General features: G+C 34.3%; 44 protein-coding genes (2 of these 44 cut by a window edge). 28 read left to right on the plus strand and 16 right to left on the minus strand.

From position 1 onward, the window contains the following. A protein-coding gene (gene rimK, locus ABS764_RS02200; protein ID WP_408079755.1) for a 30S ribosomal protein S6--L-glutamate ligase crosses the window boundary here: on the plus strand, positions 1–966 show its 3' portion. The gene continues 417 nt to the left of window position 1, outside the view; the window shows 966 of its 1,383 coding nt (coding positions 418–1,383); its start codon lies beyond the left edge, outside the window; it ends in the stop codon at positions 964–966. Here the strand turns inward: rimK and ABS764_RS02205 are convergent. From ABS764_RS02205 to ABS764_RS02215, 3 genes are all read right to left on the minus strand, one after another. Further along, the gene (locus ABS764_RS02205; RefSeq protein WP_408079506.1) at positions 963–1,811 is read right to left on the minus strand and encodes an EamA family transporter; all 849 of its coding nucleotides are present in this window, start codon (positions 1,809–1,811) and stop codon (positions 963–965) included. The genes rimK and ABS764_RS02205 overlap by 4 nt on opposite strands. A gap of 68 nt (positions 1,812–1,879) precedes the next feature. Further along, positions 1,880–3,214 carry an inorganic phosphate transporter gene (locus ABS764_RS02210; protein WP_408079508.1) on the minus strand — a complete coding sequence of 445 codons (1,335 nt, stop codon included), beginning with the start codon at positions 3,212–3,214 and terminating at the stop codon, positions 1,880–1,882. 29 nt (positions 3,215–3,243) lie between these two features. Continuing rightward, positions 3,244–3,888 carry a DUF47 domain-containing protein gene (locus ABS764_RS02215; RefSeq protein WP_408079510.1) on the minus strand — a complete coding sequence of 215 codons (645 nt, stop codon included), beginning with the start codon at positions 3,886–3,888 and terminating at the stop codon, positions 3,244–3,246. Between the two features lie 664 nt (positions 3,889–4,552). On the opposite strand from ABS764_RS02215, the gene thrA reads away from it, so the two are divergent. The 7 genes from thrA (at position 4,553) to ABS764_RS02250 (ending at position 13,335) form a co-directional block, all read left to right on the plus strand. Then, positions 4,553–7,000 carry a bifunctional aspartate kinase/homoserine dehydrogenase I gene (gene thrA, locus ABS764_RS02220; RefSeq protein ID WP_408079512.1) on the plus strand — a complete coding sequence of 816 codons (2,448 nt, stop codon included), beginning with the start codon at positions 4,553–4,555 and terminating at the stop codon, positions 6,998–7,000. Between the two features lie 99 nt (positions 7,001–7,099). Beyond that, positions 7,100–8,020 carry a homoserine kinase gene (locus ABS764_RS02225; protein WP_408079514.1) on the plus strand — a complete coding sequence of 307 codons (921 nt, stop codon included), beginning with the start codon at positions 7,100–7,102 and terminating at the stop codon, positions 8,018–8,020. A 132-nt stretch (positions 8,021–8,152) separates the two neighbouring features. Next, positions 8,153–9,442, plus strand: coding sequence for a threonine synthase (gene thrC / locus ABS764_RS02230; protein WP_408079516.1), 1,290 nt, complete (start codon positions 8,153–8,155; stop codon positions 9,440–9,442). 324 nt (positions 9,443–9,766) lie between these two features. Further along, positions 9,767–10,597, plus strand: coding sequence for a tyrosine-type recombinase/integrase (locus ABS764_RS02235; protein WP_408079518.1), 831 nt, complete (start codon positions 9,767–9,769; stop codon positions 10,595–10,597). 135 nt (positions 10,598–10,732) lie between these two features. Next, entirely contained in the window at positions 10,733–11,950 is a 1,218-nt protein-coding gene (locus ABS764_RS02240; RefSeq protein WP_408079520.1) for an AAA family ATPase, read from the plus strand. Next, the gene (locus ABS764_RS02245) at positions 11,947–12,591 is read left to right on the plus strand and encodes an HNH endonuclease (RefSeq protein WP_408079522.1); all 645 of its coding nucleotides are present in this window, start codon (positions 11,947–11,949) and stop codon (positions 12,589–12,591) included. Before ABS764_RS02240 ends, ABS764_RS02245 begins: the two co-directional genes overlap by 4 nt. Positions 12,592–12,753: 162 nt before the next feature. Next, entirely contained in the window at positions 12,754–13,335 is a 582-nt protein-coding gene (locus ABS764_RS02250; RefSeq protein WP_408079524.1) for a hypothetical protein, read from the plus strand. Positions 13,336–13,548: 213 nt separating this feature from the next. Here the strand turns inward: ABS764_RS02250 and ABS764_RS02255 are convergent, their stop codons facing one another. Further along, entirely contained in the window at positions 13,549–15,093 is a 1,545-nt protein-coding gene (locus tag ABS764_RS02255) for an IS1182 family transposase (protein WP_408079526.1), read from the minus strand. Positions 15,094–15,340: 247 nt separating this feature from the next. Here ABS764_RS02255 and ABS764_RS02260 point away from each other — a divergent pair, with 247 nt between their 5' ends. From ABS764_RS02260 to ypfJ, 13 genes are all read left to right on the plus strand, one after another. Further along, a complete protein-coding gene (locus ABS764_RS02260; RefSeq protein WP_408079528.1) occupies positions 15,341–16,252 on the plus strand; it encodes an Abi family protein in 912 nt (303 codons plus the stop codon). Between the two features lie 257 nt (positions 16,253–16,509). After that, positions 16,510–17,430 (plus strand): hypothetical protein, encoded by a 921-nt coding sequence (locus ABS764_RS02265; RefSeq protein WP_408079530.1) that lies wholly within the window; start codon positions 16,510–16,512, stop codon positions 17,428–17,430. 104 nt (positions 17,431–17,534) lie between these two features. Then, positions 17,535–17,957 (plus strand): VOC family protein, encoded by a 423-nt coding sequence (locus ABS764_RS02270; protein WP_408079532.1) that lies wholly within the window; start codon positions 17,535–17,537, stop codon positions 17,955–17,957. Positions 17,958–17,975: 18 nt separating this feature from the next. Continuing rightward, positions 17,976–18,266 (plus strand): RNA polymerase alpha subunit C-terminal domain-containing protein, encoded by a 291-nt coding sequence (locus ABS764_RS02275; protein WP_408079534.1) that lies wholly within the window; start codon positions 17,976–17,978, stop codon positions 18,264–18,266. 95 nt (positions 18,267–18,361) lie between these two features. Next, positions 18,362–18,769 carry a VOC family protein gene (locus ABS764_RS02280; RefSeq protein WP_408079536.1) on the plus strand — a complete coding sequence of 136 codons (408 nt, stop codon included), beginning with the start codon at positions 18,362–18,364 and terminating at the stop codon, positions 18,767–18,769. A gap of 231 nt (positions 18,770–19,000) precedes the next feature. After that, complete coding sequence (locus tag ABS764_RS02285; protein ID WP_408079538.1) at positions 19,001–20,299, plus strand: APC family permease; 1,299 nt, start codon at positions 19,001–19,003, stop codon at positions 20,297–20,299. Between the two features lie 171 nt (positions 20,300–20,470). Continuing rightward, positions 20,471–21,799, plus strand: coding sequence for a rhamnogalacturonidase (locus ABS764_RS02290; RefSeq protein WP_408079540.1), 1,329 nt, complete (start codon positions 20,471–20,473; stop codon positions 21,797–21,799). 82 nt (positions 21,800–21,881) lie between these two features. After that, entirely contained in the window at positions 21,882–23,177 is a 1,296-nt protein-coding gene (locus ABS764_RS02295; protein ID WP_408079542.1) for an acetylxylan esterase, read from the plus strand. A 67-nt stretch (positions 23,178–23,244) separates the two neighbouring features. Beyond that, positions 23,245–24,063 carry a 3-methyl-2-oxobutanoate hydroxymethyltransferase gene (panB, locus tag ABS764_RS02300; protein WP_408079544.1) on the plus strand — a complete coding sequence of 273 codons (819 nt, stop codon included), beginning with the start codon at positions 23,245–23,247 and terminating at the stop codon, positions 24,061–24,063. A gap of 132 nt (positions 24,064–24,195) precedes the next feature. Next, the gene (locus ABS764_RS02305) at positions 24,196–24,885 is read left to right on the plus strand and encodes an RluA family pseudouridine synthase (protein WP_408079546.1); all 690 of its coding nucleotides are present in this window, start codon (positions 24,196–24,198) and stop codon (positions 24,883–24,885) included. Between the two features lie 58 nt (positions 24,886–24,943). Beyond that, positions 24,944–25,702: a hypothetical protein gene (locus ABS764_RS02310; RefSeq protein ID WP_408079548.1), complete on the plus strand. Its 759-nt coding sequence runs from the start codon at positions 24,944–24,946 to the stop codon at positions 25,700–25,702. A gap of 114 nt (positions 25,703–25,816) precedes the next feature. Next, positions 25,817–29,881 carry a PAS domain S-box protein gene (locus ABS764_RS02315; RefSeq protein ID WP_408079550.1) on the plus strand — a complete coding sequence of 1,355 codons (4,065 nt, stop codon included), beginning with the start codon at positions 25,817–25,819 and terminating at the stop codon, positions 29,879–29,881. 10 nt (positions 29,882–29,891) lie between these two features. Further along, complete coding sequence (gene ypfJ / locus ABS764_RS02320) at positions 29,892–30,761, plus strand: KPN_02809 family neutral zinc metallopeptidase (RefSeq protein WP_408079552.1); 870 nt, start codon at positions 29,892–29,894, stop codon at positions 30,759–30,761. A 92-nt stretch (positions 30,762–30,853) separates the two neighbouring features. Here ypfJ and ABS764_RS02325 read toward each other — a convergent pair whose 3' ends face one another. The 6 genes from ABS764_RS02325 to ABS764_RS02350 form a co-directional block, all read right to left on the minus strand. Continuing rightward, the gene (locus ABS764_RS02325) at positions 30,854–32,158 is read right to left on the minus strand and encodes an ammonium transporter (protein ID WP_408079554.1); all 1,305 of its coding nucleotides are present in this window, start codon (positions 32,156–32,158) and stop codon (positions 30,854–30,856) included. A gap of 245 nt (positions 32,159–32,403) precedes the next feature. Beyond that, on the minus strand, positions 32,404–33,477 hold the full coding sequence (locus ABS764_RS02330) for an alanine/ornithine racemase family PLP-dependent enzyme (RefSeq protein ID WP_408079556.1): 1,074 nt from the start codon (positions 33,475–33,477) through the stop codon (positions 32,404–32,406). Next, positions 33,477–34,628 carry an alanine racemase gene (gene alr / locus ABS764_RS02335; protein WP_408079558.1) on the minus strand — a complete coding sequence of 384 codons (1,152 nt, stop codon included), beginning with the start codon at positions 34,626–34,628 and terminating at the stop codon, positions 33,477–33,479. Before alr ends, ABS764_RS02330 begins: the two co-directional genes overlap by 1 nt. Further along, entirely contained in the window at positions 34,600–35,772 is a 1,173-nt protein-coding gene (locus tag ABS764_RS02340; protein WP_408079560.1) for an amidohydrolase, read from the minus strand. The genes alr and ABS764_RS02340 overlap by 29 nt, the downstream gene beginning before the upstream one ends. Positions 35,773–35,779: 7 nt before the next feature. Beyond that, positions 35,780–36,214 (minus strand): GNAT family N-acetyltransferase, encoded by a 435-nt coding sequence (locus ABS764_RS02345; RefSeq protein WP_408079562.1) that lies wholly within the window; start codon positions 36,212–36,214, stop codon positions 35,780–35,782. Next, the gene (locus ABS764_RS02350; RefSeq protein ID WP_408079564.1) at positions 36,195–37,664 is read right to left on the minus strand and encodes a sodium:solute symporter family protein; all 1,470 of its coding nucleotides are present in this window, start codon (positions 37,662–37,664) and stop codon (positions 36,195–36,197) included. Before ABS764_RS02350 ends, ABS764_RS02345 begins: the two co-directional genes overlap by 20 nt. A gap of 415 nt (positions 37,665–38,079) precedes the next feature. Here ABS764_RS02350 and ABS764_RS02355 point away from each other — a divergent pair, with 415 nt between their 5' ends. Both ABS764_RS02355 and ABS764_RS02360 read left to right on the plus strand, forming a co-directional pair. Next, a complete protein-coding gene (locus ABS764_RS02355) occupies positions 38,080–39,054 on the plus strand; it encodes a Gfo/Idh/MocA family protein (RefSeq protein WP_408079566.1) in 975 nt (324 codons plus the stop codon). 35 nt (positions 39,055–39,089) lie between these two features. Next, positions 39,090–40,625 carry a YifB family Mg chelatase-like AAA ATPase gene (locus ABS764_RS02360; RefSeq protein ID WP_408079568.1) on the plus strand — a complete coding sequence of 512 codons (1,536 nt, stop codon included), beginning with the start codon at positions 39,090–39,092 and terminating at the stop codon, positions 40,623–40,625. 142 nt (positions 40,626–40,767) lie between these two features. Here ABS764_RS02360 and ABS764_RS02365 read toward each other — a convergent pair whose 3' ends face one another. The 3 genes from ABS764_RS02365 to ABS764_RS02375 are packed head-to-tail and all read right to left on the minus strand — an operon-like array spanning position 40,768 to position 45,422. Next, entirely contained in the window at positions 40,768–42,807 is a 2,040-nt protein-coding gene (locus ABS764_RS02365; protein WP_408079570.1) for a protein-disulfide reductase DsbD family protein, read from the minus strand. Beyond that, positions 42,807–44,117, minus strand: a complete 1,311-nt coding sequence (tilS, locus tag ABS764_RS02370; protein ID WP_408079572.1) for a tRNA lysidine(34) synthetase TilS — start codon at positions 44,115–44,117, stop codon at positions 42,807–42,809. The genes ABS764_RS02365 and tilS overlap by 1 nt, the downstream gene beginning before the upstream one ends. Positions 44,118–44,135: 18 nt before the next feature. Further along, a complete protein-coding gene (locus ABS764_RS02375) occupies positions 44,136–45,422 on the minus strand; it encodes an anthranilate synthase component I family protein (protein WP_408079574.1) in 1,287 nt (428 codons plus the stop codon). 358 nt (positions 45,423–45,780) lie between these two features. On the opposite strand from ABS764_RS02375, the gene ABS764_RS02380 reads away from it, so the two are divergent. Continuing rightward, the gene (locus tag ABS764_RS02380) at positions 45,781–46,161 is read left to right on the plus strand and encodes a DoxX family membrane protein (protein ID WP_408079576.1); all 381 of its coding nucleotides are present in this window, start codon (positions 45,781–45,783) and stop codon (positions 46,159–46,161) included. A gap of 66 nt (positions 46,162–46,227) precedes the next feature. Here the strand turns inward: ABS764_RS02380 and lpdA are convergent, their stop codons facing one another. The 3 genes from lpdA to ABS764_RS02395 all read right to left on the minus strand — a co-directional run bounded on the left by lpdA (position 46,228) and on the right by ABS764_RS02395 (position 52,231). Further along, positions 46,228–47,631 (minus strand): dihydrolipoyl dehydrogenase, encoded by a 1,404-nt coding sequence (gene lpdA / locus ABS764_RS02385; RefSeq protein ID WP_408079578.1) that lies wholly within the window; start codon positions 47,629–47,631, stop codon positions 46,228–46,230. A 202-nt stretch (positions 47,632–47,833) separates the two neighbouring features. Then, positions 47,834–49,291 carry an FAD-dependent monooxygenase gene (locus tag ABS764_RS02390; RefSeq protein WP_408079756.1) on the minus strand — a complete coding sequence of 486 codons (1,458 nt, stop codon included), beginning with the start codon at positions 49,289–49,291 and terminating at the stop codon, positions 47,834–47,836. A gap of 15 nt (positions 49,292–49,306) precedes the next feature. Continuing rightward, positions 49,307–52,231: an FAD-binding and (Fe-S)-binding domain-containing protein gene (locus ABS764_RS02395; protein ID WP_408079580.1), complete on the minus strand. Its 2,925-nt coding sequence runs from the start codon at positions 52,229–52,231 to the stop codon at positions 49,307–49,309. Positions 52,232–52,478: 247 nt separating this feature from the next. On the opposite strand from ABS764_RS02395, the gene ABS764_RS02400 reads away from it, so the two are divergent. The 4 genes from ABS764_RS02400 to ABS764_RS02415 form a co-directional block, all read left to right on the plus strand. Then, a complete protein-coding gene (locus ABS764_RS02400) occupies positions 52,479–54,014 on the plus strand; it encodes a glycoside hydrolase family 10 protein (RefSeq protein WP_408079582.1) in 1,536 nt (511 codons plus the stop codon). A gap of 12 nt (positions 54,015–54,026) precedes the next feature. Continuing rightward, on the plus strand, positions 54,027–55,298 hold the full coding sequence (locus tag ABS764_RS02405; protein ID WP_408079584.1) for an MFS transporter: 1,272 nt from the start codon (positions 54,027–54,029) through the stop codon (positions 55,296–55,298). A gap of 33 nt (positions 55,299–55,331) precedes the next feature. Beyond that, positions 55,332–56,930 (plus strand): glycoside hydrolase family 3 protein, encoded by a 1,599-nt coding sequence (locus tag ABS764_RS02410; RefSeq protein ID WP_408079586.1) that lies wholly within the window; start codon positions 55,332–55,334, stop codon positions 56,928–56,930. A gap of 135 nt (positions 56,931–57,065) precedes the next feature. Beyond that, positions 57,066–57,671, plus strand: partial view of a peroxiredoxin gene (locus ABS764_RS02415; RefSeq protein ID WP_408079588.1) — the 5' portion only. It continues 33 nt past the right edge of the window; only the first 606 of its 639 coding nucleotides appear in the window; the start codon lies at positions 57,066–57,068; its stop codon lies off the right edge, out of view.

Here is a 57,671-nt window from a genome sequence, read left to right on the forward strand (position 1 = left end):
TTATTAGGACAACCCACAAGTGATACTTTAAAAGAAATTTATAAAAACTCTGAGAAAGCTCCAAGCGGATTACGCATTGGCTTACTAGCAAGCAATCCTGAATTATACAGCAATAAAAGAATCATGGAAGCCGGAGAAATGCGTGGTCACGAGATGCATTTCCTGAACATCAAAGAATGCTATATCAAACTGGATGCTAAAAAACCTGAAATTCATTATCGTGGGGGGAAAATTTTAAATGAATTTGACGCCATTATTCCCCGAATCCGACCAAGTATAACTTTCTATGGCTGTGCTTTAACACGCCAGTTTGAAGCCTTAAATGTTTTTTGCTTAAATTCATCAACAGCCATTACCCAATCCAGGGATAAACTTTTCTCTTTACAACTGTTATTGCACAGCGGAATAGGTATTCCCACTACAGGATTTGCCAATTCTCCATTAGATACGGATGATTTAATAAAAATGGTTGGCGGTACACCGTTAATTGTAAAACTTCTTGAAGGCACTCAGGGAAAAGGTGTGGTTCTTGCCGAAACAAAAAAAGCTGCCGAAAGTGTTATCAATGCTTTTAAAAGTTTAAATGCGAATATTTTAGTTCAGGAATTCATTAAAGAAGCAAATGGTAAAGACATTCGTTGTTTTGTAATTGATGGAAAAGTAGTCGCCTCGATTCAAAGAGAAGCTATGCCCGGAGAATTCAGAGCTAACATCCATCTTGGAGGAACAGCTTCTATTATCAAAGCGACCTCTGAAGAGAAAAAAATAGCAGTAAAAGCTGCAAAAGCAATGGATTTAAAAGTAGCCGGTGTTGATATTATCAGATCTTCAAAAGGACCTTTATTGCTCGAAGTAAATTCTTCTCCAGGTTTAGAAGGTATTGAAACAGCAACCAATAAAGACATCGCAGGGGAAATGATTAAGGCTATTGAAAAAAATTTCAAATTAGACCCTAACAAATCTTAAGCTGAAATAACAATAAAAAGTATAGAAAATAACGCCAGCAACAGTCCTGCATAATTAAGTTTTGATAATTTCTCCTTAAAAGCAAGCACCCCAATTATACTTCCTAACAGAATAACTCCCATGTTCATTCCTGCAAAAACAGTCGAAGGATTTGTGGAGAATACCTGATGTGCTTTTAAATAGAATAATATATTTCCAAAATTAAAACATCCAACTAAAAACCCAAAAAACAGGTTACTGACACTAAAAAGTTTCTTTATAAAAAATCTTTCATAAAGCACTACAACCAGCATGCAAAGCAAAGCGATTCCGAAAATCACAAACAAAGACGTTGTGTAGGGAACAGTGGTAAAAGCCGCTATTTTTTTAAACAAAATATCAATAATACCAAAACCTAAAAAGACTAAAACAGGATATTTAAAATCCGCTTTTTCCGAATTATCAGTCTTGTACAACACACAAAACAAAGCTCCAAATCCTATTATGATTCCAATTAGCTTTGTGATCGAAAATACTTCTTTAAAAAGCAGCCAGGCCGCCAGAATTGAAACGAACAATGACAATCTTTGTGCAGCATCTGTTTTTACAATTCCAATATTTTTGATGGAAGCAATCAAAAACAAAAATACAAGCGGCAGTAAAATTCCCAGGCTTCCATAGAGTACAAATGGAGTTTCTGTAGTTATTATTATCATGTCCGGAGAAAAGACCACATAACAAAGTAAAAACGCAAAAAGATAATTAAACAGCACAATTTGTTTTGGATTCACTGATGATTGACGGGCAATTTTAAAAATCACACCTACAGAAACACTACAAATAACACTTAATAATAAATACAACATAATTTAAAGCTAAAAAACACAAAAGCCATCCGAAGTATCGGATGGCTTTATAAATTTATGATTTTGTTTTACAGAAAAAGATTCAAAACATAGTAACAAATAGCTGCTAAAAGAGCAGAAATAGGAATAGTTAAAATCCATGCCCAAATTAAACTAACGGTCACTCCCCATCGTACTGCAGACACACGTTTAGTCAAACCAACACCGATGATAGAACCTGTTATAGTATGAGTGGTACTAACCGGAATTTTTAAATGTTCTGTAAAATACAAAGTCAAAGCTCCGGCTGTTTCAGCAGCAACCCCCTCAAAAGAAGTTACTTTTGTGATTTTAGAACCCATTGTTTTTACAATTTTCCATCCTCCACTCAATGTTCCGGCCGCAATAGCTGAATAACAGGCAAGTGGAATCCATTCCGGCATTATTCCCGGTGTTTCTCCGTCAGGAAGTGCTACTTGTAACCAGGCAGGCATTTCTTCCAAAGCTACTCCTTCTTTATTTACATACACAATTACTGCTGCTGCAATGATACCCATTACTTTTTGAGAATCATTTCCACCATGACCCAAACTAAAAGCCGCTGATGATAACAACTGCATTTTTTTCAGCATTTTTTCTGACTGATGATGGCTCAAACTGCTAAACACTAAACAAAAAGCACTTATTGACAAAACAATAAAACCAACCAAAAGCCACTTTATATTATGAGGCTCAAAAGCTACACTCCAAAAATGAGATTCAAACCTGGGTTTCCCTATATCATTAATCATCATGTGACTAACAAACCAAACCGTAACAATCATTAATGCTACTGTAAAAATCTTTGGGTAAATACTTTTTCTTGCTGCATTTAATAACCATATCGAAATAGAGTAAGAAGCAATTGCTCCTACTAATGGTGCCAAAAATATAAAAGCGATAATGATAATAACTCCTGTCGGCAATCCGCCTGGTTTTCCCGGATCATACCAGTTTACAATATTGTACCAGTGTCTAGTAATAGTTACTCCGTCTTCTACAACAGTGTAATCAGAGAAACCATGCATATAAATAGCGTGAGCAACAGCGGCTCCGGCAAATCCGCCAATTAAAGTATGAGAAGAACTTGAAGGAATTCCCAACCACCAGGTTAATAAATTCCAGCAAATGGCCGCAATGACTCCCGCCAGAATTACAATTAAATTAATATCAATAGTGTGTGCTGTTTTTGCTACAGTATCTGCAACTCCAAAACCAAAAACCCAATAGGCTAAAAAATTAAAAAAAGCAGCCCAAACAACTGCCTGAAAAGGTGTCAGTACTTTAGTAGCAACTACTGTTGCAATAGCATTAGCAGCATCATGAAAACCATTTATGTAATCAAAAATAAGAGCTAAAACTATAATTGTTATAAGTAAAGTCATGTGTTATTTCTTCAGAAGAATAATTAAATTTAAGAATGTTTAACCGAAATAGATTCCAGAACGCTGGCTACACTCTTACATTTATCAGTAGCAGATTCCAGAATTGATAATACTTCTTTATATTTAATGATGTTCTTAGCATCTGTTTCGTTTTCAAAAATTTCAAAAACGGCTTTATTATAAACATTATCAGACTTATTTTCTAACTTAGAAATTTTAGCACAAGCCGCTTTAATTTTGTGTGCATTTTTAAAATCTCTTAATTCTTTTACAGCAATTTCAATATTTTGACAAGCTTCAAGATTAATCTCGGTCAATTTTCTGATAGACTTTGTAATCTTGTCTACCTGATACAATCTCATAATACTGGATGCACCGTGCAAACGGTCAGCGACATTGTCAATAGAAGTTACCAAAGAGTGAATATCTTCTCTGTCAAAGGGAGTAATAAAGTTTCTGCTCAATTCTAAATTTGTCTGACGGGTAATATCTTCTCCTCTTTGTTCTAATTCGTCTATTTTTTGAAAAAGAACTTCTCTTTCTTTCAGAGGAAGATTTACTGCTTCGTGTAAATTAGAAGCTAATTCAATCAAATTACTGGAAGCTTCTTCAAAAAGTGGAAAGAATTTTTTATCCTTCGGTACTAAAAATTGGAAAATACTGTTTATTGACATTTTTTACTTTATTTTTTAGATAGCAAAAATACTTTTTTTTATTTGATGTTAAAGTTATTTCAAAAATTAATCCTGCATTACAACAGTTTTTTTCAACTATTTGTACTCTTTTAAATAAAAAATTAACCAAATCAGAAAACACTTCATCATACAATGTGCGTAAAAACTGCTTTATCTCAAAATTAAAACCGGATGAGTTAGCAAATTCCTAAAAACAAAAATAAGTGCATTAAATCGAAAACATATTCGGTCTAAATCTTTTTTAGTTAAATAAGTATTTCAATATTTTTATTTTTGAATGAATCCGACCAAGTTATTTTCACAAAAAACAGCTTATTTATAAAAATTTCAACAGAAATCTCTATAATTAAAAGCAGTAAAAACATATATTTGCTCTTTTTTAATTTTTTTTCACAAAAACCGGAGAAAGGTTTTTGATTTTTATAAAAAACTGTATTTTTGGGAACTCTTATGAAAGACAACAGAATCATATATCACTCTCCGATAGCAACTCAAATTTGGGTTACAATTTCTGTTACAACTACTACTACCCCTTAGGGGTATTTATCATTACATATAATCCTGAATTTATACATGCTTTTTTATTAGAAGAAAGTAACTGGGTGTATATAAAGTATTGCATTTTTAAAATAAAACAAACAAAATGAAAGTATTAAAATTTGGCGGAACTTCGGTTGCCAATGCAAAAAATATAAAATTAGTTCTAGATATTGTTCTCAGTAAAGCTAAAAATGACAAACTGATTGTAGTAGTTTCTGCTCTTAGTAAAGTAACCGATTTGTTGCAATTAGCAGCTTCAAAAGCAGCTTCTAATGATGAGACTTACAAAGACATTGTTGCCGAAATCGAAAAGAAACACTTAGATGCTTTAAAAGAATTAATTCCTGTAAGCGAACAAAGCGGTTTATTAAGTCACATCAAAAGAATCATTAACCACTTAGAAACTATCTTAGACGGTTGTTTTCTTCTTGGCGAATTATCAGCTAGAACATCAGATACTATTTTAAGTTTTGGCGAATTACTTTCATCTTATATTATTGCCGAATCATTAAAACAAAACCTAAAAAACAGTAGTTACAAAGACAGCCGGGAGTTGATTAAAACCAACAATAATTACGGAAAAGCAGCGGTAAGTTTTGAAGCAACAAACTTATTAACTACTGCATTTTTTAGTGCCAATGAGTCTCAGGTTGTAGTAATGCCTGGTTTTATTGCTTCTTCTTTAGATGATATCAATACTACTTTAGGTCGTGGTGGATCCGATTATACTGCAGCTATTATGGCCGGAGCATTAAACGCCAGCGAACTGGAAATCTGGACTGACGTAAACGGAATGTTTACTGCGAATCCAAAAATTGTAAAACAAGCTCAGCCTATTGCTACTATTTCGTACCAAGAGGCAATGGAATTGTCGCATTTTGGTGCCAAAGTTTTATACCCGCCAACTATTCAGCCGGTTTTAACAAAAAACATTCCAATTCATATCAAAAATACTTTTGAACCAGAAGCCGAAGGAACTTTTATTTCTAATGTTTCTGTATCAAATGGAAATCCGGTGAGAGGAATCAGCCATATTGAAAATATTACTCTGATTACACTGGAAGGTCCGGGAATGATTGGAGTTTCAGGTTCATCTAAAAGACTTTTCGAAGTATTGTCGAATGAAAGTATCAATGTTATTTTCATTACTCAGGCTTCTTCGGAGCATTCAATCTGTATCGGAATTTTAAATTCTGATGCCGAAGTTGCCGAAAATGCCATCAACAAAGCATTTGAAATCGAAATTGCCCAAAACAAAATAGATCCTTGCATTGTAGAGAAAAACTTGTGCATTATTGCATTAGTGGGCGAAAACATGAAAAACCACCAAGGTCTAAGCGGAAGAATGTTTAGTACTCTGGGAAAAAATAACGTAAACATCAGAGCAATTGCTCAAGGTGCTTCGGAGCGAAACATCTCAGCCGTAATTAACGAAAGAGACGTTAAGAAAGCATTGAACACTTTGCACGAAAATTTCTTTGAGGAAAACACCAAACAATTGAACTTGTTTGTAATGGGTGTGGGTAATGTAGGTGAAAAATTCATCGAGCAAATCCACCAGCAAAAGAAATTCTTAAAAGAAAATCTAAAAATCAACGTTCGCGTCATTGCTATGTCTAATTCTAGAAAAATGCATTTTGATGAAGATGCAATTGATTTAGATAATTGGCAGAAAACTTTAGAAAATGGAGAAACAGCAAACAAAGAATTGTTTATCGAAAAAGTAGCGGCCTTAAATTTACGCAACTCTATTTTTGTTGATATTACTGCGAATGCTGATGTAGCGGCAACTTACGAACATTTCTTAAAACAAAGTGTGGGTGTGGTTACCTGTAACAAAATTGCCTGTGCTTCTGCTTATGACAATTACAAAAACCTGAAAAAATTATCTCGTCAATACAATGCCCCATTCTTGTTTGAAACCAATGTGGGAGCTGGATTACCAATTATCGATACCGTAAAAAACTTAATCGCTTCTGGAGACAAAGTACATAAGATTCAGGCAGTTTTATCCGGAAGTTTAAACTTTATCTTTAACAATTTCGACAAAGACAATTCGTTCCATGATGTGGTTAAAGAAGCAGGAGTTCAAGGATTTACAGAACCAGATCCAAAAATTGATTTAAGCGGAATTGACGTAGCCAGAAAAATCCTGATTTTAATTCGCGAAAGCGGTTACAAAATGGAAATTGAAGATATTGAAAACCAGGCTTTCTTACCAAAGGAATGTATGGATACTGCTAATAACGAAGAATTTTTCAAATCGTTAATTGAATATAACAGTCATTTTGAAGGTATTTTGGCGGAAGCCATTGCAAAAGAAAGCAGATTGAAATTTGTGGCTCAATTTGAAAATGGAAAAGCTAGTGTAGGTTTGCAATTCATCCCAAAAGACCATCCATTCTACAACTTAGAAGGAAAAGATAATATTGTTCTATTCTATACTGACCGTTATGTAGACCAACCTTTATTGATAAAAGGTGCCGGTGCCGGAGCTGCGGTTACTGCTTCGGGAATTTTTGCCGATGTAATTAGAATTGGAAATGTTTAAAAGGAGTTGCTAAGTAACTGAGTTACTAAGTTGCTAAGATTAAAAAAAGCTTAGAAACTTAGTAACTTAGAATCTTAGAAACTTAGAAACTATAAAAAAATGAATGAAGTAAAAGTATTTTGCCCTGCAACTATTGCGAACCTTTCCTGCGGATTTGACGTTCTGGGATTGTGTCTGGACAATGTAGGTGACGAAATGATTGTTCGAAAAACGACTGAAAAAGGCGTTCGCATCACTAAAATCGAGGGGGCTAATTTACCTTTGGAAGCCGAGAAAAACGTTGCCGGAGTCGCTTTATTAGCCATGCTGGAAGAAGTTGATTCCGATTTTGGTTTCGAAATTGAAATATACAAATACATCAAAGCAGGAAGCGGAATTGGAAGTTCGGCTGCGAGTTCGGCAGGAGCCGTTTTTGCTGCCAATGAATTATTAGGCAATCCGTTTACGCGAAAAGAATTGGTGAAATTTGCGATGCAAGGTGAAAAACTAGCTTCGGGAAATGCCCATGCTGACAACGTTGCTCCTGCCCTTTTGGGAGGTTTTACCTTGGTAAGAAGCTCCAATCCTTTGGATATTATCAAAATTGACAGTCCGGACGAATTGTATGCAACCGTAATTCATCCACAAATTGAATTAAAAACATCTGATGCCCGTTCGGTATTAAAACAAACCGTTTCTCTTAAAAGCGCCATTACGCAATGGGGAAATGTGGGCGGATTAGTAGCAGGATTGTACACGCAGGATTACGAATTAATCGGTCGGTCATTACATGACGAAATAGTTGAACCGTTACGAAGCGTATTGATTCCGGGATTTGATTTAATCAAACAATCAGCCTACGAAAACGGTGCTTTAGGTTCAGGAATATCCGGTTCCGGTCCTTCTATTTTTGCTTTAAGCAGAGGGGCAGCCACCGCCGAAAAAATCGCCAAAGGAATGAGCGAAGTCTACGACACCATGAATTTACCTTATGAAATCCATGTGTGCAAGGTGAACGATACAGGAATGAAAGTTATCTAGTTACTAGTGAACAGTAATTAGTGAATAGTCTAAACTAATTACTTACTACCTAAAACTAAAACAGAATAATTAAATAATTAATGATGTGTATTTGTACTAATTACCAGTTACTAATCACTAATCACTATAAAAATGAAATACTACAGTTTAAACCATAACGCACCTAAAGTTTCTTTTCAGGAAGCCGTAATACAAGGATTAGCAGCCGATAAAGGATTGTATTTTCCGGAAAGCATCACGCCGCTTCCGCAATCTTTTTTTGATAACATTGAAAATTTAAGCCACGAAGAAATTGCTTTTGAAGCGATTCAGCAATTTGTAGGTGACGAAATTCCAACAGAAACATTAAAACAAATCATTGCCGAAACTCTATGCTTTGATTTCCCGGTTGTTCCGGTTGAAAACGGAATCTATTCTTTGGAATTATTCCACGGACCTACGATGGCGTTCAAGGACGTTGGAGCGCGTTTTATGTCCCGTTGTCTGGGTTATTTCAACAAAGATAAAAAAGACAATACCAATACCGTTTTAGTAGCGACTTCCGGAGATACCGGAGGAGCGGTTGCCAGCGGATTCTTAGGAGTTCAGGGAGTTGAAGTGGTAATTTTATACCCTTCCGGAAAAGTGAGCGACATTCAGGAAAGACAATTAACTACGCTGGGACAAAACATCAAAGCGCTTGAAGTTGATGGTGTTTTTGATGATTGTCAGGACATGGTGAAGAAAGCCTTTTTGGATGAAAGTTTGAAACATAAAAACCTGACTTCGGCTAACTCGATTAATATTGCACGTTGGTTACCACAGATGTTTTATTTCCTGTTTGCTTACAAAGCGCTGAAATCTCAAAACAAAGAATTGGTATTCTCCTGCCCTAGCGGAAATTTTGGAAACATCTGTGCCGGAATTATTGCTAAGAAAATGGGATTACCCGTAAAACATTTTGTGGCATCTACGAACGTAAATGATACCGTACCTCGATTTTTAGTCGATGGGATTTATGATCCAAAAGCTTCTATTGCAACGATTTCTAATGCAATGGACGTAGGAAACCCAAGTAACTTTATCCGTATTCAGGAAATGTACGGCAACGATTTAGCACAGTTCAAAAAAGACTTTTCTTCGTATACGTATACTGACGCAGAAACGCTGGAAGCTATGAAAACCATTTACAACACCGATGGTTACATTGCCGAACCACACGGAGCAGTTGGTTATTTAGGATTGAAAAAAGAATTGCGAAATTATCCAAATGCTATTGGAGTTTTCTTAGAAACGGCTCATCCTATCAAGTTTTTAGATGTGGTAGAACCAGCTTTAGGAGTAACTTTACCAATTCCTGTGCAAATAGAAAGCGTACTGAACAAGGAAAAAGTAAGCATTAAAATCAAAACCTATGACGAATTGAAAGCGTTTTTAGGATAGACTTTCAAACATAATATACAAACGGCTATGGAGTAATCTTTAGCCGTTTTTTTATGGGCGTGCCCTCGTTGCACAACGTTTATAAGTATTGGAAATTTAGTTTGGCAACGAGGTCGGGCTGTACGTTCCCGCTTCCCGATAAAAAATCGGGAGAGCTCCACTTCCATCCCTCACGCAAACGCACAAAATCATCAAGTCCTTCTTTTCAAATTTTAAATTAAGTATTGATATTAACTTTTAGCTTGGCATCTTCCGGATACGGAAGAAAACCGAGAAAGATTCAAAATTGCTCCACTCGCCCATTCCTTTCCATCAATAGAAGGAATGGCACAAATAGAAAAATTTAAGCACTTTTTGCGTTCCAAACGCTATAGTGAAAGCACAGTAACAACCTATAGCGAAGCTTTGAAATCCTTCTTGGTTTTTTATAGAGAAAAACCAATTGCCGAAATTGATAATGAAGATGTAATTATTTACAACAATGAGTATGTCCTGAAGAATAATCTTTCGGCTTCGTATCAAAACCAGATTGTGAATGCTATAAAACTGTTTTTTCAGACTATTCGAGAAACCAAGATACTCGTAGATAAAATTCATCGTCCAAAACGAGCTAAAGTTTTACCAAATGTATTGAGTAAGGAAGAAATTAAATCTATTCTGGAAGCTCATACTAACCTCAAGCACAAAACCATGTTAAGTTTAATCTATAGCTGTGGCTTAAGAAGAAGTGAATTACTAAATCTTAAACCTGTAGATATAGATTCTAAAAGAGGAATTGTGATTATTCGTCAAAGTAAAGGCAAAAAAGACCGCATCGCACCTTTATCGCTAAAAATATTAAAAATGTTACGAGAATATTATATTAGCTACAAACCAAAAATTTGGTTGTTTGAAGGTCTAATTGCAGGTATAAAATACGATAAACGCAGTTTATCTAATGTACTTAAACAGGCCTTGACAAAATCACGTATAAATAAGCCTGTTAGCTTGCACTGGTTACGCCATAGTTTTGCCACTCATTTATTAGAAAGCGGCACTGATTTACGATACATACGAGAATTATTAGGTCACTCTAGTAGTAAGACCACAGAAATTTATACCCATGTAAGCACAAAAAACATTCAACAAATAAAAAGTCCATTTGATAATTTATGAGAATTTTTCCTATATTAGCCTAAATAAATATCAGCTTACTTATGGCACAAAGCCAGCCAAAATTAGGTAGATTGGAGCCATTTTATGGCTGGTATAAACAAGTTGGTGGCAATTATAATCAAACCCTGATAAATTATGGACATTAAAAATTTACATTTAGAAAACATTGGGCCATTCAAAATAGCAGATCTTGAATTTACACCTATTACTGAAGGTGAAGATAAACCTATAATTATCATAACAGGAGAAAATGGTACAGGGAAATCAATAATTATTGATGCTATAAGATCTTTATTTCTAGGTATAACGGATGATATTGAAAGAGATATTACCGCAGAAAATAACTTCAAAATTATTGCCGATCTAGAAATTGATCATTCAACAAGTATAAATTTAATGAGTAATGGGAAAAATACTAATGGAAAAATTGATACCAATAATTATGAATTCAATAAACTATTCTCTTCACATTCGCAATCGAAATACGAGGGACAATTTGTAATAAATTATTGGAGTTCAAAACTTTCACATGATAAATTTAATATATCCCATATAGAAACACCTGTAACAAAAAATTTCCTTCACCACTCACTTTCTGGAATTCACACGAATGTTGAGGTTACAAAACTTATTACTTTCTTCGATTACTTGAGCGACAGTAAGGATAAAAGTGAAAAGCTAATCGGAGTTAAAATGTATGATTTGATTAAAAAAATAATTGAATCATCTATTCACGAAGGCCATTTAAGTCACATTTCCAGGACTAAACTCCAACCAATAATATCAATAAATAATCGTGAAATCTCATTAGACAAGTTAAGTAGTGGTAATTTATATTTAATACAACGACTAATTCATTTATTAAAGCAAATGTATGCTTGTTCCATTATTAATAATATACCGATTAACGATATTCAATTAATAAGCGGTTTACTGTTAATTGATGAAGCAGAAAACCATCTTCATCCTAAATGGCAAAAAACTTTTTTAAAAAGTTTAAATTCATTATTTCCTAATCTTCAAATAATAGTTACAACACATTCTCCTTTTATAGTTTCCTCTGTCGAAAATGCTAGAATTTATGTTTGTAAAAGCGAGACAGATTTTTCTATAGTAGTTGAAGAAACTGATTTTTACTCTAATAAGCCAGTGGAAGAAATACTTTTGAGCCCTTTATTCAACACCAGTAATTTTAATGTTGAAATTTCAGAGTTGTTGTCAAAAAGAAAGGACGCGATTCAAGAAAAAAATGCTGAAGAAATTAAAAGAATTGAGAGCCTACTATTAAATAAAAACCCAGAGTATTTTAATTATTTAAATATAGAGGAAATTCTAAAAACAATTAAAAAATGAGAGGAATACAAAGGCTTCCTGAACCTCAAATTTTAATTGATAGAAAGGCTGTTTGGCTTGCTAATTTTTTAGCTTCGGGAAATAAAAGACCAGATTCAAGTAAATATGCACATACATCTGTAAAGTTGCAGTTGAATTCTATGAGTCATCATAAGTGTTTTTACTGTGAAACAAAACTAAAAGGTAATCCAAAAGAGGTTGATCATCACATTGAGGTAAGTGTAGATAAAAATTTAAGTTTTGAATGGACTAATTTATATTTGTCTTGTGATAACTGTAATAACAAAATTCCACATAATTCTATACCAATAACAGACGCATTAGACCCTTGCATTGACGATGACCATACTATAGGTGAGCATCTAAGTTTTAACAAAGAACTTATCGAGCCATTAAATAATTCACCATTAGGCTTAAGAACAATCCAGAAATATAGATTAGATAATGAACTTTTAGATATGCGACGATTAAAACAAGTAAGCTTATTTCAAGATGTATTATTAGAAATACGAAAAAATCAAATACAAGAAGTGAGACAACATTTAACAGCGGATGAGTTAATAATTATTAATCGTTTTCAAGGAAACGACAGTCCGTATTCTTTGATGTTTAAAGTGTTGATAAATAAAATTGGTCTATAATAACTGCCACCAACAGCGGTTTGAAGCAATAGTTGGATTGCTTTGTTACCTTGACGTTTTTTCTTCACGAAAAAATTCTATCTTTAACAGAAAATAATCAGTTCGCTGGCTTCACAACTGCGTCAAGCCGCGGCACGTTACTTGCTATATCACATAAACAAAATGAGAAAAACACTTCTAAAATTCCATATAATCTCAGTTTCGTTCTTACTTGTAAATTTTTTATGTGGAATTACTTTTGACATAAGCTTAAATTATAGAATAGCATTACTTGTCAAAATATTATTTTATTTATCTGGAATAGTTTTGTTTTTCCTTAATCTTAAACCATTTAAGAAGATTGCGCTTTATTTTTTATTTTATCTAATTTCTCCCATTTTACTTTTCCTTTCAATACTAATTGACGGAATTTTTGGCGGAATTTTGATTTCATTTTTTGTGTTTTTCATCTCCCCGCCTGACGTTAGGTTTCAAGATGAAAATATCAAAATTTATAAAGTCCATAATGGATTTCTGGCAGGTTGCTGTCAATATGAAATTACTCAAAATGAATTCTTGCTTTTTGAGAAAAAAATTGGAGAATTTAAATTTGAGGAAAACCTACAATTTGAAAAGAGCAAAATAAGCTATAACGACAAAAAACTAACTATAAAAATGTTATTGAAAGAATATAACTCAGAAACTGAAAATTACTATGGTAAAGATTCTGTAATTACCATTCCTTTGAAAAGATACAGCAGGTAACACACGCAACAAGCAATTTGGGCAATTGGCTTAATGGGAAGTTGGTTTTGTATTTGAGATGATTTGGCAAATCCGAATAATGGGCTTAATTTAGTCCCAAACTGCGTGTAGCGCGGGAACGTCAGGCTGTGAAAAAACCTCATTTTTCGATTAAAACCTTCAAATTTTACTTCGCTATAATTCCAATAAAGCCTTTTTAAGAAGGTTTCTTTTTTAGGCTGCTAATTTAGTTTGATAAAAAAAGTATGCTAATTTCAGCTTTAAACAAGTCGTTTTTAGTAAAAACAAATCTTTTCTCTTGTAAGATGAGTTCCATGCTTTGAGTTTAGCAATCAGCTCGGGAACGCCAAGGATATTGATACTGCGTTTAATGTTGTACACCAGCATGATTAAACTGTGTTCACCATTTACTTTCTCGAGTCCTATTAAATCCGTGTAATTGTAGCCCCATTTTCGCTTGATAGTGCCAAAGATATGTTCGTTGATCTCTTGGCGTTTGCGGTATAATTGCGCGTTTTCTTTGTAACGTTGGTGGTTTTCTTCTACGGCATCGGCATACTGGCTTCGGTCTATTTCCCTACCGCCTTTTCTACTGGTGCAAAGGTCTTTTACTGGGCAAGTTTTACAAGCTGGTGTGCGGTATTTTTGGAAACTATAACCACTTTCTGCTGTTCTTCCCGTTTTCTTATGCCAGCTTCCGGTAGTGCTAAGGATTTGTCCTTGCGGACAAGTGTAGGTATTGATTGCTTTGTCGTAGCTAAACTTGGATACTAAATATTCGGGTTGGGTGCCGTTTTCATTGCTCTTGCCTTGCTCTGGAACAGCAACTATGGTAATGATATTATTTTGTTTACAAGCGTCTAATTCGCGTCCGTTATGATAGCCTTTGTCCACTAAGGCAGTGTAGGTTTCTAGGTTCAGATTTTCTTTGGCTTCAATAGCAATAGCCGCTAATGCATTTTTATCGTTCCGATTGATGGTGTGTGTGGCTACTACAAAATTGTGCTTACTATCTACAGCAGCTTGAATATTATACGATACTTCTACTACCTGACCCTGAACTAGCAAAGCTCTGGCATCGGCATCAGTGGTACTGATTTGAGGTTCTTTGCTGGATTTTAGTTCCTCTTCCAAAAGTTCGTATTTGATGGTATTTTGCTTTAAGCGTTCGATTTTTTTCTGAATGTTTTTAATAGCAACTGGGTTTTCTTGGATGTCATTTTGTGCCAGTTGATCTAAATACTCTTGCGACTTTGCCTCGATATACTCCTTGTGCTTATCGATTTTCTTTTGGTTGTAATTGGCTTTCTTACTGTTATACGCCCGACTTTTAGTACCGTCAATGGCGATGGTTGCACCAGCTATTAAATCGGCATTTTTTAAAAACGATACAAAGAGTTTAAAGAGTTGTTTCAGGGCTTTGGGATTGTCTTTTCTAAAGTCGGCGATGGAGTGATAATTGGGACGAATATCCTCCAAAAGCCATTGCATTTCTATGTTACGAAAACACTCTTTTTCTAGTCGTCTCGAGCTACGAACTCCGTTGAGATATCCGTATAAATACAGCTTCAAAAAAATGGCTGTCGCAAAACTCGGTCGCCCTTCGGTTTTTAAAACCTTAGACTTAAAACCTAGTTTTTCAAAATCAATATAATTTACAAAAGCGTCAATAAACCGAACAGAGTTATCAACGCTTATTTTATCTTCTAAACTACACACTTGTAGCTGATGGCGGGAAATTCCTTGGATATGTTGCATTTTTAAAAATACGATTTTTCTGTCTATAAAAGAAATAAAATACTATATTTGTTGGATAGATTGTGGCGTTTTTTCACAGTCTGACGTTAGCAGATATTTTACCTCAGAATCACGGATTTCGAAAAACTTTACAATAATATTTGCACAAGAACACAAAACACTCTATATTTGCAACATCAATCCCCCGCACGCCTCTGATTCAAGCGCAATTTGCGGGGCTTTTTATTTTTATACTTCTCCTGAATTTATGAAATACCAAAAAATTCCACTTACATCTGAACAACATATCCAACTTTTAAGAAATCGAAATCTAAATATTCCGTGTGAAATTAGAGCTACTAAATATCTAAATAATATCGGTTATTATAGACTAACTGGATATATGTATCATTTACAAACAAGAGATGGAAATCATTCCTTTATTGGAGAAGTTTCATTTGATGATATAATAAACCTATATCAATTTGATAAAAAATTAAGAGCTATCATAATTGAATATATGGAACGAATTGAGGTAGCTGTAAAAGCTAAACTCACAAATAAATACAGTATAAGTCACGGTTTCTTTTGGTATACAAATGATACATTGTTTACTAACAAAGAAATATTTTATAATATAAATGCAGAAATAGCTGAGACCTTTGCAGAACCTCAAGAAGGTTTTCTAAAATCTTTCAAATTTAATTATAATTCAGAGCCATCACCACCTTCAAATATGGCGTTAGAAACATTAACTTTAGGAAAGCTTTCAAGACTTTATAAAGGTTTAAACAATAATGCAGAAAAGGTTGAGATTGCCACTGAATTTAATTTAGTTTCTTCTTTATTAACATCATGGTTAGTTTATCTAACAAATGTTAGAAATGTTTGTGCCCATCATTCAAGATTATGGAATAAGAAAATTACTGCTGATAGACCAACAATACCTAGCAGAGATAAATTTAAATTTAATGGCACAATGACTGATGATTTCAATACAACCATGTATGGTATTATTTCAATAATGAATAAACTACTCATATCTTTTAATCCCGAAAATCATTTTATTTTTAAGATTGAAAAACTGATTGAAGAATATTCCATTGATGCAGTTTTGATGGGATTTCCAGCAGATTGGAAAACAGAAGCACATTGGTATAAAGAAAACGTTGACGAATAAAAAACATCTGCCAACACACGCTACAACGGATTTGGGCAATTGGCTCAATGGAAAGTTGGTTTTTATTTGACAGTTTAATGATGTAACTACATCAACTACGATTAAAAAAAAGTTGCCTTTATACAAGTTTACAATAATACCTGAGGCTTAGTGTGATTTACAAGTTCGATGAATTCCATTTTTTATTGCTATTTTCGTTCGCTGAAAACCTCTTTTTCAAAACAGATAATTAAAGACACTATAGAATAAAAAAAATCATGAATAGTACTCAGTCAAAATTCACGAGAGAAACAGACAGCGAAAACATATGGTTATCACAAAATAACCAACAGGAATTCAACTTTACAGATTATGGTGTAAAGCCTACTGTACTAGGTACTGAAGCCGAGGTAGGTCAGGCGATGTTAGAAGAACTTTATAAAACTGCACAATCTAAGGAAGGTGATATTAATATTGCACTGCTGGGTGGTCGTGGCGCTCAGGAACTACACCGCTTACTGGGAGAATTAGCTAAAACATCCCAGGCAGATGATTTGCTGGGCAGGCTAAATGTATTTACTCAGGATGCGCTGGCTCCTTTGGGAATGGCGAATAGTTTTAGTTTTGTCAGGGATTTTGAACGTATTTTAGGAGAAGTCTTTTTTAAAAAAATTAAAAGTTTTACTCCGATGCAAACAGATACTAAAGATATCGAGTCTGCACTAATTGCCTATCTAAATAAACTGGAAGAGTTGGGCGGTTTGGACATCTTTTTTATTGGTCATGGTCCCGAAGAACATCAGGCTTCACACCTTGCCTATATCAAACCTTTTTCGGGAGCGCAAAGCCATCATATTGCAGGAATAATTCCTATTTCCAGCAGTATTTTAGAACATCATATTAGTAAGTTTAAAGCCGGAGGAAGTCTTGTGAATGAAAGTGATGAAAAAGAATGCCGGGCTGCTAAATATATACTTACGTTAGGACCGGCTGTAATTTTACAAGCTAAAAAAATTGTTCAGTCGGTGGTCGATGCCGACTCTGCTCCTGCCAAGGTTAAAACCTATGCTAAGGTGCTTCAAACTGCGTTGAGTCCAGATAAAGAGGAAGCGGCACAGCAATTGAATTCCAATCCTGGCTTATGGATACGACTACATCCTAATACAAAATCATTTGTATTGCCCAATTTAGGTTTGTAATAGTCGCAAAAAATTCTTGACGCAAATTACCTTACTTTTGACACGATATACCTTATTTAGATGAGGATTAAGTATTAAGTTTGAACTAACAAAATATTTAAACTATGCCATTTATCAATCCGCACATTAACTTTAACGGTAATACCGAAGAGGCATTTAATTTTTACAAATCAGTATTTGGTGGGGAGTTTACCAGAATAATGAGACTTAAAGATCTTACAAGCTCTGAATTTCCAATAGCTGAAAATGATGCTAATAAGATTATGCATATTGCTTTACCTATAGGTAAAAACGTTCTAATAGGCAATGATGTTCCGGAAAGTATGGGACCGGTTAATGAAAACGAAAACAGGTCTAAAATAGCTGTCAGCACTGAAAGTCGCGAAGAAGCTGACCAACTGTTTAACGGACTATCGGTCGGAGGAAATATTGAAGTTCCTATTTGTGACAGTCCCTGGGGATCTTATTTTGGAATGTTCAGAGATAAATTCGGTATTGAATGGATAATAGAGTTTGATTCTAAATAACATACCAATTATTTAAAAATGAATACAGTAGGAACACTAAGGACTTGTGAACGCGGTCATCAGTACTATAAAAGTAGTGATTGTCCTGTTTGTCCCATTTGCGAAAGCAAACGGCAGCCTGAAAGCGATTTTCTTTTAAAACTTTCTGCTCCGGCAAGACGAGCATTGGAAAATAATGAAATAAAAAATATGGAAGAACTTGCAAAGTATAGTGAAAAAGAAATTCTCAAATTCCATGGATTGGGGCCAGCTTCTATTCCAACATTAAAAGAAGAATTAGCAAAAGCAGGTTTAGCTTTTAAAAATTAGCAGGCTTTATATTTTAGGAAAAAAAAAATTAAACTAAAAGTTCAGTGGAACCAAATATTCCAGATACAAAATTAATTTATAATTCATAAAATAAAATGGCAAAACAAGTATTTATCAATTTAGCGGTTAATGATCTCCAAAAATCAATGGATTTTTATGCAGCATTAGGATTTACTAATAATCCTCAATTTTCAGATGATCAGGGAAAATGTATGGTTTGGAGCGAGAATATTTTTGTGATGATTTTATCTCATGAAAAATTTAAATCTTTTGCAACTAAACCTATTGCAGATACAAAAACAAAATTAGCCGGACTATTCGCTTTAGCAGTAGATAGCGTTGACGAAGTAAACAAAATTGTAGATAACGGGCTTGCAGCTGGTGGCGTGGAACCAACAGAAATGAAAGATTATGGCTTTATGCAACAACGCACTATTGAGGATTTAGACGGACACACTTGGGAAATTTTTTATATGGACATCACTAAATTCCCAACCGAATAAACTAAAATACTAAAATCAACATTTTCAGAATCACATACACGTTTTTTTTTCTATTGCTAAATTCAAAATATGGTTTTATAAAAGATCAAAAACCTAAAGTTTTTTTCAGCAATTTTACCAAAACCTTGATTTTTCATCCGATTTTAAATTCTTTTATTGCTAAAAAAATTATTTTGCATAACTTCGTTTTTAAATAGAAAAGGCTTTGAGTCTTTTTACAAATAAAAAAAGATGATAAACCCGGAAGAAGAATTAAAACGAACCATTGGTGTATTTGGTTTATCGGCCAATATTATGAATGTTATTATTGGTGCAGGAATTTTTGCGTTACCCGCTATTGTTGCTGCTTCTATGGGTGCTTCCAGTATTATAGCCTATATTTTTTGTGGAATTTTAATGGCACTTATCATGCTTTGTTTTGCCGAAGCATCGAGTAAAGTAACTCAAACCGGAGGTGTGTATTCGTATATTGAAACCGCTTTTGGTCCTTATGCAGGATTTCTGGCTGGTATTTTTACCGTAACAGGAACGCTGCTTGCTGATGCTGCGGTATCTAATGCTTTAGTCAATGTTTTAGGTTCCACCCATCCCATTTTTCAGGAAACAACGCTACGTTTATTATTTTTAATGCTCGTTTTCTTTGGTTTAGCTCTTGTTAATGTCATTGGCGTAAAACAAGGAATTGGTTTAGTTAAAATGAATACAGTTGCCAAATTAATTCCGCTTTTATTATTAGTTATTTTTGGTTGGGAAGCTGTTTCAGTTGCTAATTTATCTATCGAAAGTTTTCCCAGCATACAGCAATTAGGAAAAACTTCGCTCGTTTTATTTTTTGCATTTCAGGGCTGTGAATCCGGAATAGTCGTTTCAGGTGAAGTGATTAATCCAAAACGCACTATTCCCCGGGCTATTTTTATTAGCATTACAGCCATTGTAATCCTTTATATGCTGATTCAAACGGTGGCTCAGGGTGTTTTAGGAAACCAGCTGCCCCAGTTTACCGCTACTCCGCTGGCTTCGACCGCGAATGTTGTTTTTGGCCCTGTAGGTTTTATAATTCTTACTGTGGGAGCTGCTATTTCAATGTTTGGTTTTTTAAGTGGTGACATCCTCAATAATCCCCGAACACTTTATGCACTGGCCCGTGACAAAGTAATACCAATAAATGCATTGGCAAAAGTTCATCCTTCTTTTGCAACACCGTATCTGTCCATTATTGTTTATGCTTTTATTGGTTTTTTAATTGCTGTCACAGGTAGTTTTGAAAGTCTGGTAGTTATTGCCAGTAGTTCTATTTTAATTGTTTATCTGGGTGTAGTTCTCGCTGTCATTAAATTAAGATACAGTCAGAAATCCGGACCGGATGAATTTACTATTCCCGGAGGACTCACAATCCCTATTCTTTCAATTGCAATTATTCTTTATTTTCTGTCCAATTTAACTCAGAATGAAATCATTGGAACTTTAATTGCTATTGCTGTTTTATCATTAGTTTATGCTTTGATTTACTTTTCTAAGACTAAAAAATAATAGTACACCATCAGTAGTATGACTGTCCTGCATGGAGTACAGGATAAATAGATACTCCTGATTTTATATCTTCGTTAATTCCAAAGAAGAACAATCTTTAGCTATTTAAAAGATTTAACAGGCATCCTTTTTGTGGGGAACCTGACTTTATATTAACCTTTATTAAACAAAATGAAAAAAATCTGTTTATTCATTCTTGCTTTACTAGCAATTACTCCAAAAGTATTTTCGCAAAAAAACAATACTGATCTTTTTCCTGACGGGACTAAAATTCCGGAATGGTTTTTAGATGCAAAAAAAATAAATCCCGAAGATTTAGGTAAATTTTATTCCATAACCGACTACGGTGTAAAAAATGACAGTACTCTGGTTCAAACTGCAGCAATCCAAAACACTATTGACGAAGCGTATCGCAATGGCGGAGGTGTGATTGTAATTCCGAAAGGAACTTTTATGAGTGGTGCATTGTTTTTTAAACCCAATACCCATTTGCATGTGTCTGAAGGAGCGGTTTTAAAAGGGTCTGACAATATTAATGATTATCCAAAAATGCCTTCCCGAATTGAAGGACAAAGCATTGAATATTTTACGGCTTTAGTAAATGCTTACGGGATTAACGGTTTTACCATCACAGGAAAAGGGACTATCGATGGAAACGGATTAAAATTCTGGGAAGCTTTCTGGCAAAGAAGAAAAGAAAATCCGCAATGTACCAATCTTGAAGTTTCAAGACCCCGTTTAGTTTTTATCTGGAAATGTGATAATGTTCAGGTACAAGACGTAAAATTGCACAATTCCGGATTTTGGACAAGCCATTACTACCAGTGTAATAATGTAAAAATACTTGATTTACATATTTTTTCTCCACACGAACCGGTAAAAGCGCCCAGTACAGATGCTATTGATATCGATGTATGTACTAATATGCTGATTAAAGGCTGTTATATGGCAGTAAATGACGATGCTATTGCACTAAAAGGCGGAAAAGGACCATGGGCTGATAAAGATTTCAGTAACGGAGGTAATGAAAATATTATTATTGAAAACTGTGAATTTGGATTTTGTCATGCCGCTTTAACCAGTGGTAGTGAAGCCATTCACAACAAAAATATTCTGATGCGTAATTGTACGGTTAATGATGCAAAAAGACTTTTATGGTTAAAAATGCGTCCCGATACTCCACAAAATTATGAATATATTACGGTAGAAAATATTAAAGGATATGCTTATAGTATGATTTATGTAAAACCATGGACTCAGTTTTTTGATTTAAAAGGCAGAAAAGAGGTACCGATATCTTATTGCGATAACATTACTTTAAGAAATATTGATTTAAAATGTGATGTTTTCTACGATATGAAAATTACAGAGCATGATAAATTAACCAACTTTACTTTTGAAAACTTAAAAGTAGACGCTAAAAATGATGCTATTGATAAAAGTATCATTAAAGGCTTGACACTTAAAAATGTAATAGTTAATAATAAAACCATTAAGTAATTACCGCAGCTGTAATTATTCTAAACCACAAAAGGGTATAATTTTAATCATTATACCCTTTTACATTTTTACACATGAATTTATGAAAATAAGCGCCACTTTTTTATTGCTTTTCTTACTATCTGCAACATGTTTAAAAGCACAGAATACGCCTGCTCCAATCAAGTTAGCAGATGTGATTCTGACAGCAGATCACGCCGACTGGAATTATAAACTAAATGAAGATGCAACGATAAAAATCAGCATTTTAAGATATGGTTCACCGATTGAAAATGTTGAAATTGAATACCAATACGGTCCGGAACAATTTACTCCGGAAAAAAAAGGAATTCTAAAATTGCAAAATGGTGTTGGTGAAATCAATATTGGAACAATGAATGTTCCCGGCTTCCGTCAATTAAAAGTACAAACAAACATTGATGGTTATGTCTATAAAAACGAAATCAAAGTTGCTTATGCTCCATTTGATATAAAACCTACCGTAAATCTCCCAAAAGATTTTGAAGCATTTTGGGATAAAGCCAAAGTGGCAAACGATAAAATTCCAATGGATGCAACAGTCATACACAAACCAGAATTATCAACTGCTACCGTAAACGTGTATTTGGTTCGCTTACAAAATTATAAACCGGGACATTATTTGTATGGATATCTTAGTAAACCTAAGGACAATAAAAAACATGCAGTTTTATTTAATCCTCCCGGTGCAGGAGTAAAAAAGATAGTTCCCATTACGTCGTTTGCTGATCAGGGTTTTATCAGTTTTACAACCGAAATCCATGGTATTTCTCCGGAAACGGATGAAAAACATTTTCAGGAGCAAAGAGAAAAACTTAAAGATTATTGGGCAATTGATCTCGAAGATAAAAATAATTACTACTATAAAAGCGTGTATTTAGGTTGTGTTCGTGCTATCGATTTTCTGACAAGTCTTCCTGAATTTGACGGGAAAAACATAGTAGTAACCGGCGGAAGTCAGGGTGGTGCATTAGCAATTGTAACTGCGGGAATTGATCAAAGAGTAACCTCTATTGCTGCTTTTTATCCTGCACTTTGTGACAATAGCGGTTATTTACATCATCGCGCAGGTGGCTGGCCTTCAATATTTAGCGATAAGTACCAAAACAACAGTTCTGAAAAAATCAAAACAATGGAATATTATGATGTTGTCAATTTTGCTAAAAAAATCAAAATTCCGGGTTTCTATTCAACTGGTTATAATGACAATACCTGCCCTCCTACTTCAACACTTTCAGCTTTCAATTCAGTAAGTGCTCCTAAAGAAATTGTGATTACTCCTATTTCTGCACATTGGCGTTTTGGTGAAACTAATGATAAATCCATAAAATGGTTAAAGGATAAATGCGGTATAGAATAGTTAATGTGTATTTCTATATTTCATAAAAAATTGTTTACTACTTTTGCAGTTCCTAATACATAAGACTATGTCCACAGCAAAAAAAGACTATAAAAAAATCACAACAAAGTCATTAATTGATATGAAAGCTCAAGGAGAAAAAATCTCCATGTTGACAGCTTATGATTATACCATGGCAAAAATTGTTGATTCTGCGGGAATCGACGTAATATTAGTAGGAGATTCGGCTTCTAATGTCATGGCCGGACACGAAACAACTTTACCTATCACTTTAGACCAAATGATTTATCATGCATCATCGGTGGTAAGAGGTGCCGACAGAGCCCTGGTTGTGGTTGATTTGCCTTTCGGAAGTTATCAGTCAGACCCAAAAGAAGCCTTGCGTTCTGCTATCAGAATCATGAAAGAAAGTGGCGGTCATGCAGTAAAATTAGAAGGGGGAAAAGAAATAAAAGAATCCATCAAAAAAATATTAAACGCCGGAATTCCTGTTATGGGACATTTGGGATTGACCCCGCAATCTATATATAAATTTGGAACTTATACCGTAAGAGCTAAAGAGGAAGAAGAAGCTTTGAAACTTATTGAAGACGCTAAATTATTAGAAAAAATAGGTTGTTTTTCTTTGGTTTTAGAAAAAATTCCTGCCAAATTAGCCCAGCAAATTGCCGAAAGTATCTCTATTCCTGTAATTGGTATCGGAGCCGGTTCCGGTGTTGACGGACAAGTACTGGTTATTCATGATATGTTAGGGATGAACAATGAATTCAGTCCCCGGTTTTTACGCCGTTATATGAATCTTTATGAAGGAATGACTTCTGCTATCAGCCAGTATGTTGATGATGTAAAATCTAAAGATTTTCCAAACGAAAAAGAGCAATATTAATATATTTTTCTAATTAGTAAATAATCAGTATTTCAAAATAAATACCCGAAAGAGAAATTATTTCGGGTATTTTCTTTTTATCAGAATAGTTTCATAAAACCGTTATTTTTGCATTTAAACTAAAACCTATTAATGAAAGTACTTTCAAATAAAAACAACCTTCAGGTATTGCATGAAGACAATCATATTATTGTAATAAACAAGCGTGTTGGCGATATTGTTCAGGGAGATAAAACTGGTGATAAACCGCTGAGCGAAGTGGTTAAGGAATATATCAAACAAAAATACAATAAACCAGGCGAAGTTTTTCTGGGAGTAGTTCACCGCTTAGACCGGCCTACTACAGGAATAGTTGTTTTTGCCAGAACCAGCAAAGCCCTTACACGACTAAATGACTTATTTAAAAACAGAGAAACTCAAAAAACCTACTGGGCAGTTGTAAAAAACAAACCTTCGGAAAAAGCAGCTAAACTGGTGCATTATATTAAAAGAAACGAGAAAAACAATACTTCCAAAGCGTACTTAAAAGAAGTTCCCGACAGCAAAATGGCGAGTCTGGATTATCAGATAATCAGAGAACTCAACAATTATTTTGCACTTGAAATTAACTTACATACCGGCCGTCATCATCAAATCAGAGCGCAGCTTTCCGCTATTGGCAGTCCTATAAAAGGGGATTTAAAATACGGGTTTGATCGCAGTAATCCTGATGGCGGAATCCATCTGCATGCCCGAAAATTAGTTTTTATACATCCGGTTTCTAAAGAAACGCTGAACATTCTTGCTCCGGTTCCTGACGATGTAATCTGGAACGCAGTATAGTCTGCTTTTTACAGTATAACAATTAAAAGATCTTAGATTTACTTTATAATATCCTACTATGAAATCAAACAGAGAATACATTGAGAACTTACAAAAAAATGGTTATCCTTTAACTTTTGAAACTGTTTTTAATCTTGCTTTTGAAAATTATAAAAAAATTGCCATTTATGCTGGTTCGCTGTTTTTGGTTGGTACTGCATTATTTATAATCCTGGCAATCATCATCCTTCACTACACTTATGGTTTAGCAAATTTTCAGGAATTAATACAAAAGCCTGAAAATTTAGATCCTAAAAACTTCTCCGATGAATTTATAACAGCTTATATCATTAGTATGACTTTGTTAGGCTGTATGATGCATCCCCTTTTTGCAGGTTTTATCAAAATGGCACATTGTGCACAAAAAGATGAAGAATTCCACGTTTCAACTATTTTCGGATATTACAAATGGACTTATTTTAAAGAATTGTTTTTAGTTACACTTATCATCTCAATCAGCAGCACCGGAATTTCATTTATCATGGAAGCAGCGGGAATTCCGGCATTAGGAATGTTAGCTTCAGTTAGTATATCTGTACTTACTGTATTAACGGTTCCGCTCATTATATTTAGTAATTATAGTGCAATGGAATCGATAAGAACCAGTATTAATCTCACATTAAAACAACCTTTACTTCTTTTGGGGCTTTTAATTATGGCCTACTTATTTTGTATTACCGGATTTTTCATATTTTTCATTGGATTATTTTTTACCCTTCCCTTTTTATATTCGATGCATTATGCAATTTATAGTTCAATTATAGGGTTTAATCGCTAATTATCCATATTATTTTCACTAAAAGGATTACTTTTTATTTTTAATATTGTTAATTTTAGCAAAAAATAACATCATAGTTTTGTTAAAATCACACATTTTTTAATTATAGAAAATATGACCCCATTTGATAGCTCTATATTAACAGTCTTAATCGAAAATAGTAGCTTTGGTGGTACCCAAAATTCTTTAGCTATAAAAATGTTTGACATTATAGACCAGTTACCCATTGATAAAAATCTTTATCGCACAGTGGTTCCGTTTGTCTTTTTCATCATTTTTTTACTAATCTATAAATTTCACCGGATTAAGTATGCTTTGGGAAATAAGTTCATGAAGAACTTTACTCCTCAAAATTCTGAAAATAAAGAATTTCAGCTTCATTTTCTTTTTCTGGGAATCATTGTTTTAATTTTAGAATTAACTTTCGAATTTTTTAAAATAAGACCTAAAAGTATGTTAGTTACTAACCTGACTATCTCTTTTATCTTAATAGGAATTGCTTATTTAAGCTCAAAATCTGACTTTATTTTCAAAAACATAAAAAAGATATTCAGAGTTATATTTTTACTGGCTTTCTTTAATGTATGTAAAAATTTAGTGTATTTATCCCATGATAATATTCCTTTTTTAAGTTTTTTACTTTTCATCTATTTCTCTTATAATATTATAAAACCATTGAAACTTTACGGGTTATTTATCCTGTTTTCTTTAGGCTTTCTAATTACAATTTCTTTATTAAAATTAGCACCGTTAAACAACATAACGGTAGTTTTCAATTACACCTTAATTGTTATTTTTATCAACTTCATCCGTCATATTTCTATTCAGGATATCAATAATAAGTTTCAATTCAATAATCAGATTATTCATAAAGGAAACTCATTGATAATGGCAAAAAACAAGGAAAACAGAATTGTTTTCTGTAGTGAAAATGTCGAAGAAATTTTAGGTTATAAAATGGAAGAAATTCTGGGTTATGGTTATTATGATCTGACCGAAAACCCCGAAAAAACTTCAAAAGAATCCTTTGAAAGTCAGATTAATGACAAAATTTTTGTTAGAAAAATAAAAGATAAAAATGGTGATTTTAAATTTATCCAATGGAAAAACAAACAGTTTTCAGACGATTTAATTATTGGAATCGGACAGGATATTACTAATGAAATTCATATTCAGAATCAGTATAAAAACTTAATTCAGAATGCCCAGGATTTTATCTATGAAATTGATTTAGACGGAAATATTATTTTTGCAAACGACTATACTTTAAAAACTCTGGAATATGATGAAAAAGAAATTTTAAATCATCATTATTCTCATTTTATCCGTAAAGATTTTATAAAAAAGCTAAGTGTATATTATAATAACGGTACAGAAAATGTTTCTGAATTTCCAATACATGAAATTCCGTTTCTGAAAAAAAACGGAGAAATTGTCTGGGTAGCACAAAAAGTAATGATCAGCCGTAACGATGCAGCCAAAATAAAAGGTTATTCTAGTATTGGCCGGGATATTACTTTCTTTAAAAATATTGAACTTGAAAAACAAAGAAGAGAAGAAAAAAACAAAAAATACAATGAAAATCTAAAACAATTTACTGCTAAAAGTTATTCCATTCATGAAACCCTGGAAACAAAACTGAGGCTTATACTGGAAAACACCACTAAAACCATTAGAGCTAACAGGGTAAGTTACTGGCAGTATCAGGAAGATAAAATTACTTGTCTTCAATTGTATAATTTAAAAACTAATGAATTTTCAGAAGGTTATGTTTTAAGCAAAGATTCCTATCCTGCATATTTTAAATCTATTGAAAGTAAGATGCCTTTAGTCGCATCTGATGTTAAAAATAACCCTTTAACAAAAGAGTTGCAGACTGATTATCTGGAAAAATACAATATTTATTCGATGATAGATACACCTGTTTTTATGAATGGGGATCTGATTGGGATATTGTGTATTGAAACCACCGAAAGCATTAAACAGTGGGATAATGAAGATATTAATTTTGCCCGATCAATTGCTGATAGTATTACCATAGCTTTTGAATCAAAAAGAAGACTCGAAGTCGAGCAAAAACTGACTTATAAAAGTGAGTTGCTTTCGGCAATGAACTTATGTACAGAACGTTTTTTGAATGTAAAAAGCATTGATGCGATTTTTACGGAACTGTTAGTTATTATTGGAAAATCAACCAAAGCATATCGCAGTTTTTTCTATCTGAATAATCCGGTAAATCAAACTGTCAGCCAAAAATACCATTGGACTGCTCCTAATGAAAGTTTATCTGAATTAAATCCAGCCTATCAAGATTTACCTTATTCGTTTTTTGGAAATTTCAATCCGGAAACTATCGAAAACAAAGCTTATTTAAGTGTTGTTTCGAAAATAGAAGATGCGTCGTTAAAAGAAAAACTGCAAGCTTTGAAAGCCGTTTCATTAATACTTTTTCCGGTGTTTGTAAAAAACAAATTTTATGGTTTTCTGGGATTAAATGATTTAAATGAAGACCGTAAATGGGCTGATGATGAAATCCAGATTTTACAGACTCTGGCAATGAATATCGGATCTTCTGTCGAGCGAATAGAAAACGAAATAGCGATTAATGAAAGTGAAGAAAAGTTTCGTTTATTAGCCAATAACATTCCGGGAACAGTTTATTTATCTGAAAATGATGAGGATTTCACTAAAATTTATTTGAATGATGAGATTGAAAAACTAACGGGATATCCAAAAGAAGATTTTCTAAAGAAAAGAATCCGGTTTAAAGATTTAATTCATCCCGAAGATCTCGAAAGAACACTGTTAAAATCCAGCTCAAAATTATCCAAACTGGAAGCTTTTCATATTACATATCGCATCATCAACAAGGAAGGAAATATTGTCTGGATTGATGAATTTATAGATACTGTGGTAAAAAACGGTGAAATCAAATACATTGAAGGAATTATGCTGGATATCAGTAAGCGTAAAGATGCTGAAAAAGCTATTAAAGCAAAAGAATATGCTGAAACAGCAAATAAAGCAAAATCAGAATTCTTAGCTAATATGAGCCATGAAATCCGAACGCCTCTCAATGGAATTATTGGGTTTACTGATTTATTGATGAAAACAAAACTGGATGATATACAGGAAAAACATATGATTACAGTCAATCAGTCGGCACATACTTTACTCGAAATTGTAAATGACATTCTGGATTTTTCAAAGATTGAAGCCGGAAAGTTAGAATTACATATTGAAAAACAGCCTATAAGAGAACTGATGGAACAGGTTATTGATTTGATTCAATTTGAAGCCAATCAAAAAAAATTACAATTAGATTTAAATATTGACACACAGGTTCCTGCTTATTTATGGATTGATATTGTCAGAATCAAACAGATTCTAATTAATTTATTATCTAATGCCGTTAAATTTACCGAAAAAGGAAGCGTAAAATTAAATATTGAGGTAAAAGAAATACAGAGCGATACAGAAACTAAAATTCGTTTTTCTGTAATAGATACCGGAATTGGAATCCTGGAACAAAATCAGAAAAAAATATTCAAAGCTTTTTCACAGGAAGACAGTTCGACAACTAAAAAATTTGGTGGAACAGGTTTAGGATTAACGATTTCGAACAAATTATTAAACTTAATGGACAGCCGTTTAAAATTAAAAAGTGAACCCGGAAAAGGAAGCTGTTTTTATTTTGATATCAATCTTAAAACAAGTGATCAACTGCTGACAAACATTGTGATTACCAAACCATCCTTAAATACTGAAACAATTCAATTATTTGAAAGTAATCCTGATTTGGAAAAGCTTAAAATTTTACTTGTTGAAGACAATAAAATAAATATGTTGTTATTAAAAACAATAATAAAAAACACACTTCCTAAAGCTACAATTTTCGAAGCCTCCAACGGACTTGAAGCCGTAAGTCAGTTTGAAAGCATTGTTCCAAATATTATTTTTATGGATATTCAAATGCCGGTAATGAATGGTTATGAAGCAACAGAAGCCATCCGGAAATTACCATTAGGAAAAAACACTCCTATTATAGCCATTACCGCCGGAACAGAAAAAGAGGAAAAAAACAAGTGCTTGGAAATGGAAATGAATGATTATATTTCTAAACCCATAATTAAAGGAATTATTGAAAAAACATTAACAAAATGGATTGTTACAAACTAAATATAATAGTATGAAATGGAAAGGAAGAAGACAAAGCGGCAATGTTGAAGACCGCAGAGGAATGTCATCGGGCGGTAAAACAATCGTAGGAGGAGGAATCCTGGGAATTATTATTTTATTAATAAACGTTTTTGGAGGCGAAAATGCGCAAATGATTACTCCTGTACTAGAACAGCTAAATCAGGGACAAAATCAAAACACTACTGAACAAAGAGATTTAACAGCAGCAGAATTAGAAGAACAGGCATTTGTAAAAACAATTCTTGCTGACAATGAAGATGTATGGTCTAAAATTTTTGAAGAAAACAATCTTCAATTCAAAAATCCTAATATTGTATTATTTAACGGAGCAGTACAAACTGCTTGTGGAAATGCTTCTTCTGCTTCAGGTCCTTTTTATTGTCCGGGCGATCAGAAAGTTTATATGGATTTGACTTTTTTTGAAGAACTGAAAACAAAATTTGGAGCGCAGGGAGGCGATTTTACCACTGCTTATGTGATTGCTCATGAGATAGGACATCATGTTCAGACGTTATTAGGAACATCTGCAAAAATGAGACAGATGCAGCAAGGAAAAAGCAAAGCGGAAGCCAATAAATTATCCGTCGCTCTGGAATTACAGGCTGATTTTTATGCCGGTGTCTGGACGCATTACAACCAGCAAATGAACAATATACTGGAAGATGGTGATATTGACGAGGCTTTGAGTGCTGCGCATGCCGTGGGAGATGATGCCATTCAGGCTAAAATGCAGGGCCATATTGTTCCTGAATCTTTTACACACGGGACTTCTGTACAGCGTAAATACTGGTTTATGAAGGGGTATAGATCAGGAGATATCAAACAAGGAAATACATTTGAAGAATTAGGACTTTATTGAATTAAACTTTCATTTTCCCAAATAAAAAAAATAGCTTAACTGATTATCCAGTTAAGCTATTTTTTTATTAAAAATCTTTTTATAGCGTATTGTTATAAGTATTCTCCGTGTTGAGAGATATCCAGACCTAATTCTTCTTTATCTTCAGTTACTCTTAGAGGAGTAATTTTATTTACAACAAAAAACAAGAAATAAGAACCTACAAATGCAAATACAGATACCATAATTAAAGCTGTAAACTGATTGATAAACAAAGTAGACTCACCAAAAATAAGTCCCTGATCAGTAACTGCAGGATTTATAGCTTTTGAAGCAAAAACTCCTGTTAACAACATTCCAACCATTCCGCCTACACCGTGACAGGCAAATACATCCAATGCATCATCAATTTTTCCTTTTGGAAATTTGCTAACCATAAAATTACTCACCACACTACTAAATAATCCAATAAAGATAGCGTGAGGTATGCTTACAAAACCAGCAGCAGGAGTAATCGCAACTAAACCTACAACAGTACCTATACAAGCTCCCATAGCTGATAATTTATGACCTAAAATTTTATCCATAAATACCCATGCCATTCCGGCAGCAGCAGCAGCAACAGTTGTTGTACCTAAAGCCTGAACTGCTAAACCATTAGATGCTAATGCAGAACCTGCGTTAAAACCAAACCATCCAAACCACAATAAAGCAGTACCTAATAAAACGTAAGTGATACGGGCAGGATTTACTTTTTGTACTTTTCTTTTTCCTAAAAACATTGCACCCGCAAGAGCTGCCCATCCGGCACTCATGTGTACTACAGTACCTCCTGCAAAATCAAGTACTCCCATTTTAAAGAAATATCCGTCTGAATGCCAGGTCATGTGACATAAAGGCGTATAAATAAACAGAATAAATAATACCATGAATAAAATATATGCCCAAAAACGTACTCTCTCAGCAAAAGCACCAGTAATTAAAGCCGGTGTGATAATCGCAAATTTAGCCTGAAATAAAGCAAAAAGCATAAAAGGAATTGTTCCCCAGGCAGTATTAATGTTTACATTCTGAAACATAAAAAATTCCGTCGGATCACCAATTAATCCATTGTAAGAAGTACCAAAAGACAAACTAAAACCAATAACAACCCATAATATTGTTACAATAATCATCGCTACAAAACTTTGTAACATCGTACTAATAACATTTTTTTTACCTACCATACCTCCGTAAAAGAAACCTAATCCTGGAGTCATTATTAATACTAATGCCGTAGCAACAATCATCCAGGCAGTATCTCCTGTATCAAAAACCGGAGCCTCTGATGGAACTGTATTTGGTGTTAAAATAAAACTTGAAAATAGTGTAATGACCAATAACGCAATCATTATAACACTTAAACTGATTTTTCTCATTATTTTTTTGGTTTAAATTTTCGCCAAAAATATAAAATGATTAACAACCCCCGTAAAATTCAACCCGAAATATTTTAATTTTTATTATTAATTTAGTTTACCCCCTAAAAATTTAAGGGTACAAGCTATAAAAGATTCAAAAAATAACGATTTGTTAAAATTACCTTTTACCAAAGTCATCTATAACCTCATTAAAAAGAAAATCTCATTCATTATTTTACAATAAAAACTCACAGAATTAATTTTTACTCAATCGTTTTATCGATATAATCAGAATTTAATAAGTAAAGTGCGCCCATATATTTTAAATTAAAAGAAATAAGTTCTCCTATCTGGTAGTTTTTCTTAGAATGACTGATATCGATCACCAGCATGTCTGAACTGGCATCAATAATAGTTATCTCGTCATCTTCAGGGATAAGATACTGTGGCTGCATATCTAACAAACCAACATCCAGAATAGCTCTTAGCGAAGTACTGCTAAAATCTTCTGTTTGTTCCATCGAATAAGTATTTCCTGCTACATTTTCTCCTAATTCTCCGGTGGGAGTATCGGGCTTTTCGGTAATTTCAATAATTTCAGCAAATAATTTAAAAACATCATTATGCATTCCTTCAATAGTATCTCCGGTAAAGAGGTCTTTTCCAAAGAATAGAGCTTCTCCAATTCGAAAATGATTCACAGCCATAGGACGTGCATTTTTTAAAATTAACGGAACCGCAACAGAAGTTCCTCCAGAAACCCACGGGATTTCAATATTAAATTTAGCTTCGATAAGCTGTTTGTATAAACTCAACTGAATCAACTTATCCTGAGTAGGCATAACACCGCTCAGACAATTGAGATTGGTTCCTATACCGCGGATTTCAATGTTGGGTAAACTTAAAATAGATCCGTAAAACTCAACTAATTCTTCTCCCATAACCCCTTCACGTAAATCCCCCATTTCAATCATAATGATAATTTTATGGGTTTTATGCTGCTTTATAGCTTCTTCAGAAAGCATTTGAATGGTGTAGAATTCCGTATTGAAACTCACATCCGCATAGCGAACAATGCTTTCGATACTTCTTTTAGCTGGCGGCTTAATATAAACTGTCTGAATATCCGGATTTAAGGATTTAATCTTTCTTAAGTTGCTAACCCGGGAATCATGAATTTCTTTGACTCCTAAAGCAATAATTTCTTTTAAATATATTTCATTACCACATAACATTTTAGATACTACTCCCCAATTGATTGCTCTTGATTTAAAAATAGTATCCAGAAATTGATAATTTTCTTCTAATTTTTTTCTATATAATTTTACAAATGCCATCAGTCAGTAATTTTTCGGGGAATCGTTTTCGAGATTCGGGTTAATAATTCATAATTGAGTTGGTTGCTGTAATCACAAAATGAAGCAATGGTTATAGCCAGATCATTTTGATTGCCTATTAAAACCACTTCTTCTTCTTTTTTAATACTTTTAATATCTGTAACATCTACCGCTACCATATTCATAGTAACCAGTCCTACTACCATACAGCGTTGTCCCTGTACAAGTATGCGACCGTGATTACTTAAGGATCTGCTGTATCCGTGGGCATAACCAATAGGAATTACTGCAATTTTCATGTTCTTTTTAGCCATAAAACTCGTTCCATAACCTACAAAATCACCTGTTTTTACTTTTTTAATACTCATTACTGAACTTTTCCAGGTTATGATGCGGCGTAAAGGATCCTGTTTTATTTTTTTAGTATTCAGATAAGCAACAAATACTTCCTGACTGGGCCATAATCCATATTGCATAATTCCTATCCTAACCAGATTCATTCTTGTTTCAGGAAACATTATTGCTGCTGCTGAACAGGCAGAATGTACCATTTCGGGCTTTAATTCATTTTTTATTAAATAGTGATAAATTTCGTCAAAATATTTGATTTGCTTTTCAACTCTGTAATAATTAGCAATACTTTCGGCTCCGGCATAATGTGTACAAAGTCCTTTAAAAATAAGATTCTCTGCTTCTTTTTTCAAAATTGCAATTACCTCTTTTAATTCTGATTTTTCAAATCCGGTTCTGTTCATTCCGGTTTCAGTTTCAATATGTACAATGGCTTTTTTATTCAGCTTTTTAGCCACTCTTACAGCACTGACAAGCCTTTTTTTATCAAAAACAAAAAACTCAATATCATTTTGAATAATCCACGACAAATCTTCTTCACTGATGAATCCCATGATTAAAATAGTGACTTTATCAGATAAAACAGCATGAACCTGCCTTGCTTCATCAGTATCAAAAACTGAAAAATGATTAATCCCGCATTCAGATGCCATCACAACAAATTCGGATATTCCATGACCATAAGCATTCCCTTTAACAACTGAAGAAAGAATTCTCTTTTTTCCAAATAATTGTTTCAAAAATGTTATGTTATTTTGATATGCTGAACGGCTAAGTTCTATAATTGAATTTGTCTGCATCTGTAATTTGTTTACTTATATGATGAAAAATACTTATACCTGTTTGTAAAATCTCATCCTCAAAATCATAATCGGGATTATGTAGCGCCGGCTTTTCTTTACCTATGCCTATCCCAAACATGGCACCTTTGTATTTTTGTGTAAATAGTCCAAAATCTTCTCCCCAGCTAAACGGAGTTTTCTTTTCTAAAAGCGCCAAACAATTAGAATTTGCAGCTACTCGGACTAAATCAACCGCAGTACTATTATTTTCATTAGCTTCAAAAGTCTGAACCCACTTTATACTTATACCCAGTTTATATTCATCAGCAATACTTCTGGCTTTTTCTTCTAAATAACCCGCAATATTTTTCATTTCCACACTGCTGTCACTTCTTACTGTAAAATGAATCTCTCCTGCTCCAGCCGACACACCATAAGCTTTTTTACCCATCCGGATATGTACAGGAGTAATAATACAGTATTTAGGTTTCTTGCTGTCAGGCTGACTGTATTTATTGTATGCTGAAAGTATTGCTGCAATTGCCTGTGCAGGATTAATTCCTTTTTCGGGTTCAGCAGCGTGCGCTGTAATTCCTTTTAATTTTATAATAATACTGTTTACGGCACAGGTAAAGGTGTTGTTTTTTACCACAATCTGATTCTTAGGATAAGCTGGTAAATTGTGTAAAGCAAAAACATAATCCGGATTAATGGATTTGAATTTCGTATCTGAAAGCACTTTTTGCGCACCGCTTCCATCCTCTTCCGAAGGTTGAAATAATAAAAATACAGCGCCTGTATCCGGTCTTTTTAAATGTAATTTTATGGCTAAACCGCATAAAATAGCCATATGCCCGTCATGACCACATTTATGTGAAACTGCTTTATGTACAGAACGGTGCTCAAAATTGTTTATTTCTTCAATAGGTAAGGCATCCAGTTCACAACGAAATAATACAGTTTTGCCTGGTTTTTCGCCGTTGTAAGCAGCAATAATTCCGGTTCCTCCAATAGCAGTGATCATTTCATCGGGTGGAAATTGTTTTAAAAAAGAAACAATTCTGTTTGCTGTTGCAACTTCTTTTCCGGAAACTTCAGGATGCCGGTGCAATTCTTTACGAAATGAAATTACGGTATCCAGATACTGATTGAAAGATTCCATTTTTGCTTTATTTAATGAAACGCATTTCTAAATATTTATTTGTAAATCCTAATTTTTCATAAAGCTTTCGGGCCGGATTATCCGGTTCAACATGTAGTGCAATATCACCTTCGGCAATAGAAATCGCTTTTTGCATTAAACTTTTACCGTATCCTTTACCGCGCAGGCTGTTATCGACTGCAATATAAACCAGTATATTTTCAGGAATAAATCCCTGCATACCGGTATTGTTTAAAATCACAGCCCCTACAATCCGGTGGTCATCAATCCCCAGTATAATATTCCCTCCTTTTTCCGGATTCATCACGTAATCAATACATTTTAGAATATCTTCTGTTTTGTCGCCATATTGTTCCAGATGAGTATAGAGAAACTCAGCGACAGCCTGATTAGAATAAATTTTATCTTCTCCTGATATATAATTAATTATTTTGAAGTCCATTTTGTAATTGTTTATTATTATGATAAATTGATAATAGAATAAATAAAATAAGTGAAATACTTATTCCATAAATGTTGGCATCCAGATTTTTAGAAAGCCTGATTCCTAAAGGTAACTCATTTTTTGTAATTATCAGCAAAATTGTAACTGCCCCGCCTGACAACATACTCCAGAATGCTGCAACAGGATGGCTTTTTTTCCAAAATAAAGCTCCTAAAACCGGGATAAATAAGCCCGAAACCATAAAAGCATACGAATAAAGCATCAGTTCCAATACATTTTGCATTTGGGATGCTAATAAAATGGCAAATAATCCCACGAGCAAAGTAACTATTTGCGAAAGCTGTAACTCTTTTTTATGAGTGAGTGCTTTTTTAGAAAACTTAGCCATGATATCAGTCACAATATTTCCCGAAGCAGCCATCAGGCAACTGTCAGCTGTAGAAAGTATTGCCGAAAAATAGGAAGATAACATCAGCCCCATTAACCCCACCGGCAGAATAGTAGCTAATAAAACAGGTAATCCCATTTCACTATCCATAGTTGCTGCATCAGTAATTCCGTCAAACATTCCCTGAGAGGCAGCAACTTTAGCAAGCATACCTAATATAACTCCCATAAAAGCCATTATTGGCCATTCAAAAACACCTGCTATCAACCAGGCTTTTTTGGCTTCTTTTTCTCCTTTACTGGCATAAATCCGCTGGTATAAAGTCATCCCTACAAACCAAATAGGAATAATAGTAACCGACCAGTTTATAATTTGGTAAACAGAAACATTTGACATTGATAAATACTCCGGAGCCAGAGTGCTTTTGATAGCATCATAACCACCTACCGCATTATAGGCTACCGGTATTCCAATAAAAACCAATCCTCCAATAAGGATCAACCACTGAACAGTATCGGTATAAATAACTGCTTTTAAACCGCCTATTGAAGTATATGCTACTGCAATAACTCCCATGACAATCAATGCCGTCTGAATATCTAATTCAGGAATTGTCGCCGAAGCTAATTTGGCTCCAGCCAAAACCTGAGAACTGGTAAAACCTACATAACCAATTGCGGATATAATTCCTGCCAGGAATGCCACTTTTCCATTATAAAAGTGACTAAAAATTTGAGGAAACGTAAAAAACTTATGCTGATGTCCCAGCCTGCTGATGGTGGGGATTAAAAACACTGCACTCAGCCAGGCTCCCAGTACACCCGTAAATAACATCCAGGAACCCGATAATCCCATGGTAAATCCTAAACCTCCCAAACCGATAGAAAATCCTCCTCCTACATCAGTGGCAACTACTGATAATCCAATATGCCAACTGCTCATTGTTCTCCCGCTTACATAAAAATCTTCAGCTGTTTTGTTTTTTTTAAAGAAATATACACCAACTCCCAGCATAGTCAGCATATAAACAAAAAAGATTACATAATCTATTATGTGCATTTTTTTTAATTTTCAAGATTATTAAAAGCCTGTACAAGGAATTTTTCCAAAAGGCAAAGATGTAGCATGCTACAAAAGGTGATTTTTAAAATTATTTCAGGAATAATGAAACATTCGAAAAGGCTAAAAAAAACGATAGAAAAATCAGTTTTTGCCGTTTAAAAATCAATTAACGAATGCAAATATAGGAAAAACATCCAAAAAAATAACATTTATTCAATTCCGGCTTGGTTAAGAAATCATTATTATCCCTTAAAATACATTACTTAACTATTATTTTTTTATTCAAAACTCACTAATATTCTGTCTTTTGTATTTTAAAATTCACTATTTTTAAAAAATTATACTACAAAAAAATTCCCGCATCAGTATCATTAATTCTGAAAGCAAAAAAGTATCTTAATTTATAAAAACAATGAAAGACAAAAACATAATCAATTGGGGAATAGTAGGTCTTGGAAATATTGCACATCTGTTTGTAAAAGAATTACAATTAGTACGAGAAGCCCGACTCGTAGCAGTAGCATCCAGAAGTAAAGAGAATGCTGTGGCTTTTGCAAAAACCTATCAGTGCCCAAAAGTTTATGATTCTTATGAAGCTATTCTGAATGACAACAACATTGACATTCTTTATATTGCAACTCCACATGATTCTCATGCAGAACTTACTATAAAAGCATTAGAAAAAAACAAGCATGTATTGTGTGAAAAACCAATTGCACTACGGTATGAAGATGCCGAAAAAATGATTGCTACTGCAGTTAAATACAATAAATTTTTCATGGAAGCTTTCTGGACCAGATTTAATCCTTCTTTCAGAGCGGCTTTCGCAAAAATAAAACAGGGAGAAATAGGAAGTATTCGGTACATCAATGCTGATTTTGCGTTCTATGCTGAAGAAAAAAAAGGCAGCAGAATGTTTGATTTAAAAACAGGTGGCGGTTCCTTAATGGATATTGGAGTTTACCCGTTATTTCTTGCTTACACCCTGTTGGGAATTCCTGAAAATATTTATGCAAAATCCATTTTTCATTCCTCTGGAGTAGATACACAAACTGCTATGATTTTGCAATACAAAGAAGCACAAGCGGTATTATATTCCGGAATTTCACATACTTCTAATGTAGAAGCCACTATAAGCGGAACTAAAGGGCGAATTAATCTGAATTCTATGTGGCATATGGCAGAATCTTATACACTGATAAAAGATGATGTCAAAACTATTTTTGAGTTTCCAACCCAGGAAATGGGATACCTTTATGAAATTGAAGAATGCCATGAATGCATTAAAAATAACGCTCCCAAAAGTAATTTATGGTCACATAAAAACAGTTTAGAACTCATGAAAATTGTTGAAGAAGTAAAAAATCAAATAGGATTACAATTCTAATTTAAGCTCAGCTAATCATTTTATAATACCATTTTATGTTAATAAAAGTATTTGGAAGCGCCGTTTTTGGTGTAGAAGCCACAACAATAACTGTTGAAGTAAACATAGACAAAGGTGTAGGTTATCATTTGGTAGGTCTACCGGATAACGCAATCAAAGAAAGTAGTTATCGTATTGCTGCAGCTTTAAAAAATAATGGTTATTCACTGCCCGGTAAAAAAATAACCATCAATATGGCTCCCGCCGATTTACGAAAAGAAGGTTCTGCATACGACTTAACACTTGCATTAGGTATTCTCGTTGCTTCCGGACAAATTAAGGGAGACGAAATTGACAAATACATTATCATGGGCGAATTATCATTAGACGGTAGCCTACAGCCTATTCGCGGTGCTTTACCAATTGCCATTAAAGCCAAAGAAGAAGGTTTTAAAGGTTTTTTTCTTCCTAAGCAAAATGTCAAAGAAGCTGCAATTGTTAAAGATTTAAATGTATATGGCATTGAAAATGTACAGGAAATAATTGATTTCTTCGAAGGAAACGGTAATTTAGAACCCACACATATTGATACCCGCGCCGAATTTTACAAAGATTTGGATTTTCCTGAATTTGATTTTTCAGATGTCAAGGGCCAAGAAAGCATTAAAAGATGTATGGAAATTGCCGCTGCTGGCGGACATAATATTATTTTAATTGGTCCTCCGGGAGCAGGAAAAACCATGCTGGCCAAGCGTTTACCCAGTATTCTTCCGCCAATGACTTTACACGAAGCTTTAGAAACTACCAAAATCCATAGTGTTGCCGGCAAATTAAAAGAAGTTGGTCTGATGAATCAAAGACCTTTTCGCAGTCCGCATCATACTATTTCAAATGTAGCCCTTGTAGGCGGCGGCAGCTATCCGCAGCCCGGAGAAATTTCTATGGCGCATAATGGGGTTTTGTTTCTGGATGAATTACCGGAATTCAAGCGAGATGTTCTTGAAGTAATGCGTCAGCCGCTGGAAGATCGGGAAGTAACGATTTCCAGAGCCAAATTTACGGTTACTTATCCTTCTTCATTCATGCTGGTTGCCAGTATGAATCCAAGTCCGAGTGGCTTTTTTAATGATCCGAGTGCTGCCCAAACCGCTTCGCCTTATGAAATGCAACGCTATTTAAGTAAAATTTCAGGACCTTTACTGGACCGGATTGATATTCATATTGAAGTAACTCCCGTTCCTTTCGAAAAACTATCCGACAATCAAAAAGCGGAAAACAGTATGAACATTCGCAAACGGGTAACAGCAGCGCGTGAAATTCAATCAGAGAGATTCGAAAAGATGAATAACATCCATTACAATGCTCAAATGAGTACTAAACACATTCGGGAATATTGTGTTTTAAATGATGAATCAAAATCATTACTGAAAAACGCTATGGAACGCTTGAATCTTTCAGCCCGGGCATACGACAGGATTTTGAAAGTAGCCCGTACTATTGCAGACTTAGAAGCTTCCGAAGCTGTCGCATCCCATCACATTGCCGAAGCGATTCAATACAGAAGTTTAGATCGTGATGGCTGGTTGGGGTAGTTAATTTAGTATATTGCTCCGCAAAGTCTCCGACTTTGAGGTAGTGATTTGCGGTTTTTAACCGCAGTAATTTGAATTTTATGTCAGTCAGAGACTGACAAACGCATCCTCAAATTCGGAGACTTTGCGGAGCACAATTAAATTAGAACTTCGCTATCCCCGCTTTCAGCCAGTTGTAATATTCCTTAACACCCACATAACTAATTGTTGGTTTTGCGGTATTCAAACTGTTTCCTTCTAAATCAGTCAATACATACAAAGGCTGCGTATTGGTTTTGTATTTAGAAATCATAAAATCAGTCCATTTATCGCCTATCGTTTCAATTTCTGAACCTGTTGTAGGAGAAATAAATTGCTGTGCTTTTGGTAATTCTCTTTTGTCATCCACATAAAGTGAAATCAGCACAATTTCGTTATTCAAAATAGGTAAAACACTGGCGTCAGACCACACATTGTTTTCCATCTTTCTGCAATTTACACAGGCATAACCTGTAAAATCAAGCATAATGGGTTTATTTACTTTTCTAGCATAAGCCAAACCGGACTGATAATCTTCAAAAACTACTATCCCATGCGGACCTATTTTTGCTCCATCCGGTAAATCCATTTTAGTATTGCTTACGTTAGAATCACCTAGTCCCATTGGGCTTTCGCTGTATTGCATTGGCGGAGGAAATGCGCTGATTATTTTCAAAGGTGCTCCCCAAAGTCCCGGAATTAAATAAATGGTAAAAGTTAAAACCAACAATCCCATTCCTAATCGTCCGACGGAAATATGTGTCAACGGACTATCGTGCGGTAAGGTTATTTTCCCAAATAAATACAATGCCAAAGTTCCAAAAATAGCGATCCAAATGGCTAAGAAAACTTCTCTTTCTAACAAATGCAATTGTAAAACCAAATCAGCATTCGATAAAAATTTAAAAGCCAAAGCCAATTCTAAAAATCCTAAAAACACTTTTACGGTATTCAGCCAGCCTCCTGATTTTGGTAACGAATTCAACCAACCCGGAAATAAAGCAAACAGCATAAATGGTAAAGCTAATGCCAATGAAAATCCAAACATTCCAACAATTGGCCCTATAACACCGTTTGTGGCAGCTTCAACCAATAAAGAACCAACAATAGGTCCTGTACATGAAAATGAAACAATAGCTAAAGCCAAAGCCATAAACAAAATGCCTACAATCCCACCTTTGTCTGCCTGATTGTCTACTTTATTAGCCCAGGAATTAGGCAGCATAATTTCGAAAGCACCTAAAAAAGAAGCTGCAAAAATCACTAATAAGATAAAGAATCCAATATTAAACCACACATTCGTGGATAATGCATTTAAAGCATCAGCTCCAAATATCCATGATACTAAAAAACCCAGCGAAACATAAATTACTATAATTGAAATGCCATAAATAACAGCATTTCTAATTCCTGCCGCTTTGGTTTTACTTTGTTTGGTGAAGAAACTCACCGTCATGGGAATCATTGGAAACACACAAGGAGTCAGCAAAGCCGTAAAACCAAATAAAAAAGCAACCAGAAATACTGACCATAAACTCCTTGGAGCATTTGGTACACTTTCGGGCAAAGTCACTTTTTCAACAGCTTCTGCTACATTACTTTCACCAAGACTTGGCACAACCGAGTCTGTTTTGATCGTATCGACACGCTTTTCATTTGCAACAGAACTATCTTTAATACTATCCTTTTTTATGGGTGCAACAACTGCGGTTTTAGCAGCAGGAATCTGAAAAGTAAATTTCTTAGACTGATTGATACACACTTCTTTACATACTTGGTAATTAAGTTCCACTTCAACCTTATTTAACTTTGAGTTAGTCAATTTAATTTCTTGCTTAATTTGAGCTTTTCCTTCAAAAAAAGTTTCGTCTACCTCAAAAATATCGTTGTAAGCAGTTTTTGTTTTGCTCTCTTTGGCTTTGCCAATTAAATTAAAATTTCCTTTCTGATTTTTAAAAACAACTTCCATAGCCAGTGGTCCTCCATCGGGAGTAAACTGCGAATACATGTGCCAGTCTTTCTCAATTACCGCATTAAAAGTCAATACAAAAACACCTTCTGATTTCTGTTCTATTTTGGTAGTCCATTTAACTGGATCCAGAATTTGAGAATTTACATTGGTAAAAACCAAAAAAGCGGTAAGAATAAATACTAGTTTTTTCATTATTGCAAAGCTATTTTTAATATATTTTGTGTGGAATCATCCGTCCTGAACCGCTCATCCTGTCGGATACCTATTACCCATACAATTTGATTTCCGGACCATAAAACCCAGCAATTTTCTTTTTCTAATAAAGATAATTTTTCGTCTTTAAAAAGTTTACTCAGTTTTTTAGACTTCCCATTCATCCCAAACGGCTGAAAAGAATCACCTTCCTCCCATTTTTTTAAAACCAATGGATAAACTAATTTATCTTCGTCCACAAATATAACTGAATTTGATGCAGCTGAAATGTCGTCTACTTTGCAAAAAGCAAGATTTAAGGGAATATTAACTTCTGTAACATTTTTTTCTACAAAAAAGAACTGTTCTGGTTTATCTATTAGCAAAGCACTCAAAATTAAGGATTCTCTGTCCTTTAATAGCCTGTAATGAGGCGAAAAAACCTGTTTTCCTGACTGACTTTCTACCAAAGCATATACATCCTCCCAGGCTGTAAAACCAAATTCATGCAACCACTGATACAAATACGATTTATAATTAGGCAGTCGTAACAATTGCTTTAAATCAAAAATAATCATTTCTTCATCTTCTTTTGCAACCTGCTGATACACCATAATACTCGCGTCTTCAACTAATTCCTGAGATTCTTTTAAATAAGACTGCGTTTTTTGAAAAGAATCGATAAACTTCGGATTGAGTTCTTTTAGCAAAGGAACTAGATGATGTCTGATTTTATTACGCAAATATTTATCGGAGGCATTACTGCTGTCTTCCCGCCACTGAATAGTATTTTCCTTCGCATAGTGGTCAATTTCCGCTCTTGTAAAAGGCAAAAGCGGACGGATAATTTTATTATTCCGGGTCGGAATTCCAATTAACCCTTCTAAACCGGTTCCCCGACTCAGGTTAATCAAAAAGGTTTCTATATTATCATCAGCATGATGAGCAGTTAAAATGTAATCATAATTTTCTGTTTCCAGCAATTCATAAAACCAATTATAACGCAATTCACGGGCTGCAATTTGAGTCGAAAGCTTGTAATCAATCGCAAATGCTTCGGTATCAAACTGAGTTAAAAAAAGTGGAATTTCATTTGCATCAGCATATTGACGAATAAAATCCTGATCTCCAAAACTTTCTAATCCACGTAATTGAAAGTTACAGTGACACAATCCAATAGAGTATTTTAACTGATGTAATAAATGAACTAAAACCATACTGTCAATTCCGCCACTTACTGCCAGTAATAATTTGCTGTTTTCCAAAAAAGGAAAATTTTTATTCAGATGTATTTTGAGTCTTTCAAGCATGGATTAAAAATTATAAATTTATTTCAAAACTTCAAACATTGCTTTGGCTTTTAGCAAACATTCTTCGTATTCCTTTTCAGGAACAGAGAGTGAAGTGATGGCACTTCCTACTGAAAACGATAAATACTGATTCTGCTGATTGTATAAAATACTCCGAATTACGACGTTAAAGTCAAAATCACCTTCAGGAGTAAAATAACCCACAGCTCCACTGTACAAACCTCTTTTTGTTTCTTCCAGTTCTTCAATAATTTTCATCACCGAAATCTTAGGCGCTCCCGTCATACTTCCCATTGGAAAAGTATACCTTAAAGCATCAACAGCAGTATATTGCGTATCCAGTTTTGAAGTGATTGTTGAAATTATTTGGTGCACCTGCAGGAACGAATATATACCACATAATTCCGTCACCTGCACCGAACCTTTTTGTGCTGTATGTGATAAATCGTTGCGAACCAAATCGGTTATCATAATGTTTTCGGCACGTTCTTTAGCATCAGCAGCTAATCTATTTTTGGATTCTTCATCTTCTATTGGATCCAAAGAGCGTTTCGCTGTTCCTTTTATAGGTTGGGAAATCAATACATCACCTACTTTTTTCAAATAACGTTCCGGCGAAGCCGACAGTAAAAATTGCTTGTGATTTTTAAAAAACACGGCAAATGGTGGCTTTGAAATTTCATTGAGTCTTAAAAAAGTTTTAACAGGCTCAATATATGCTTTTTCGGCATAGAATTCCATACAAAAATTAGCCTCATACAAATCCCCGTGATGAATATATTGAAGCATTTTAGATACTTTTTCACGATAAGCTTCCGCTGAAATTCGTTGTTGAATATGAACATCCAAATCCAATTTTTCTAAATCAATTGTAACTGATTTGATTTCTTCCCAATCGGCTTCAAATTCATCATCACAAAAATTTAAATATTTAATTTCGAGTTGGTTTCCTTTAGCCAGAAAAAGTTTTTTAGGCTGAAAAAAAAACAGATCAGGAAATTCCAATCCATCAAAATTATCAGATTTTAAATTTTCTGTATCATTTTTTAAATCATAGGATAAATAACCAAAAATCCAGTCTCTGCTGGTTTGCTGGTACTGTTTTAAATCTTCAAAAGCATTAAAATAATCTGTTTTTATAGCTGTAAAAGCATCAACGGCCAGAATCCAATCATAATTAGAATAGTCCTGCTGATATTCATTACTATCCATAAAAGTCACTTCTCTAAATTGTTGTGACCATAGTAAAAGCTGTTTTTTGAAATCAGCGAGCTGCGTTATGTCTTGTATAAAAGATGTTCTCAAAGTAATTTTTTAAAAAAGTAAAATTACAATAAAAACCCGACTTATTTTATTTGTCAAACAGCTTAAAGCATTTAGTAAAATATTTTGTTTGTTGCAATAAAAAGCAACTTACAAAATAGATTCATTATCAAATTAACATTTTAATAAATAATAATTATTTAAAAAAGAAAAAACCAGTTCTTTTTTTTGTAAATTTACAATAAGATGAAAACAAGACCTGTATTTTGACTTGTTATTACATCTCAATATTGTAGTTTTTCTAATTTGCACGGTTATTTAGGGAGAGATTATACGAAGAATGGAGGTGTCAGACCGCAACAGATATTTTTTGATTTGTTAACCCATAAACCTATATATCATGAAAATCGCAACCCTTATTGTTCGTTCTCTGCTAGGGATATTATTTCTCTTTACTTCGGTTAGTTATTTTTTACACCTGAATCCAGAACCTGCATCTACAGGAGACTTTAAAGCATTTCAGGTTGGTCTTGTAGCATCAACTTATCTGATACCTTTAGCCAAAAGCATTGAATTACTTTGTGGTTTATCCTTTGTGACAGGAAAATTCACCACTTTGGCTAATATTATTATTTTTCCGGTAATCATCAATATTTTACTGATTAATTACTTTTTAACCCCTGAAAATTTACCCATTGCAATTGGTATTTTTCTAGCCAATATTTTTCTGATTTACAGTCATTGGGAAAATTATAAAGGATTATTTAAAATGAATGGTTAAATATAAAAACAAGAAACCCGTCTCGTTAAAAATGAGACGGGTTTCTGTTTTATAAAAACGTATATTTTAAACGTGTATTGCTCTGTTGTCAGTTGCTGCTAATGCCGCTTCTTTTACCGCTTCCGCAAATGTAGGATGTGCGTGAGACATTCTCGAAATATCTTCAGCCGATGCTTTGTATTCCATTGCTACAACCGCTTCAGCAATTAAATCAGCTGTTCTTGCACCAATCATATGAATACCTAAAACTTCATCTGTTTTCGCATCAGCAAGAATTTTCACAAAACCATCTAAATCAGCACTTGCTCTTGCACGTCCTAATGCTTTGAATGGAAAACTTCCTGATTTATATGCTACTCCAGCCGCTTTTAATTGTTCTTCTGTTTGTCCCACAGCTGCAACTTCCGGCCAGGTATAAACTACTCCCGGAATTAAATTATAATCAATATGTGGTTTTTGACCCGCTAAGATTTCAGCAACCATAGTTCCTTCTTCTTCTGCTTTGTGAGCTAACATCGCACCACGTACCACATCACCGATAGCGTAAATATTAGAAGCCGAAGTTTGTAAATGATCGTTTACTTCAACTTGACCTCTTTCTGTGATTTTAACACCAGCTGCTTCAGCATTCAATCCATCTGTATAAGGACGACGACCAACAGAAACCAAGGAATAATCTCCTTCCAGTGTAATTACTTCACCTTTTGCATTTTCTGCTTTCACAGTCACTACATCACCAGCTCTTTCTACTGATTGTACTTTATGAGAAGTATAGAATTTCATACCTTGTTTTTTCAACACTTTTGTCAGTTCTTTAGACAAAGAAGCATCCATTCCAGGAATAATTCTGTCCATGAATTCCACAACTGAAACCTGAGCTCCAAGACGTAAATATACTTGTCCTAACTCGATACCAATAACTCCACCACCAATAATCACAAGGTGTTTAGGCACTTCTGTCAAACTTAAAGCTTCTGTAGAAGTAATGATTCTTTCTTTGTCAATTTTAATAAAAGGCAAAGAAGATGGCTTAGAACCCGTTGCAATAATAGTATGTTTAGCTTCAATTGTCTCTGATGTTCCGTCAGCTTTTGCAACAGCAACATGAGTAGCATCTACAAAAGAACCTAATCCTTCAAAAACCGTAATCTTATTTTTGTCCATCAAATAGTTAATTCCACCGGAAGTCTGATCAACAACTGCTTTTTTACGGGCAATCATTTTCTCTAAATTAACTTTTACTTCTCCTGAAACTTCGATTCCGTGATCAGCAAAATGAGCAATTTCTGCATAATGATGTGAAGAAGCCAATAAAGCTTTGGAAGGAATACAACCTACATTAAGACAAGTTCCTCCAAGTGTGGAATATTTTTCGATAATAGCTGTTTTGAAGCCTAGTTGCGCACAACGAATCGCTGATACATATCCTCCAGGTCCAGAACCTATAACGACTACGTCAAATGAATTCATAGTATATTGTTTTTTATTTATTTTTTAAAATGTCGAAGAGCAAAAATAAGGAATTAAGTTTTGTTTAAAGTTCAAAAAATAAGATATTTTGTTAGGTTTTTGTATCTGATTTAAAAAAGAAGCTTGTCTGTTAAACTAATAAAAAGTCAAAATAAACTGGATTCTTTTTAATTCAAAAAATGAAACTGCCCATTTAGACAAATTACAGATTATCATTTTTTCTTAAACTTCTTCCTCTGGGTTCATCAGCTTTATGAAGTACGGTTTCCGAATGTAAAAATTGTGCAGCTTCAGCAGAATAATGTACTTTAACTGCACTGCGGGCTAACATTTCTGATTCAAAATCATCTAAAACACGTTTTCGTATTCCTGTTTCCCGCCAGTTTGAAGCAGGCTTACATCCTTTTCCTATTGCTCGTGCCAACGCCAGAGCATCAAGTAATGCCTGATTTGCCCCTTGTCCTTTAAAGGGACTCATAGGATGGGCTGCATCACCAATAAGTGTCACTTTTGCGGATTTCTTTAATAATTCAGCATCAGGTAATTTGCGGTCATAAACAGGATAACCTGATATCAGATCCTCCTGAGTGGCAGCTACAATCTGAGGAACAGGATTATGCCATTGTGTTCTTTTACAGGCTTCTCGCTTTAACGCTTTCGGTCCCTGAGTACTCAGTTTCTTAGCCTCTTTTTCAGACAATGGAAAACTAAGCTGCCACATCACAGAATCTTCTGAATAAGGCATGACATAAATGCGCTCATTTCCATTAGCTGTTTGAAATACTGTGGCCGAATCCAGCAAAGAACTATCAACACCATCCAAAGCTTTCAATGGACAAATACCTAAAATCACAATACAACCTAAGTAACGCAAAGGGGTCTCATCCTCCCCAATGATCAGTTTTCGCACCGCACTACGGATACCATCGGCTCCAACCACAAGATCTGCCTGAGCGTTTTTTACCACACCGTTTACTTCAAATCTCAAAGCAACCGTATTATTTTCAGTTTCCTTACAATCAATTAAATTGTATCCCCAATGTATCTTGTCCTGACCGCCAAGCTGCTCCAGCAAGGCCAATCGTAGCGACTGTCTTGCAATGTGTATGTTAGTTCGTTTAGGTGTTTTTTTTATATCTGACTGCATCCATTTTCTCATTCCCCATTCTCCTATGACTTTTCCATCAGTGGTATGAACCAAATGTCGTGTAGAAATAACACCGGCTTCTAACGAAAAAATCCCCAAGCCCTCAATTGCTTTACTGGCTTGCTGCAAGGTGAGTCCATATCCCTGAGATCTGCTGTCAAAACCACTGTCCCGTTCATAAATTGTAAAGGGAATTCCGCGGTGTAAACAAGCTACCGCAAGTGCTATTCCTCCTATTCCGCCGCCAATAATAGCAACACGAGGATAAGTATTATCTTCCTGGGGTGGATTTACAGCAGCAATCAAACCCGATCCTGCACAATTAATGCAGGAATCAAGGTGTGCTTTTGGAGGAACAGGAGGCGTCCCTGCTTTGTTTGATTTTTCAAAATGCTCTAAAGTCCTTTGATAACTAAGGCGTACTTTTTTAGCAATTCTCCGGCTTTTTTTACCTTGTCCCTGACATTCTTTGCAAATAGTCCAATGAGTTGCTGTGGTTCCCGGATTTTTCATTTCTTGTGCTTCCAATTATCGCAAACAACTTTTTAAAATTGTTACAGGATGCTGCGCTTTTCTGCTGGTTCCGTCAAAAATCTGGTGACGGCAAGAAGTTCCCGCTGCAGCAATAACCGTATCTGCATCCGTAGTTCTGATTTTGGGAAACAAGGTATCTTCCCCCATTTGCATACTCACTTTATAATGTTCTTCTTCATAGCCAAAAGAACCTGCCATACCACAACAACCGGAATTATATATTGTAACAGTATTGTTTTTGGGTACATTCAACATACTAAAAGTAGCTTCAACGGTACTTAATGCTTTTTGATGACAATGTCCGTGAATTTTAATCTGTTTTGCATTTGTAGAGAATTGTCCCGCATGAATTTTTCCTGCTGTAATTTCTTTTTTGAAAAATTCTTCAATCGTCAAAACGTTTTTTGCCAGTTGCTGAGCAGCCGTTTTATCTTCTGCTAATCGCAGATATTCATCTCTGAAAGTCAATATCGCCGAAGGTTCGATTCCTATTAACTGACAATCATCTGAAATAAGAGGCGCAAAAGTAGCTACATTTTTTATCGCAATCATTTTAGCTTCTTCCAGAAATCCTTTTGAAAGATAGGCTCTTCCGCTTTCTTCATGTTCGACAACAACCACTTCATATCCTAATTTTGTTAATAATTCGAAAGCATCAATCCCAACATTTACATCATAATAATTGGTAAACTCATCACAAAACAAAACTACTTTTCCATTTGGATATTTCTTATTGTCATTACTATTGACATTACAATTGTTATTGCTAAGCCATTTTCTAAATGTTTGTCTAGCTAACAGCGGAACTTCTCTTTCCTGTGCTACTCCCATTCCTTTTTTTACAAAAGAAAGATTCGATATAAAATTGGTAAATGATGGAAAAATACTTCCCATCTTATTCATTTTAGCATTATTGGCGAAAATTTTATTTCGAAAAGAAAAACCATTCGCTTTCTGATATTGATACAAAAATTCTGCTTTTAAGGTTGCAACATCTACATTTGACGGGCATTCTCCTGCACAGGCTTTACAACTCACACACAATTCAAAAACCTCGTATAATTCTTTATGATCAAATTTATTTTCTTTATCCGAATGGGTTAAATATTCGCGCAAAGCATTGGCACGGGCACGAGTAGTGTCTTTCTCATCACGGGTAGCACGATAACTGGGACATAAAGTTCCCCCTGCCGAAGGTAATTTTCTGCAATCTCCAGAGCCATTGCATTTTTCAGCAGCTCTTAAAATCCCCATACTATCCGAAAAATCCTGAATGGTTTTAATATCGGGTTCTGTTCTGTCCGTTTCAAAACGGAAATTTTCATCCATTTTTAACGCATTCACAATTTTCCCCATATTCAAAACTGAATACGGATCGAATACCAGTTTCAGTCTTTTAAGCAATTCATAGTTTTTTTCGCCAATCATAAAAGGCAGAAATTCTCCTCTTACAATTCCGTCACCGTGTTCTCCACTTAACGAACCACGATATTTTTTGACTAAAATAGCCACTTCGGTTGCGATATTTCTAAATTGGTAAACGCCTTCTTTAGTCTTTAAATTCAAAACCGGACGCAGGTGCAATTCTCCCGCACCGGCATGCGCATAATAAATAGCTTCCTGTCCGTGGCGTTGCATCATAGCCGAAAAATCGGCAATATATCCAGGCAAATCACTCAGTTCTACCGCAGTATCTTCAATAGAATCGGCAGCTTTATCATCTCCCACAATACTTCCTAAAAGTCCCAAACCTGCTTTACGAAGTTCGTTTACTTTTTCAATATCAGTACCATATAATTTTACCGATGCATACCCAAACTGATTGTCTTTCAAATCTTGTATCAAAGCATCAGCCTGCTTTTCAGCTTCTTCCATACTAATGTACGAAGCAACTTCAAACATCATAATCGCTTTGGGTTCACCCTGAATAAAAAATCGGTTCTTGCTTTGTTCTTTATTGTGTTTCGTACAATCTAAAATGGTATCATCAATCATTTCGCAGGTGTAAAGATGATGTTTCATAGCTACGATAACTGCCTCTAAACTTCCCTGAATACTATCAAAATGAGTTACCACCATAATATTATTCGTTGGAGGCAAATCGTCTAATTGTAATGTAACTTCAGTAGTAAACGCTAATGTTCCTTCACTTCCGCATAGAAGTTTTCCAACATTTATTGTAGATTCAGTACCGCCAAATAAATCCGATTTTAATAAAATATCAACAGCGTAACCGGTATTTCGCCTGTGAATTTCCGGTTTAGGGAATTCGTTTATTATTTCCTGCTGATTGGCTTTAACAGATAATTCTTCGTATAATTTTCTATAGATTGAACTTTCGAGCGAATCACCTTTGGTTTTTTCGATAAATTCAGCCGAAGTAATGGTGTTAAAAACTGCTGTTGAACCGTCTGCTAAAACTGTTTTTATTTCCACTATTTTATCACGGGTAACTCCGTAACGAATGGAAGTTGTCCCCGAAGAATTATTCCCAACCATTCCACCTATCATACAGCGGTTAGAAGTAGAAGTATTGGGTCCGAAAAAAACACCATAAGGTTTTAAATACAGGTTCAGTTCATCACGGATGACCCCAGGCTGAACTCTTACTGTTTTTTTAACAGCATCAAAAGCAATGATTTTTGTAAAATATTTAGACACATCTACAACAATACCATCACCAATAGTTTGTCCAGCTAAGGAAGTCCCTGCAGTTCTGGGAATTAATGTCGTTTTATTTTCTATAGCATAACGTACTAATTTTACAATATCCTCAGTAGTTTTAGGTAAGGCCACTGCCAAAGGAATAATTCGATAAGCCGAAGCATCCGTAGCATATAATGTTTTATAAAGATTGTCATATAAAAGCGTTCCTTCTAAGGAATCAGACAATTGTTTTAATGAATGTATCGCAGACATACTAAAAATCTATTTTGGGAGGTATTTGTAAATTATTGGCAAATATAAATATATCCATTTTTAAAAAATGATAAAATAAACTATTTAATATTTAATACGCTGCTAAAACACGAATAATAATAAACATTCCGTTTTTAGTTTTGGCAAAAAAATTGTGATGCAGCAATATGGAGAAAATTAATCTTAAATTATCTTATAAACTTCGCTAAAAAAACTATTTTTGGTAACCGTAAAAACATATTATTCAATGAATCGCAAACTATTTTTATTTTCATTTATTTCTTTTTTATTAGCATCCATTAGTGTTGCTCAGGCGCAATTCAAAACATCAAATCCTAAAAATGAATTCAGAGCAGTTTGGATTGCAACCGTTGCCAATATTGACTGGCCGGTAAGCAATACCGATGCTGTTGAAAAACAAAAAGCTGATTTTATTGAAATTTTAGACGCTTACAAAAAACTGAATTACAATGTGGTTATTGTACAAATTCGCAGTGCCGGCGACGCCATGTATCCTACCAATCTGGCCCCGTGGTCTAAATATTTAACAGGCAAACAAGGTTTAGCTCCTTACCCTTTTTATGATCCATTGGACTGGATGATTGCACAGGCACATCAACGTGGTTTTGAATTTCATGCCTGGTTAAACCCTTACAGAGCGACTATGGATTTGAATATTGGCGCTTTAAGCAGAAGTCACGATGTAATCAAACATCCGGAATGGATGATAAAATATGGCGGAAAATACTATTATAATCCTGCTCTTCCAGAAGTTCAGACACATTTAATGAATATTGTAGATGAAGTAGTTACTAAATATGATGTAGATGCCATCCATTTTGATGATTATTTTTATCCTTACAGAATAAAAGGAGAAGAATTTAATGACACTGCTGCTTACAGAAAATATGGAAACGGTCAGAGCAGAGAAGACTGGCGTCGTGACAACGTAAATACATACGTGCAAAGTACTTACAATTCGATAAAAAAAATCAAACCATGGGTACAATTTGGAATTAGTCCTTTTGGGGTCTGGAGAAACAAATCAGTGGATCCAAGAGGTTCTGACACTCAGGCAGGACAAACGAATTATGACGATTTATATGCCGACCCTATGACCTGGATGGAAGGAAATTATATTGATTATCTTTTGCCGCAATTATATTGGAGTATCGAGCATAAAACAGCTTCTTATGCTAAATTAGCCAAATGGTGGTCTGAAAATACTAATAAAAATACAGCACTTTACATAGGAAACGGAAGTTATAAAATCAACAGTGATTCTGATAAAAAATGGTTCAATCCCAATGAAATTCCAAATCAGATTGACTTAACACGTACTTATCCAAACATTAACGGGAATGCTTTTTTCAGCGCCAAATGGTTTGTTAATAAAAATCAGGCGGTTACCCAATTATTAAAAGACAATCAGTATCAATATCCCGCTTTACCTTATGTAGTACCAAATTCAAGAAAAGAAGTTTTAGACATCCCCTGTATAACGAATATCAACAATCAAACAGCAAATACTATTGTAACACTGGATTTTCCAACACAGAGTAAAATTCGCTATGTCATTGTTTACGGCTCTACTAATAAAAACCGCATTGATGTAAATAATCCAAGCCAGATTATTGATAAAATTGCTTTTAGCGAGACCAAAGACAGCATTACGATTACTATTCCAAAATTATATCTGGAAAGACATAACAATTGCGCAGTGACTTTTGTGGATTATTTTGGAAATGAAAGCCAGGCCACTTTATTGAAAGTCAACAATTAAAACCTAACAAACATGCAAAAAAACAATAATCCGTGGTATTGGATCCCATTATTAAACTTCGCATCGGGTTTTCCATATGTAATTATAATATCTGTTTCGGTTTTAATGTATAAAAACCTAGGTATCAGCAATGAAGATATTGGTTTATACACCAGTTTGTTATACTTACCCTGGGTTATCAAACCATTATGGAGTCCGTTTATTGATTTACACGGAACTAAAAGAAAATGGTTTTTAAGTATGCAATTATTAATTTCTATAGCTTTTTTGATTGTGGGTTTTATCATCCCAACGAGTCAGTTTTTCATAATGAGTCTGGCTGTTTTTTGGGTTGCAGCATTCGCTTCGGCTTCTAATGATGTGGCTAGTGACGGTTTCTATTTATTGGCTTTGACCAAAGATCAGCAATCTTTTTTTTTAGGAATCCGAAGTACTTTTTACAGAGCATCGATGCTAACCGGAAACGGATTAATCATCCTTTTTGCAGGTTATCTGGAACATTTGTATGGCGACAATCAAAAAGCCTGGTCCTACACCATGATTTTAGTTGGATTAGTAATGAGTTTATTAACGGTTTACAACTTTTTTGCTACTCCAAAAGCGGAATTACCAATTAAAGCAGGAGAAACAGAAGAGAAAAATTTTGCTACTGTTTTCGCCAGTTTTTTTAAGAAAAAACAAATCGGATTGATATTAGCTTTTATTCTTTTATTTCGTTTAGGAGAATCACAATTATTAAAAATGCTGACTCCGTTTTTAGTTGATAAAATTGATGTGGGCGGAATGGGATTAGCAACTGAAGACGTAGGAATCATTTACGGAACTTTCGGATTGATTGCACTTACAATTGGCGGCATTCTGGGCGGAATAGCTATTTCGAAACACGGTTTAGGAAAATGGATGTTACCCATGATTTTAACGATGCATCTGCCAATTATTGGTTTTGTATTATTGGCACATTTTCATCCGGGTTCGGTTTATTATATTTATGTGGTAGTTATTTTAGAACAATTCGGTTACGGATTTGGTTTTGCTGCTTTTATGATGTATTTAATTTATGTTGCCGAAGGAGAATCCAAAACATCCCATTATGCTATTGCTACCGGTTTTATGGCATTAGGAATGATGCTTCCGGGAATGTTGAGCGGATACATTCAGGAATATTTAGGTTATGTTAATTTCTTTATTTGGGTTTTAATCGCTACAATTCCGGGATTAATTTTGTCTAGATTTTTAGTTTATCCAAAGGATTTTGGGAAGAAAGAAAAAGAAGCTAGAGAATAGAGTAAAGAAAAAAGACTGATATAACACAACTTCATGACTTTAAAACAAAAAATAGGACAATTCTTTTTCCCTGCCGTTTTTATCAATGATACTGAAGAAAACATTCTGGCAATGGAAGAAATGATTAAAAAATACAATATTGGGGGACTGACTTTTTTTCATAGTCGTGCCAGTGCTGCTACCAATTATGAATCGAAGAAAAAAATTGAATTTAACGATAACAGTTATAACCGCTTAAAAGAATTGATTGTTCGTTATCAAAAATGTGCTTCCACTCCACTTTTAATGAGTATAGATGCCGAATGGGGACTTGCCATGCGTGTCGAAAAAACGCCGCAATATCCTTATGCGATTACTTTAGGTGCTTTGCGGGAAGAGCAAAAAGAGTTGGTTTACGAAGTTGGAAAACAAATTGCATCCGACTTAAAATCGGCGGGAATTCATTATAATTTGGCTCCATTGGCTGATATAAATAATAATCCAAATAATCCTGTAATTGGTTATCGTTCTTTTGGTGAAAACAAAGAAAAAGTTGCCAGTTTTGCGCTGGAATATTTACGTGGAATGAGTGATGAAGGTGTTTTAGGGTGTTTAAAACATTTTCCGGGTCACGGAAATACCAATGTAGATTCTCATTTAGGATTACCTGTTTTAGAAGAAAACTTAGAGCAATTATCAGCCAACGAATTGTATCCGTTTATTAAAGGAATCGAAAACGGAGTCGATTCGATTATGATTGGACATTTAGCAGTTCCGGCTTTAAACGAAGGAAAAGACACTTCGGCAACTTTATCAAAAAACATTATTCAGAAATTATTGAGAGAACAATTGGGTTATGATGGTTTGGTCATTTCGGATGCTTTGAATATGCACAGTGTTTCTAAATTATATGAAATAAAAGGTCAACTGGAATGGGAAGCTTTTAATGCAGGAAATGATATATTATGCTTTGCCGAGAATGTTCCTGAAGGCATTCAGGCTATTATAGAAAATGCTTCAGAAGAACGCATTAACGAAAGCTTTAAGCGAATTTGGCAATGCAAAGAAAAAGTAGGCTTATTCAATACTTCTGTGTCAAATAACTGCTCTTTAAGTTTTGAAAAAGCAGCAAATCTTAATTCGAAAATAGCTAAAAACAGTATCACCAAAGTAATTGACAACATCGATTTTGAAAGTCTGAAAAAAGCAAACCAAGAACAAAAAGTCGCCCAACTTTCTTTATACAAACCAGCTAAAAATGAATTTGCTGAAACGATCCATACAGCATGGAACAGCGAACAATTTAACATCGAATCTGTTGATGATTTTGACTTTGTAGCTTTCGAACAAAACATCAGTAATTTTGAATATCTTATCATTTCTTTATTTGTTCCAAAGGCAAAACCCCTAAATAAATTTGAAATTGACGATGCTGTTTTCGATTTATTCAAAAAATTATTAGAAAACAAAAAATGTCTGATTTATCTGTTTGGAAATCCGTATGCTTTACCTTTAATTCCTAATTTAAAAAAAGCTTTAAGAGTGATTGAAGTCTATCAGGATTTTGAAGAATTCCAAATTAACGCAGCTAATCAACTTTTGTTTAATTATGAATGTAGCGGAAAATTACCCGTTGCAATTGATATTCAATAATTTAAACTTGCTTTTTATGCGACCATAACCAAAAGTTATTATTAAATAAATATTAATAATCAACTACTATTACCATAAACGTTTTTTAAGGCTTATTTTTGCACTCAACAAATAATAACTTTAAAAACAAATAATATGTCATTAGTAGGAAAAAAATTCCCAAACATTACAGTTGATGCAATCTCAGAAATGGGTGATAATTTAAAAATCAACATCTTTGAAGAAGCAGTAAACAACAACAAAAAAGTACTTTTGTTTTGGTACCCAAAAGATTTCACTTTCGTTTGTCCAACAGAATTACACGCTTTTCAGGCAGCTTTACCGGAATTTGAAAAAAGAAACACAATCGTAATTGGAGCTTCTTGCGATACTAACGAAGTACATTTTGCCTGGTTAAACACTGCAAAAAACAACGGTGGAATTGAAGGAGTTACTTACCCACTTTTAGCTGATACAACCAGAAATTTATCTGCTGCTTTAGGTATCTTAGATGCAGAAGCTGGTGCTTACAATGAAGATGCTGATACGTATTTAGTAGAAGGTTCTAACGTAACTTACAGAGCCACTTATTTAGTTGATGAAACCGGAAAAATTTTCCACGAAAGTGTTAACGATATGCCATTAGGCCGTAACGTAAACGAATATTTGCGTTTAGTAGATGCTTACACTCACGTACAAACAAAAGGTGAAGTATGTCCTGCTAACTGGGAAGAAGGAAAAGAAGCTATGTCTGCTGACAGA

This window comes from Flavobacterium plantiphilum, from assembly GCF_046000495.1.
Lineage (GTDB): Bacteria > Bacteroidota > Bacteroidia > Flavobacteriales > Flavobacteriaceae > Flavobacterium > Flavobacterium plantiphilum.

Excerpts from the sequence above, each read along its gene's own strand:
- ABS764_RS02205 (WP_408079506.1), bottom strand. The coding sequence starts at position 1,811 with ATGTTGTATTTATTATTAAGTGTTATTTGTAGTGTTTCTGTAGGTGTG.
- ABS764_RS02210 (WP_408079508.1), bottom strand. The coding sequence starts at position 3,214 with ATGACTTTACTTATAACAATTATAGTTTTAGCTCTTATTTTTGATTAC.
- ABS764_RS02215 (WP_408079510.1), bottom strand. The coding sequence starts at position 3,888 with ATGTCAATAAACAGTATTTTCCAATTTTTAGTACCGAAGGATAAAAAA.
- thrA (WP_408079512.1), top strand. The coding sequence starts at position 4,553 with ATGAAAGTATTAAAATTTGGCGGAACTTCGGTTGCCAATGCAAAAAAT.
- ABS764_RS02225 (WP_408079514.1), top strand. The coding sequence starts at position 7,100 with ATGAATGAAGTAAAAGTATTTTGCCCTGCAACTATTGCGAACCTTTCC.
- thrC (WP_408079516.1), top strand. The coding sequence starts at position 8,153 with ATGAAATACTACAGTTTAAACCATAACGCACCTAAAGTTTCTTTTCAG.
- ABS764_RS02235 (WP_408079518.1), top strand. The coding sequence starts at position 9,767 with ATGGCACAAATAGAAAAATTTAAGCACTTTTTGCGTTCCAAACGCTAT.
- ABS764_RS02240 (WP_408079520.1), top strand. The coding sequence starts at position 10,733 with ATGGACATTAAAAATTTACATTTAGAAAACATTGGGCCATTCAAAATA.
- ABS764_RS02245 (WP_408079522.1), top strand. The coding sequence starts at position 11,947 with ATGAGAGGAATACAAAGGCTTCCTGAACCTCAAATTTTAATTGATAGA.
- ABS764_RS02250 (WP_408079524.1), top strand. The coding sequence starts at position 12,754 with ATGAGAAAAACACTTCTAAAATTCCATATAATCTCAGTTTCGTTCTTA.
- ABS764_RS02255 (WP_408079526.1), bottom strand. The coding sequence starts at position 15,093 with ATGCAACATATCCAAGGAATTTCCCGCCATCAGCTACAAGTGTGTAGT.
- ABS764_RS02260 (WP_408079528.1), top strand. The coding sequence starts at position 15,341 with ATGAAATACCAAAAAATTCCACTTACATCTGAACAACATATCCAACTT.
- ABS764_RS02265 (WP_408079530.1), top strand. The coding sequence starts at position 16,510 with ATGAATAGTACTCAGTCAAAATTCACGAGAGAAACAGACAGCGAAAAC.
- ABS764_RS02270 (WP_408079532.1), top strand. The coding sequence starts at position 17,535 with ATGCCATTTATCAATCCGCACATTAACTTTAACGGTAATACCGAAGAG.
- ABS764_RS02275 (WP_408079534.1), top strand. The coding sequence starts at position 17,976 with ATGAATACAGTAGGAACACTAAGGACTTGTGAACGCGGTCATCAGTAC.
- ABS764_RS02280 (WP_408079536.1), top strand. The coding sequence starts at position 18,362 with ATGGCAAAACAAGTATTTATCAATTTAGCGGTTAATGATCTCCAAAAA.
- ABS764_RS02285 (WP_408079538.1), top strand. The coding sequence starts at position 19,001 with ATGATAAACCCGGAAGAAGAATTAAAACGAACCATTGGTGTATTTGGT.
- ABS764_RS02290 (WP_408079540.1), top strand. The coding sequence starts at position 20,471 with ATGAAAAAAATCTGTTTATTCATTCTTGCTTTACTAGCAATTACTCCA.
- ABS764_RS02295 (WP_408079542.1), top strand. The coding sequence starts at position 21,882 with ATGAAAATAAGCGCCACTTTTTTATTGCTTTTCTTACTATCTGCAACA.
- panB (WP_408079544.1), top strand. The coding sequence starts at position 23,245 with ATGTCCACAGCAAAAAAAGACTATAAAAAAATCACAACAAAGTCATTA.
- ABS764_RS02305 (WP_408079546.1), top strand. The coding sequence starts at position 24,196 with ATGAAAGTACTTTCAAATAAAAACAACCTTCAGGTATTGCATGAAGAC.
- ABS764_RS02310 (WP_408079548.1), top strand. The coding sequence starts at position 24,944 with ATGAAATCAAACAGAGAATACATTGAGAACTTACAAAAAAATGGTTAT.
- ABS764_RS02315 (WP_408079550.1), top strand. The coding sequence starts at position 25,817 with ATGACCCCATTTGATAGCTCTATATTAACAGTCTTAATCGAAAATAGT.
- ypfJ (WP_408079552.1), top strand. The coding sequence starts at position 29,892 with ATGAAATGGAAAGGAAGAAGACAAAGCGGCAATGTTGAAGACCGCAGA.
- ABS764_RS02325 (WP_408079554.1), bottom strand. The coding sequence starts at position 32,158 with ATGAGAAAAATCAGTTTAAGTGTTATAATGATTGCGTTATTGGTCATT.
- ABS764_RS02330 (WP_408079556.1), bottom strand. The coding sequence starts at position 33,477 with ATGGCATTTGTAAAATTATATAGAAAAAAATTAGAAGAAAATTATCAA.
- alr (WP_408079558.1), bottom strand. The coding sequence starts at position 34,628 with ATGCAGACAAATTCAATTATAGAACTTAGCCGTTCAGCATATCAAAAT.
- ABS764_RS02340 (WP_408079560.1), bottom strand. The coding sequence starts at position 35,772 with ATGGAATCTTTCAATCAGTATCTGGATACCGTAATTTCATTTCGTAAA.
- ABS764_RS02345 (WP_408079562.1), bottom strand. The coding sequence starts at position 36,214 with ATGGACTTCAAAATAATTAATTATATATCAGGAGAAGATAAAATTTAT.
- ABS764_RS02350 (WP_408079564.1), bottom strand. The coding sequence starts at position 37,664 with ATGCACATAATAGATTATGTAATCTTTTTTGTTTATATGCTGACTATG.
- ABS764_RS02355 (WP_408079566.1), top strand. The coding sequence starts at position 38,080 with ATGAAAGACAAAAACATAATCAATTGGGGAATAGTAGGTCTTGGAAAT.
- ABS764_RS02360 (WP_408079568.1), top strand. The coding sequence starts at position 39,090 with ATGTTAATAAAAGTATTTGGAAGCGCCGTTTTTGGTGTAGAAGCCACA.
- ABS764_RS02365 (WP_408079570.1), bottom strand. The coding sequence starts at position 42,807 with ATGAAAAAACTAGTATTTATTCTTACCGCTTTTTTGGTTTTTACCAAT.
- tilS (WP_408079572.1), bottom strand. The coding sequence starts at position 44,117 with ATGCTTGAAAGACTCAAAATACATCTGAATAAAAATTTTCCTTTTTTG.
- ABS764_RS02380 (WP_408079576.1), top strand. The coding sequence starts at position 45,781 with ATGAAAATCGCAACCCTTATTGTTCGTTCTCTGCTAGGGATATTATTT.
- lpdA (WP_408079578.1), bottom strand. The coding sequence starts at position 47,631 with ATGAATTCATTTGACGTAGTCGTTATAGGTTCTGGACCTGGAGGATAT.
- ABS764_RS02390 (WP_408079756.1), bottom strand. The coding sequence starts at position 49,291 with ATGAAAAATCCGGGAACCACAGCAACTCATTGGACTATTTGCAAAGAA.
- ABS764_RS02395 (WP_408079580.1), bottom strand. The coding sequence starts at position 52,231 with ATGTCTGCGATACATTCATTAAAACAATTGTCTGATTCCTTAGAAGGA.
- ABS764_RS02400 (WP_408079582.1), top strand. The coding sequence starts at position 52,479 with ATGAATCGCAAACTATTTTTATTTTCATTTATTTCTTTTTTATTAGCA.
- ABS764_RS02405 (WP_408079584.1), top strand. The coding sequence starts at position 54,027 with ATGCAAAAAAACAATAATCCGTGGTATTGGATCCCATTATTAAACTTC.
- ABS764_RS02410 (WP_408079586.1), top strand. The coding sequence starts at position 55,332 with ATGACTTTAAAACAAAAAATAGGACAATTCTTTTTCCCTGCCGTTTTT.